This window comes from Vibrio tapetis subsp. quintayensis (assembly GCF_030409945.1).
GTDB classification, from domain to species: Bacteria; Pseudomonadota; Gammaproteobacteria; order Enterobacterales; family Vibrionaceae; genus Vibrio; species Vibrio quintayensis.
Genome location: NZ_JAUFQV010000006.1, coordinates 1 through 57,671 on the forward strand (window position 1 = coordinate 1; position 57,671 = coordinate 57,671).

Genomic DNA, 57,671 nt, shown 5'->3' on the forward strand with positions numbered 1-57,671 from the left:
GTATCGAGCGCGGTATCCTACGCGTTGGTGACGAAGTAGAAATCGTTGGTATCAAAGAGACGACTCTTACTACTTGTACTGGTGTTGAAATGTTCCGTAAACTGCTTGACGAAGGTCGTGCTGGTGAGAACGTTGGTGCACTTCTACGTGGTACTAAGCGTGATGACGTTGAACGTGGCCAAGTACTTGCTGCTAAAGGTTCTATCAACCCACACACTAAGTTTGAGTCTGAAGTATACGTACTTTCTAAAGACGAGGGCGGCCGTCATACTCCGTTCTTCAAAGGCTACCGTCCACAGTTCTACTTCCGTACTACGGACGTAACTGGTGACATCACGCTTCCTGAAGGCGTAGAAATGGTAATGCCTGGTGATAACGTACAAATGACTGTTACTCTAATCGCTCCAATCGCGATGGACGACGGTCTACGCTTCGCAATCCGTGAAGGTGGCCGTACAGTTGGTGCTGGTGTTGTTGCTAAAATCTTTGAATAAGATTTGACGAATGACTAGCAAAAAGGGCATCATTTGATGCCCTTTTTATGCGCTAAGCAATATGATCGCTTACTTTTGCTACAATTGAAGTCTAAAGTAAACGATTATGTGACTAAGATCTCATCTGGGTCACGGCAATGCGTTGGGAATCGATGCGATGGAATGTGCCCTGCAACAGCGGGGTGGTTGTCGTCTATATTAAAGACTTGTCACAGGTTGGTTTTATGAAAGCAAACGCTGAAACTCCTGATAGCTCAGGTGCAGCAGATACGCTTAAGTGGATTGCCGCTTTTGCTCTGCTAGCCGCCGCTGTTGTGGGTAATTACCTGTATGGTGAATTATCTGTTGTTATTCGTGCAGCAGTTGTTGTTGTTCTAATTGCTGCCGCTTTAGGCGTTGCTGCAATTACGACAAAAGGTAAAGCTGCGATCACTTTTGCTCGTGAAGCAAAAGTAGAAGTGCGCAAAGTTGTTTGGCCTACACGCCAAGAAACAATGCAAACAACACTGATCGTTTTAGCAGTAAGTATTGTAATGGCTCTAGTACTATGGGGTATTGACGGCATCATGGTTCGTCTAGTATCGCTAGTAACTGGAGTGTGAGGGTTATAGATCATGAGTGAAGCACCTAAGAAACGCTGGTATGTGGTTCAAGCCTTTTCAGGCTTTGAAGGTCGTGTATCACAGTCTCTTCGCGAGCACATCAAAATGCATGCTATGGAAGAGCTGTTTGGTGATGTACTGGTTCCTACTGAAGAAGTAGTAGAAATGCGCGCTGGCCAACGCCGTAAAAGCGAACGCAAGTTCTTTCCAGGTTACGTCCTAGTTCAAATGATCATGAACGATGAATCATGGCACCTAGTGCGCAGTGTTCCACGTGTTCTGGGCTTCATTGGTGGTACCTCTGACCGTCCAGCACCTATCACTGATAAAGAAGCTGACGCTATCTTGAATCGTCTTGAGAAAGCGAGCGAATCGCCACGTCCTAAAACGATGTTTGAAGCGGGTGAAGTGGTACGTGTTAATGAAGGTCCATTTGCTGACTTCAACGGTACTGTTGAAGAAGTAGATTACGTTAAGAGCCGCATTAAAGTGTCTGTATCGATCTTCGGTCGTGCAACACCGGTTGAGCTTGAATTTGGTCAAGTTGAAAAACTTGATTAAAAACTCGCCTTTTAGGCTTGTTAAAGGCGCGAATTATGATTATAATTTCGCGCCTTTTTGTTTCTATGGAAGCAAAAAGTTTTTTTTCAAAAGCGGGGAGCTTGCCAGTAGGTTAGCGTTTGAACCCAAGATTTAGGAAATATCATGGCTAAGAAAGTTGAAGCTTATATCAAGTTGCAAGTTGCAGCAGGTATGGCGAATCCAAGTCCACCGGTTGGTCCTGCACTAGGTCAGCACGGTGTGAACATCATGGAATTCTGTAAAGCGTTTAACGCAAAAACAGAATCTGTTGAGAAAGGTCTACCGATCCCTGTTGTTATCTCTGTATACAGCGACCGTTCTTTCACGTTTGTAACTAAGACTCCACCTGCTGCTGTTCTTCTTAAGAAAGCTGCTGGCGTTAAGTCTGGTTCAGGTCGTCCGAACACTGAGAAAGTTGGTACTGTTACTGACGCTCAAGTTCAAGAGATCGCAGAAACTAAAGCTGCAGACATGACTGGCGCAGACATCGAAGCGATGAAGCGTTCTATCGCAGGTACTGCTCGTTCAATGGGCCTAGTGGTAGAGGGATAAGATCATGGCAAAACTTACTAAGCGTATGCGCGTAATCCGCGACAAAGTTGAAGTAACTAAAGAATACGAAATCAACGAAGCAGTAGCTCTTCTTAAAGAACTTGCTACAGCTAAATTCGTTGAATCAGTTGATGTAGCTATTAACCTAGGCATCGATGCTCGTAAATCAGACCAGAACGTACGTGGTGCAACTGTACTTCCGCACGGTACTGGCCGCGAAATCCGCGTAGCAGTGTTCACTCAAGGTGCAAACGCTGAAGCAGCTAAAGCAGCTGGCGCAGATATCGTAGGTATGGAAGATCTTGCTGAGCAAGTTAAGAAAGGCGAAATGAACTTCGACGTAGTTGTAGCATCTCCTGATGCAATGCGCGTTGTTGGTCAGCTTGGTACTATCTTAGGTCCTCGCGGTCTTATGCCAAACCCTAAAGTTGGTACTGTAACTCCTAACGTTGCTGAAGCAGTTAAAAATGCTAAAGCTGGTCAGGTTCGTTACCGTAACGACAAAAATGGCATCATCCACACAACAATCGGTAAAGCTACTTTTGAAGCTGAGCAACTAAAAGAGAACTTAGAAACTCTTCTTATTGCTCTTAAGAAAGCTAAGCCGTCTTCAGCGAAAGGTGTTTTCCTGAAGAAAATCAGTATCTCTACTACAATGGGTGCTGGTGTTTCTGTGGATCAAGCAAGCCTGAATACTCAAGCTAGCTAATTTGCAATGGCGACAAATTAGTGTATAATTTGCCGCCTAATAAATTGTGGTTGGGGTGATAGTTGAAGCAATTCAATCATCATCTCTCTCCAAGACCGTAGGCGTTACTATTTTTCGTAAGAAAGGTAGCAACTTAATAAAACCTACGTAGGCAGTGTGATATTAACCTTACCTTTAAAAGTAAAGTTTTCATCGTCACTGTAAACGCTCATGATGTTTTATTGTGAGTGCTGTAATCACAACCAGAGGTTAATCCAAATGGCTCTAAATCTTCAAGACAAAAAAGCAATTGTTGCTGAAGTCAACGAAGCAGCCAGTGGTGCACTTTCTGCAGTTGTAGCTGATTCTCGTGGCGTTACTGTTGGCGCGATGACTTCTCTACGTAAACAAGCTCGCGAAGCGGGTGTTTACATGAGAGTTGTTCGTAACACACTAGCACGCCGTGCAGTAGAAGGTACCCAGTACGAGTGTCTACAAGACACTTTCACAGGTCCTAGTCTACTTGCGTTCTCTAATGAGCACCCAGGTGCTGCAGCGCGTCTTTTCAAAGACTTCGCTAAAGAGAACAAAGATTTCGAGATCAAAGCTGCTGCATTTGAAGGCGCAGTTACTGATGCTGAATTACTAGCGACACTACCAACTTACGACGAAGCGATTGCACGCCTAATGATGTGCATGAAAGAAGCTTCAGCTGGCAAGCTGGTACGTACTATCGCTGCTGTTCGCGACCAAAAAGAAGAAGTGGCTGCATAAGCCTTGCTTTAATCTGGTTGCAAAATATACTAATTGTTGACTTAAAAGAGAATTGTTATGTCTATTACTAACGAGCAAATCCTAGACGCAGTTGCAGAAATGTCTGTAATGCAAGTTGTTGAGCTTATCGAAGCTATGGAAGAAAAATTCGGTGTATCTGCTGCTGCTGCAGTAGTTGCAGGCGGCGCAGCTGGCGGCGACGCTGCTGAAGAGCAAACTGAATTCGACGTAGTTCTTACTGCGATCGGCGGTAACAAAGTTTCTGTTATCAAAGCAGTACGTGGCGCTACAGGTCTTGGCCTGAAAGAAGCTAAGGGTCTTGTAGACTCAGCTCCAGCACCTCTAAAAGAAGGCGTTGACAAAGCTGAAGCTGAAGCTCTTAAAGCACAGCTAGAAGAAGCTGGCGCGACTGTTGAAATCAAGTAATTATTACTTAATTTCATAGCCGTAAGGCTAGTGGCTGGTGGTTTATTAACCACCGGCCTTTTTGCGCTGTAGGGTCTAGGTGAATTTTCCCGCTGTTTAAGCACCTTTATCCAAGCAAAAAAGCGAATCAACTCAACTTGTTGTTTCGTACTACAGTAAACAGTTGTTTAGTCACTGTCCCTTACCCCCCTTAAGTAACTAGGAGCGGGCGGACAGTTTGGGTCACTTATCAGCGAGCTGAGGAACCCCATGGTTTACTCTTATACCGAGAAAAAGCGCATCCGTAAGGATTTTGGTACTCGTCCGCAAGTTTTGGACATTCCATACCTACTGTCGATCCAGCTTGATTCGTTCGACAAGTTCATCGAACAGGATCCTGAAGGTCAATACGGTCTAGAAGCGGCTTTTCGTTCTGTATTTCCAATTCAGAGCTACAACGGCAATTCGGAGCTGCAATACGTTAGCTATCGTCTTGGTGAACCGGTTTTTGACGTTAAAGAATGTCAAATCCGCGGTGTTACATATTCAAAACCACTACGCGTAAAATTACGTCTAGTTGTATTTGATAAAGACGCACCGGCAGGTACCGTTAAAGATATTAAAGAACAAGAAGTCTACATGGGCGAAATCCCATTGATGACTGACAATGGTACCTTCGTAATCAATGGTACTGAGAGGGTTATCGTATCCCAGCTGCACCGAAGCCCAGGCGTGTTCTTCGACAGCGATAAGGGTAAGACCCACTCTTCAGGCAAAGTATTATATAACGCACGCGTTATTCCTTACCGTGGCTCATGGTTAGACTTTGAGTTCGATCCTAAGGATAACTTGTACGTACGTATTGACCGTCGTCGTAAGCTACCAGCATCGATCATTCTTCGTGCACTGCATAAAACGACAGAAGAAATCCTAGATATCTTCTTCGACAAAGTGAACTTCGAAGTGAAAGACCAAACTCTTCTTATGGAGTTGGTACCTGATCGCTTGCGTGGTGAAACTGCGTCTTTCGACATCGAGTCAAACGGTAAAACTTACGTTGAGACTGGCCGTCGTGTTACGGCTCGCCACATCCGTCAACTTGAAAAAGATGGCGTTGAGCACATCGAAGTACCAGTAGAGTACATCGTTGGGAAAGTTGCATCTAAAGATTACATCAACGAAGCAACTGGCGAAATCATCGTAGGGGCGAACCAAGAGATCAGCCTTGAAGCACTAGCTAACCTGTCACAAGCAGGTGTTAAGCAGCTACAAGTTCTGTTCACTAACGACCTGGATCACGGTCCATTCATGTCTGATACTTTACGTGTCGACAGCACCGTTGATCGCATCTCTGCATTGGTAGAAATCTACCGCATGATGCGCCCAGGCGAGCCACCAACAAAAGAAGCAGCAGAAGCGCTTTTCCATAGCCTATTCTTCTCAGAAGAACGCTACGACCTATCAACTGTAGGCCGTATGAAGTTCAACAGCTCAATTGAGCGTGAAGATGCTCTAGAGCAAGGCACTCTTGATGAGTCAGACATCATCGAAGTGATGAAGAAGCTGATCGGTATCCGTAACGGTATCGGTGAAGTCGATGATATCGACCACCTTGGTAACCGTCGTATCCGTTCTGTTGGTGAAATGGCTGAAAACCAATTCCGTGTTGGTCTTGTACGTGTTGAACGTGCAGTTAAAGAGCGCCTAAGCCTTGGTGACCTTGATGCAATCATGCCTCAAGATCTTATCAATGCTAAGCCGATCTCTGCCGCGGTTAAAGAATTCTTTGGCTCTTCACAGCTTTCACAGTTTATGGACCAGAACAACCCGTTGTCAGAAGTAACGCATAAGCGTCGTATCTCTGCATTGGGTCCAGGCGGTCTTACTCGTGAACGCGCAGGCTTTGAAGTACGTGATGTTCACGTAACTCACTACGGTCGACTATGTCCGATCGAAACGCCTGAAGGTCCAAACATCGGTCTGATTAACTCATTATCAGCGTTTGCACGTTGTAACGACTACGGTTTCCTAGAAACTCCGTATCGTCGTGTTGTTGATGGTGTAGTTACAGAAGACGTGGATTACCTTTCGGCAATCCAAGAAGGTCAGTTCATCATTGCACAGGCTAACTCGACTCTAACGGAAGAATCTACTTTCGAAGAAGAGCTAGTTACAGCCCGTCAAAAAGGTGAATCTGGTCTACACCCACGTGATCAAGTGGATTACATGGACGTTGCAACCAACCAGGTTGTATCGGTAGCGGCATCGCTTATTCCATTCCTTGAACACGATGATGCGAACCGTGCATTGATGGGTGCGAACATGCAACGTCAGGCAGTTCCAACTCTACGCGCCGACAAACCTCTAGTAGGTACTGGTATCGAGCGTAACGTAGCGGTGGACTCTGGTGTTACAGCTGTAGCGAAACGTGGCGGTATGGTGCAGTCAGTAGACGCATCCCGCATCGTAGTTAAAGTAAATGAAGATGAGCTGGTTCCTGGTGAAGCAGGCATCGACATTTACAACCTAACTAAGTACACACGCTCGAACCAAAACACATGTATCAACCAACGCCCTACAGTGCTACCTGGTGAACCAGTTGCACGTGGTGATGTTCTTGCTGATGGTCCTTCAACCGACCTTGGTGAGCTAGCGCTTGGCCAAAACATGCGTATCGCGTTCATGCCGTGGAATGGTTACAACTTCGAGGATTCAATCCTTGTATCTGAGCGTGTAGTTCAGGAAGACCGTTTCACTACTATCCACATCCAAGAGCTTTCTTGTGTGGCGCGTGATACTAAGTTGGGTTCTGAAGAGATCACAGCTGATATTCCAAACGTAGGTGAGTCTGCTCTGTCTAAACTAGACGAGTCAGGTATCGTTTACATTGGTGCTGAAGTTAAGGGTGGCGACATCCTAGTTGGTAAAGTAACGCCTAAGGGCGAAACACAACTGACTCCTGAAGAGAAGCTACTGCGTGCTATCTTCGGCGAAAAAGCATCAGATGTTAAAGATACATCACTACGTGTACCAAACTCTGTTTCAGGTACGATCATTGATGTTCAAGTTTTCACTCGCGATGGCGTAGAGAAAGACAAGCGTGCGCTTGAAATTGAACAAATGCAGCTTAAAGAAGCGAAGAAAGACCTTACTGAAGAATTCCAGATTCTTGAAGGTGGTCTACTAGCGCGTGTTAAAGCAGTATTGATCAACGGTGGTTACTCTGAAGCTAAGCTAGATACGATTGATCGTAAGAGATGGCTAGAGCAAACGCTAGACGACGAAAACCTACAGAATCAACTAGAGCAACTAGCTGAGCAGTGGGATGAGCTGAAAGCAGACTTCGATAAGAAGTTTGAAAGTAAGCGTCGTAAAATCACCCAAGGTGATGACCTAGCACCTGGCGTTCTTAAGATCGTGAAAGTTTACCTAGCGGTTAAACGTCGTATCCAGCCTGGTGATAAAATGGCCGGTCGTCACGGTAACAAAGGTGTAATCTCTAAGATTAACCCTGTTGAAGACATGCCATACGATGAAAAAGGTCAGCCTGTAGACATCGTATTGAACCCACTGGGTGTACCGTCACGTATGAACATCGGTCAGATCCTTGAAGTTCATATGGGTCTGGCTGCGAAAGGTGTTGGTGACAAGATCAACCAAATGTTGAAAGAGCAACAAGAACTGCATAAGTTCCGCAATTTCTTACAAGAGGTTTACGATCTTGGCGATACTCGTCAGAAAGTCGACATTGCAGAGTTGTCTGATGATGAAGTTCGCACACTAGTGAAGAACTTGCGTGGTGGTCTACCGATCGCAACGCCAATCTTCGATGGTGCACCTGAGTCATCAATCAAAGAACTATTGAAACTTGTAGATCTGCCAGAATCTGGTCAGCTGCGCTTATTTGATGGTCGTACTGGTGATGAGTTTGAGCGTCCTGTAACTGTTGGTTACATGTACATGCTGAAACTGAACCACCTTGTTGATGACAAGATGCATGCGCGTTCAACTGGTTCTTACAGCCTAGTAACTCAGCAACCACTTGGTGGTAAAGCTCAGTTCGGTGGCCAACGTTTCGGTGAGATGGAAGTATGGGCACTAGAAGCATACGGTGCCGCTTACACTCTACAAGAGATGTTGACTGTGAAATCAGATGACGTGAATGGCCGTACTAAGATGTACAAAAACATCGTAGATGGTGATCACAGCATGGAACCTGGTATGCCAGAATCGTTCAACGTATTGTTGAAAGAGATTCGCTCGCTAGGTATCAACATCGAGCTAGAAGACGAAGAGTAATCCCTCCTCTTTTTTAAAGAAGATTGGATTATTTGGTAGAAAGGTGCTCGCTGAGAAATCGGTGAGCTCCTTTTAACTCCTTACAGGAGCTGATTGTGAAAGACTTATTAAACTTTCTAAAAGCACAGCATAAGACCGAAGAATTTGATGCAATCAAAATCGGTCTATCTTCACCAGACATGATCCGTTCATGGTCTTTTGGTGAAGTTAAGAAACCTGAGACTATTAACTATCGTACGTTCAAACCTGAGCGTGATGGTTTGTTTTGTGCGCGTATTTTTGGTCCAGTAAAAGATTACGAATGTCTTTGTGGCAAATACAAGCGCCTGAAGCACCGTGGTGTTATCTGTGAGAAGTGTGGCGTTGAAGTTACACAAACTAAAGTTCGTCGTGACCGTATGGGCCACATCGAGCTAGCTTCACCAGTTGCTCACATCTGGTTCCTTAAATCACTACCGTCTCGTATCGGTCTACTAATGGATATCCCACTGCGTGATATCGAACGTGTTCTTTACTTCGAAATGTACGTAGTAACTGAACCTGGTATGACTGATCTAGAAAAATCTCAAATGCTTACTGAAGAAGAGTATTTGGATCGTCTAGAAGAGTGGGGTGACGAGTTCACTGCTAAGATGGGTGCGGAAGCGATCAAAGATCTGCTTTCTACTATGGATCTATCTGCTGAAGCTGAACAAATGCGCGAAGAGTTGGAAACAACTAACTCTGAAACTAAGCGTAAAAAAGTGACTAAGCGTCTGAAAATCGTTGAAGCATTTATTCTATCTGGTAACAACCCAGAGTGGATGATCCTTAACGTTCTTCCGGTTCTACCGCCAGATCTTCGTCCTCTAGTACCACTAGATGGCGGTCGCTTTGCGACTTCTGATCTGAACGACCTTTACCGTCGCGTAATTAACCGTAACAACCGCTTGAAGCGTCTTCTAGAGCTAGCGGCTCCAGACATCATCGTACGTAACGAAAAGCGTATGTTGCAAGAGTCTGTTGATGCCCTTCTAGATAACGGTCGTCGCGGTCGTGCGATTACGGGTTCTAACAAGCGTCCTTTGAAATCTCTTGCTGATATGATCAAGGGTAAGCAAGGTCGTTTCCGTCAGAACCTTCTAGGTAAACGTGTAGACTACTCTGGCCGTTCTGTAATCACAGTAGGTCCATACCTTCGTCTGCACCAGTGTGGTCTTCCTAAGAAGATGGCACTAGAGCTATTTAAACCATTCATCTACAGCAAGCTAGAAACTCGTGGCATGGCAACGACGATCAAAGCAGCTAAGAAAATGGTAGAGCGTGAAGAGCCTATCGTTTGGGATATCCTAGACGAAGTAATTCGCGAACACCCAGTACTATTGAACCGTGCACCAACACTTCACCGTCTTGGTATTCAGGCATTCGAACCAGTACTAATCGAAGGTAAAGCGATTCAGCTTCACCCACTCGTGTGTGCGGCATACAACGCCGACTTCGATGGTGACCAGATGGCGGTACACGTACCTCTAACTCTGGAAGCTCAACTTGAAGCTCGTACCCTAATGATGTCGACGAATAACATTCTGTCGCCAGCATCAGGTGATCCAATCATCGTTCCTTCACAGGATGTTGTATTGGGTCTGTACTACATGACTCGTGAGATGATCAACGCGAAAGGCGAAGGTATGTACCTTGCTGGCCCTGCTGAAGCAGAAAAAGCATACCGTACTAAGTCTGTTGAACTACACACACGCGTTAAAGTTCGCATCAGCGAAACAGTAGTTGATGAAGATGGTAACTCAACTTCTTCAACTGGCATGGTAGATACGACGGTTGGTCGTGCAATGCTATGGCAAATCGTGCCTAAAGGCCTGCCATTTAGCATCGTTAACCAAAAGTTGGGCAAGAAGCAAATTTCTACCCTACTTAACGAGTGTTACCGTAAGCTTGGTCTTAAAGACACAGTAATCTTCGCTGACCAAATCATGTACACAGGTTTTGCTTACGCAGCACTTTCTGGTGTTTCTGTTGGTATCGACGATATGGTTGTGCCAGCTGCGAAATACACTGAAATTTCAGCGGCAGAAGAAGAAGTACGCGAAATCCAGGATCAATTCCAATCAGGTCTTGTTACTGCGGGTGAGCGTTACAACAAAGTTATCGATATCTGGGCGTCTACGAACGACCGTGTTGCGAAAGCGATGATGGATAACTTGTCTACTGAAACTGTTATCAACCGTGATGGCGAAGAAGAGCAGCAAGAATCGTTCAACAGCATCTACATGATGGCCGACTCAGGAGCTCGTGGTTCTGCCGCGCAGATCCGTCAGCTAGCAGGTATGCGTGGTCTGATGGCGCGTCCAGATGGTTCAATCATCGAAACGCCGATCACAGCAAACTTTAAAGAAGGCTTGAACGTACTTCAGTACTTTATCTCAACGCACGGTGCTCGTAAGGGTCTTGCGGATACAGCACTGAAAACAGCGAACTCCGGTTACCTAACGCGTCGTCTAGTAGACGTAGCGCAAGATGTTGTTGTTCATGAGCACGATTGTGGTACTCATGAAGGTATCTCTATGATGCCTCACATCGAAGGTGGTGACGTTAAAGTTGCACTGTCTGAGCTAGCGCTTGGTCGTGTAGTAGCGGAAGACGTACTTAAGCCTGGTACTGAAGATGTACTGATTCCACGTAATACTCTGATTGATGAGAAGTGGTGTCAAATCATGGAAGATAACTCTGTAGATAGCATGAAAGTGCGCTCAGTAGTTACCTGTGATGCAGACTTCGGTTGTTGTGCACAGTGTTACGGTCGTGACCTAGCACGTGGTCACCTAGTGAACCAAGGTGAAGCAGTTGGCGTTATCGCTGCTCAGTCTATCGGTGAGCCGGGTACACAGCTTACGATGCGTACGTTCCACATCGGTGGTGCAGCATCTACAGCCGCAGCAGAAAACAGCATTCAAGCGAAGACAACGGGTACCGTTAAACTTCACAATGCTAAGTTCGTAACCAACAAAGAAGATAAGCTAGTTATCACTTCTCGTGCATCTGAACTGACCATCATTGATGAGTTCGGTCGTACGAAAGAGAAGCACAAACTTCCTTACGGTTCTATCTTAAGCAAGAAAGGCAACGATTCAGTAGCTGCAGGCGACATCGTAGCTAACTGGGAAGCGCACACCATGCCAATCATCACTGAAGTGGCAGGTCGTATCCAATTCGTTGACATGATTGACGGTGTGACTGTTGCTCGCCAAACAGATGACCTTACAGGTCTATCTTCAAGTGAAGTAACTGACCCAGCTCAACGTCCTTCTGCTGGTAAAGATATGCGTCCAGCTGTGAAGCTAGTTGATGCTGCTGGCAACGATGTAATGATCCCTGGTACTGAAATGCCAGCTCACTACTTCCTACCAGGTAAAGCAATCGTACAGCTTGAAGATGGCGCTGAAGTAGGTGTGGGTGATACGCTTTCACGTATTCCTCAAAAATCTAGTGGTAACAAAGATATCACTGGTGGTCTACCTCGAGTAGCCGACCTATTTGAAGCTCGTAAGCCTAAAGAGCCTGCAATTCTTGCAGAGCACACGGGTACGATTTCATTTGGTAAAGAGACTAAAGGCAAGCGTCGTCTAGTAATCACTCGCGAAGGCGATGAGCACTACGAAGAGATGATTCCTAAGCATCGCCAATTGAACGTATTTGAAGGTGAGAAGGTTGAACGTGGTGATGTTATTGCCGACGGTCCTGAAACTCCGCATGATATTCTACGTTTACGTGGTATCCGTGCAGTAACAGAATACATCGCGAACGAAGTTCAAGAAGTATACCGTCTGCAAGGCGTTAAGATTAACGATAAGCACATTGAAACTATCGTTCGTCAAATGCTACGTAAGTGTACAATTGGTACTGCTGGTGATTCTAACTTCTTACCTGGTGAGCAAGTTGAATACCATAACGTTAAGATTGCTAACCGTGCTCTAGAAGCTGAAGGTAAGCAACCGGCTACGTACCAACGCGATCTTCTAGGTATTACGAAAGCGTCTCTTGCTACTGAGTCATTTATCTCAGCGGCATCGTTCCAAGAAACAACTCGCGTACTAACAGAAGCTGCAGTTTCTGGTAAGCGTGATGAGTTACGTGGTCTGAAAGAGAACGTAATTGTTGGTCGTCTGATCCCTGCTGGTACTGGTTTTGCCTACCACCAAGAGCGTCAGAAGCAACGCGAAGAACAGAAAGCGCCTACGGGTCCTTCTGCTGAGCAAGCAACCGACAACCTAGCAGCATTGCTAAATGCGGGTTTCTCGTCTGACGAGTAATCAAAACGCATAATAAAAAAGGCACCGAAAGGTGCCTTTTTTGTATCTAGAGCATATGCTTGTGATTGATATGACCTAAATAAAAAGGGCTGAAGCAATAGCATCAACCCTCAACATTTTCTAGCCTTTATGCTCCTGGCGGTACTGCCAAACTATCGGCAATAAGCTTGATTAACTGATCTTCTACTTCAAATCGAGTTTCAACAATCTCACCAATCAGTGATAACTCACTCTCCAATTGATCTAAACGATCGTCTTCAGCTACATTAGCGTACTTATCAGTGAAGTTGAGCAATGGATCTGTCGTTAGGACAATATTGCCATATGCGGCATTGATGTCATCTGTTGGCGAATATCCGGTTGAGTTCCAACGATCCATGACCATATCGTAAATTTTGAAGTGACCTTCAGAGATGTAATCAACTAGATGTTGGCAGAATAGCTGCAGTTCTTTAGGGGACGGTAAGCTGGACACTGAAGGGTTCTTGGCGGCTTGCGGTGCGGCAAGCTTACAGTACTCCACGATCAAAGATTGTCGTGTATCTAGCCAATGATCAATGACTTCACTAGAGCCACCCCATTGTTCTTGTACTTGTTTGAATTTATTGAGCATGACCATGTCCTCATGATCCGATCGCCAATCGGGGATCGATAACCTCTGCAAGCAAAGGGGTCCATATAATATGCAAAAACATTGCGGTATATAGAATATATAGCTGTAAAATGAATCGGCTACAAACTCTAACGTGAAATTTAGATTGCCAGCAAAATGAACGAACTGCAAGTATAGGGAGGATCCGATGGTAAAAAATGACGGGCAAGCATACTGGTGCATAGTCGAAGGAAGTGATTTATGGATACAAAATGGAGAACTGCCGTTTGAGCATGTAAACCAACTAGAATTTGCAACTGACAGTGCCGTTCAGATTGGTGTTTATGATGATTCTCCTGTTTATTGGCTGAATGCCTCTGAAGTTGAACCAGCTTTAACTATGCTTTCATTACGTGACCTTTTGCACTTTCCTGAGCCTCTTTTTTTACTCATAAGCCGCGCTATCCAATTTGGTCATATGGCACAAAGTATTCGTTTTTGTCCTCAATGTGGCGGGCGAACTCATCTCAATTTAAACCAATTGGCCATGCAGTGTAAGGATTGCCGAACTTTACATTATCCTCGAATATTCCCATGTATTATTGTTGCCGTTAGAAAAGAAAACCAGATTCTATTGGCGCAGCACCCTCGTCACAAAGGCAACATGTACACCGTTATTGCGGGTTTTGTAGAGGTGGGGGAAACACTTGAGCAATGTGTTGCACGCGAAGTCAAAGAAGAGACCGGTATTGATGTATGCAATATCCGCTATCAAGGTAGCCAGCCCTGGGCATTTCCTACGAGCTTGATGGTAGGTTTCTTTGCTGACTATGCTGGTGGCGAAGTTAAACCTGATTATAACGAGCTGAGTGACGCACAGTGGTTCAATGTTGATAACCTGCCGGAAATAGCTCCGAGGGGCACGATAGCTCGTGAACTCATTGAGAATTTGGGTAGAAGAATAAAAATGGGCAGATAAAAAAAACCTCCGGGGTTGCCGGAGGGGTAAGTAAGATGTCGTTATGAGATTTGAGCGTAATGAGCTCAATTATTATAATTTTCGCTAGCGAACAAATTTTTAACATGAGCTCTATTAGTAAGCAAATTCCCTATTGATTTTATCTTTAATAACATGATCTAGCCTGCAAAGTCTGGATATCCATAGCGAAAAGAAATGCTAGAATAGCGTAATCAAACTTATACCTATAAAGAGAAAGAAGTCGGAATGTCTGAATTAAAAAATGACCGTTATTTACGAGCTCTACTAAAAGAACCAGTTGATTACACACCTGTCTGGATGATGCGTCAGGCTGGCCGTTACCTTCCTGAATATAAAGCAACGCGTGCACAGGCTGGTGATTTCATGTCTTTGTGTAAAAATGCAGAGCTGGCTTCAGAAGTAACACTTCAACCTCTACGTCGCTTTCCATTAGATGCTGCGATTTTATTCTCAGATATTCTGACTATCCCAGACGCAATGGGCTTAGGTTTGTACTTCGAAACGGGAGAAGGTCCGAAATTCGAACGTCCAATTACCTGTAAAGCGGATGTCGATAAGATTGGTCTTCCAGATCCTGAAGGCGAACTACAATATGTAATGAATGCCGTTCGTCAGATCCGTAAAGATTTACAAGGTGAAGTACCACTAATTGGCTTCTCTGGCAGCCCATGGACGCTCGCGACTTACATGGTTGAGGGTGGAAGTTCGAAGGCTTTTACCAAAATCAAAAAAATGATGTATGCAGAACCAGCAACGTTGCACCTACTACTCGATAAACTCGCAGACAGCGTGATCGAGTATTTAAATGCTCAAATCAAAGCGGGTGCTCAGTCTGTGATGGTATTTGATACATGGGGTGGTGTATTAACACCTCGTGATTATAACGAGTTCTCATTGCGCTACATGCACAAAATCGTTGATGGTTTGATTCGCGAAAATGACGGTCGTCGCGTTCCTGTGACGCTGTTTACTAAAAATGGTGGCATGTGGCTAGAGTCTATCGCGGCGACAGGTTGTGATGCTGTAGGCCTTGATTGGACGATTAATATTGCAGATGCGAAAGCTCGTATCGGCGACAAAGTGGCATTACAAGGCAACATGGATCCATCTATGCTTTATGCGGCGCCTGAGCGCATTCGCCAAGAAGTTGGGACGATACTTGAAAGCTTCGGTGAGGGTGGTACGGGTCATGTATTCAACTTAGGTCATGGCATCCACCTAGATGTGCCACCTGAAAATGCAGGAGTATTTGTTGAAGCGGTGCATGATTTATCTAAGCCGTATCACAAGTAATTTAATGATTAAGCCGGCTATCTAAGCCGGCTTTTTTTATGCCTATTATTAGGTGTGCTTTCAATTAGATCATAGTAACCCAAATACTATGCTACCTTTCTATTTTTTATTTTATATTAATAATAACAACTAATTATACTGATTCTTTCCTTTGGCTGTACAGCTAGTCTTAAGGAAGGGTTACTGGTGGGTCAAAGCTAGCTGGGCCACTTTGGCTCGTAGCGCTGGCACGACTTGCGCTTCAAACCATAGATTTTTCTTTAGCCAAATAGCATTCCTTGGCGATGGGTGAGGAAGAGGGATCATGCTGTTCCAGCGCTGCCAGTTTTTTACCGTTTCAGTGAGTGTTTTTGGTTTGCTCGTTAAATATCGATTTTGTGCGTACTGGCCAATAACTAAAGTTAGCTCTATATTTGGCAACTCCTTAAATATCTGTGAGTGCCATAGTGGCGCGCATTCTTTCCTTGGTGCTAAATCCCCAGATTTCCCTTTTCCGGGATAACACAAGCCCATAGGTACGATGGCGACTTTCTCACTATTGTAGAAGTCATCAGGTGTTATTTGTAACCACTGCCTTAGTCGATCGCCACTTGGATCATTCCATGGTATCCCCGTTTGATGCACCCGCAACCCAGGCGCTTGCCCAATGATCAGTAGGCGAGCGCTTTTACCTGCTTGTACGATAGGGTTAGCACCATGAGATAAGTGCTGGTGGCATAGATCACACCGGCGAATCTGAGTCAGTAACTCTGCCAAAGACACGGCTTAATAACCTTTATCAAAGTCAACCAAGTTGGTTAGCCTAAAACCATCTCTCCAGCGGTTGTAGTTTTCAGAGAATTGTTCAAAAACTTGGCTTGGAAAACTCAGTGCAGCAATGTGCGGTGTTAGGGTAATCTTAGGGTTCTCCCAAAGGGGGGACTCTTTTGGTAAGGGTTCTTCGCGGAAAACATCTAGGTAAGCGTGGGCAATACAGCCCGAAGCAATGGCATCAGAGAGCGCTGGGTCATCGACGGCTTCTCCACGGCCAACATTAAATAACAATGCTTGTTGAGCTTGAGACAATACTTGTTTGTTGAGTATGTTTTCGGTTAGCGGTGTGTTGGGTAGCGTATTTACAATAATGTCAGCATCAGAAATGACGGAATGAAGCTCACTAATATGGAATGTGTGCTTAAACGGGGAGGTTTTTGGTGGAATGCCCGAGCTGTTTACGCCGCCGGTCTTCATGCCAAACGCATTACATACTCGTCCTAAATGGCTGCCAATGTCGCCACAGCCAAGAATCAGAATCGACTTTTCATTAAGAGATTGGTACTGATGAGGCTGCCAATGACCGTCTGCTTGCTGTTGTTGATAGCGTGCGAAATGACGAAAGTAGTTAAGACTCTGACCGATTACGTATTCAGAAATCTGTTGACCAAAAATGCCTTTTACATTGGTTAGGCTATAATCAGTGCGTAGCTCTGGTGACACTAAGCTATCAATGCCTGCGAAAGTGGACTGTAACCAATCAAGTTGAGTAAATATGTCCAACTGAGATGCAATCAAAGGGGGATCGGCAAGCACTATCTCTGCTTTACTCGGATCTTCCGTGATCTCGATTTCTTCTAATGGCGATTGCTTGATCAGCTCAAGATATTCACTGCGATCTTTAGAGAGAATATAGAGTTTATTGGTGAAATTATTCATAGGCTTGCTTTTTTCCTGAGTGGTTATCAAGTACACTTCCGCTGTCTTTTTCTACAACCTTTGAGTATCTATGTTACAGAATCCAATTCAAGTTCGGCTTGAAAAGCTTGAGCCATGGCAGCAGATTACATTTATGGCTTCGCTATGTGAGCGTATGTACCCAAATTACGCTGTGTTTTGTGATAATACGGAATTTGCAGAAGCACGTATCTATAAAGATATTCTAGACAGTGTTTGGGAAATTTTGACGGTCAAAACCGCAAAAGTGAATTTTGAGCGTCAATTAGAGAAATTGGAAGAACTTATTCCCTCTTCAGAAGATTTTGACTTCTACGGTGTTCACCCAGCAATTGATGCTTGTTTTGGTTTGTCGACCTTACTGCATGGCTTGTTAGATAGAGATTACCTTTTTGAATCACTGATCAAAGTGAGCCAAAAGTCTGTAGAGACTGTCGCGATGTTAGAAGAAGCGAAATCTGGCATTGAAATCACTAACGACAATCAAAAAGAAAATGAAGCCGTTTGTGAAGAGTGGGACGCGCAATGGGCTATTTTCAGGCCTTTAAGAGAATGCGAAGCACGAGATATTGATCTAATTAAAGATTTGCGTATGGAATTACGTGATGAAGGTGTGAGCAATATCGGCCTTGCATTAGATTAGCGTCTAACGAATATCACATATTCTAATCATGGGAGCTAGCGCTCCTTTTTTTGTTCTGATGCCATCCCTTTATGAGTTCAAGCGTTTAAGTATTATCTAAAGATAGATCGGCGGAAAGAGCGTGAAAATAAAAAAAGGCATTGCTGCCTTTTTTTGTTTATTCCAAAGAGATTAAATAAGAGGCTTATTCGTCATCGTCTTTGTTTTCAATCACACCGTGCACACGCTTCCACTGCTCCCAGCGCTGGTAAGCCAGTTCTTGCATGTCATTGGTTTTATCGGCCTCATCGATGATCTCTTCACCCAGCAGATATTCAAAAATATCTTCTAGAGTCAGCAGGCCTTGGATTGTACCGTACTCATCGACAATCAAAGACAGCTGTAAGCGAAGCGCCATCATTTGATCAAATGCCTTAGGAAGAGGCATGTTGTTCAACAATACGTGAATTGGGCGCATGACAGTACCGAGCTGCTTTGCACCACATCCAGATTGTTGAAGTTTAAATAATTCCAACCGGTGGACAAAACCAATGATATTGTCACTTTGCTCACTGTAGATAAGCGGGCGAGAAAATGGCGTTTCTTTGTGCTCCGCTAAGAATTCGTCAATGGTGGTTTCTGCATCGACTCGGAACACCACGGTACGAGGAGTCATTATTTCTGTAACCGGGACATCTTGAATGTTCAGTAGGTTACTGAGTATTTTGGATTCGCCCTCTGCAAACTCACCCGATTCTCGTGCAAGCATCGCCATTGCGGATAGCTCATCACGCATTTTTGGTGGCTGATGGCCGCGAGCCAATCGTTTTGTGATTTGCTCCGAAAACCAAACGAAAGGTTTAAGTGCCAAAACCATCCAGCGCAAGATCCCTGCGGTTGCCGGAGCCAGTTGACGCCAGTACGTTGCACCAATGGTTTTTGGTACGATTTCGGACAGAACTAAAATACCCAGTGTGAGTACGGCTGAGAAAACGCCAAGCCATTGGCTTCCAAATACCACAGCGGCTTGTGCGCCTGCTGTTGCGGCACCGATAGTATGGGCGATGGTGTTTAAGGTCAGAATCGAGGCTAATGGACGGTCGATGTCTTCTTTGAGAGCCAGAAGGCTGTTGGCCGCTGGGTGTTCTTGTTGGCGTAATTGAGCAATGTAACTAGGGGAGATACTTAAAAGCACAGCTTCAAGTACCGAACAAACAAACGAAACTCCGATAGCAATGGAGACGTAAAATGTTAGCAGTAACATATTTTCCTACTGAAATAGTGATGGATCGCCATCAGCAAAGGTGCCGACTACACGTTGTAGTGGCCAGATGGCTCCCTTAGATCTTGGTCTGCATTGAGCTAAAAACAAGCAGTAGTCGATAAAAACTAGTAACAATATGTGAAGCAGAACCCACAAAATGGTTAAAAACGCAACATAAGGGCTGATATGGTGCGACAAACCTTTGCCAGAACAGGTATTTATGATTTACAGTGAGTCAGTTTTCGAATTATCTACAAGAAGGGAAACCTAATGAACAAGACCCAACTAATCGATTCTATCGCTGAAAAAGCCGATCTTTCTAAAGCACAAGCAAAAGCAGCTCTAGAAGCATTGCTTGGCGGTGTGACTGATGCACTTAAAGAGGGTGATCAAGTTCAACTTATCGGTTTTGGTACATTTAAAGTAAACCACCGTGCGGCTCGTACTGGTCGTAATCCAAAAACTGGTGATGAGATCCAAATTGCAGCTGCGAATGTTCCAGCATTTGTTGCAGGTAAAGCACTGAAAGATTCACTGAAATAATCTATACTACGCCGAGTTCATTACTCGGCGTAGTTTTTTATGAAACGTCTACTGCTTATCTCTGCGTTACTTGCAGCCACTGTTGGTTGCTCTTCTAGCGATCCCATTGCTAATGCCTCACAATATTCAAATTTATCTGGTGGTCAATCTGCTGGTGACTCAACTAGTTTCTATTGGTTAACAACAAAAATAGGCAAGCCATATACCGCGGGCGATTTTGTCACTTCTGGTGACTACGGTTCTTACTCGACCGATTATCGTTGGGGCGATGGCGTCTTGAGAGAGTTGATTCGTCAGGGCTCTCGTTTGCAGTCTCCTGTTGGCAGTCAAAACAATCAGCTGATCCCATATCGGGTACACATTCGTTTTAGTGCTTCTGGAGAGGCGGTGTATCAGCAATACCGTTTGGATGGCAAGGTTCGGCCTTTGAGTGCGAAAAATATTGCACGTTACCAACAAGAAGCGCTATTGCTATATGATACGGTTAGCCAACAACATGATGACAACCTTGAGTTGATTCAAGGTTACTGGAACGGGCAAACTTTCGAAACCTGCAACGATAGTGAATTTCAGCAACTGGAATTTAACCAAACTCTGCCAAGTTTTGTGGTTAATCGTTTGTCATCCGTCGATAACTACGTGTCGATTTTGGGGCGAAAGGATGTTAAAAAAGTGTCGGTGTCGGAATTGTTGATGCTATCGGATGATAATTACGACTGCGTGAAACGTCCTGAGTGGATTGAAGCGGAGTAGTTACTTCGTATTCGTTATTTATACCCTATTTAAAAAAGGCGCTCAATTTTGCATTGAGCGCCTTTTTACCATTGGGTTTCTTTGGCTAAACTATTCTGACTTATAAGCCAGAGTTAGAAGCTACGCCCAAACAGTTATTGTTCTTGTTCACGAGCAATGGCACGGTAACCAATGTCGTTGCGGTGGAACATGCCATTCCAGCTTACTTGTTTTGTAAGCGCGTAAGCGCGTTCTTGAGCTTCTGAAACACTGTTACCTAGCGCAGTTGCACACAGTACGCGGCCACCGTTTGTCACGACGTCGCCCGCATCATTGTTTGCTGTGCCTGCGTGGAAGATCTTCTGCTCATCTACGTTAGTTGTAGGCAAAGAAATCACATCGCCTTTTGCGTAGTCCGCTGGGTAACCACCGGCTGCAAGTACAACGCCGATAGAGGCGCGTGGGTCCCACTTAGATTCAACAGTGTCTAGCTTCTTATCGATAGCGGCAAGGCATAGTTCAACAAGATCTGATTCCATACGCATCATGATAGGTTGCGTTTCTGGGTCGCCAAAGCGGCAGTTATATTCGATAACTTTTGGCGTGCCATCTGCATCAATCATTAGGCCAGCGTAAAGGAAACCAGTGTATGGGTTGCCTTCCGCTTCCATACCGCGCACAGTCGGGTAAATAACCTCTTCCATGATGCGGTTGTGGATTTCAGGCGTAACGACAGGGGCTGGAGAGTAAGCACCCATGCCGCCAGTGTTAGGGCCTGTATCTTTGTCGCCAACGCGTTTATGATCTTGGCTGGTGGCCATTGGCAAAACGTTCTTACCATCAACCATAACGATGAAGCTTGCTTCTTCGCCATCTAAGAATTCTTCAATAACAACACGGCTTCCGGCTTCACCAAAGGCATTGCCCGCTAGCATGTCTTTGATGGCGTCTTCTGCTTCTGTCAGAGTCATCGCAACGATAACACCTTTACCAGCGGCAAGGCCGTCGGCTTTCACTACGATAGGAGCGCCTTGCTCACGTACGTATGCCAATGCAGGCTCAATTTCAGTGAAGTTAGAGTAGTAACCTGTTGGGATGTCGTGGCGAGCCAAAAAATCCTTGGTGAATGCTTTAGAGCCTTCTAGTTGCGCAGCGGCTTCTGTCGGGCCAAAGATTGGCAAGCCAGCTTCACGAAAAGCGTCAACGACACCAATAACAAGTGGTGCTTCAGGGCCAACAATCGTTAATTCAATTGTTTTGTCTTGTGCAAATGCAACCAAACCTGCGATGTCTTCAACGCCTATCTGAACGTTTTCTAGTTTTGGCTCAAGTGCAGTACCTGCGTTACCTGGAGCAATAAAAACCGTTTCAACATTTGGGCTTTGTGCCGCTTTCCAACCTAAAGCATGTTCTCTGCCGCCAGCACCGATGATCAATACGTTCATGTTTAAATCCTAAGTTTTAAATTCTTAAAAGCCCCTCAAAGTGAGAGGCTCGATATTCGTCTAATCGTTTAGGTTTAACCTAGTGATTAGTGACGGAAGTGACGCATGCCAGTAAAGATCATCGCCATACCGTGTTCATCTGCTGCAGCGATAACTTCGTCATCACGCATAGAGCCACCTGGTTGAATAACACACTTAATGCCTGCTTCTGCTGCTGCGTCGATACCGTCACGGAATGGGAAGAAAGCGTCAGAGGCCATCGCACAACCTTCAACAACCAAACCTTCGTCTGCGGCTTTAATACCTGCGATTTTCGCTGAGTAAACACGGCTCATTTGGCCAGCGCCGACACCAATGGTCATATCGCCTTTTGAGTATACGATAGCGTTAGATTTAACGTACTTAGCTACTTTCCAGCAGAATAGGGCGTCTTTTAGCTCTTCCGCTGTTGGCTGGCGTTTAGAAACTACTTTTAGGTCATCTTCAGAAACCATGCCTTGGTCGCGGTCTTGAACCAACAAGCCACCATTAACGCGTTTCACGTCAAATCCAGTTGTCTTAGTTGTCCACTCACCACATTCAAGTAAGCGAAGGTTTTTCTTCGCCGCTACGATTTCTACCGCTTCAGCAGAAACAGAAGGGGCAATGATAACTTCAACGAATTGACGCTCAGTGATAGCCGTTGCGGTTGCAGCGTCTAATTCACGGTTGAATGCGATGATACCGCCAAATGCAGACGTTGGGTCTGTTTTGAATGCACGGTCGTAAGCTTCAAGGATGCTTTCACCCAGTGCAACACCACATGGGTTTGCGTGCTTCACGATGACACATGCTGGTTCGTTGAACTCTTTCACACACTCAAGAGCGGCGTCAGTGTCAGCAATGTTATTGTAAGAAAGTGCTTTACCTTGAATTTGGCGAGCGGTAGAAACCGATGCTTCTTCTGGGTTAGCCTCTACGTAGAAAGCAGCGGCTTGGTGGCTGTTTTCACCGTAGCGCATGTCTTGCTTTTTCTCGAACTGTTGGTTGAATGTGCGAGGGAATTTGCTTTCCTCATCACCATCTTTGTTTTCACCGTAAGATGGAACCATAGTGCCGAAGTAGTTTGCGATCATGCCGTCGTAAGAAGCGGTGTGCTCAAATGCAGCAATGGCTAGGTCGAAACGAGTTTCTAGAGTAAGAGACTTGTCGTTTGCGTCCATTTCAGTGATAACACGGCTGTAGTCATGAGCATTAACCACAATCGTTACGTCTTTGTGGTTTTTGGCCGCAGAGCGAACCATAGTAGGGCCGCCGATGTCGATGTTTTCAACAGCGTCAGCGAGTGTACAACCTTCTTTCGCAACGGTTTCTGCGAACGGGTAAAGGTTTACAACGACCATATCAATAGGGTTGATGCCGTGAGTTGCCATGATGTCATCATCTTGACCACGACGACCGAGTACACCACCGTGAACTTTAGGGTGAAGAGTCTTAACACGACCGTCCATCATTTCTGGGAAACCAGTGTAATCTGATACTTCAGTAACAGCGATGCCTTGTTCAGCAAGTAGGCGTGCAGTGCCACCTGTGGAAAGGATGTCTACATTGCGTTCAGCTAGAGCTTTTGCAAACTCAACGATGCCAGTTTTGTCTGATACGCTGATCAGAGCGCGGCGGATTGGACGTGCGTTATTCATGCTACCATCTTCCTCAAATTCACGGAGTTAATATGTGTTAAACAAACTAAAGATATTTGCCAAAAATGACGCTATTGTGGCTAAAAAGACACGATAGCAGGCTGTTTTGGTAAAGACCTTTGGCTGCGAGCTCATTAGAGCATCTCCCAAATTTGATGGCGCGTATTCTAACCAATTAATTATAAAAAAGCTCGCGCAATCGATTGGTATCACAATTTTTTTAATCTATTTGGGTCATTTTGTCCCTAATTACGTATGACAGGGCTAAAAAATCATGTTTCAGATTGGCGAGCTAGCGAAGCGTTGCGGTGTGAGTACCGACACATTACGTTTTTATGAAAAGAATGAGCTAATTCAACCTGCGGGTCGGAGTGAATCAGGGTATCGCTTATACGACGAAGAAAATCAACGGCAAGTCATGTTCATTTTGAAATCCAAATCTCTGGGGCTGAGTTTAGATGAAATTCGTGAGCTGTTGACGATTCGACTAGAGGCTACTGCGCATAGTTGTGCAGAGGTGAAAGCCATTACGTCGTCAAAGTTACTGGTTATTGATGAAAAGATTCATGAGTTGACTAAAATTCGAGTGGCTTTAAAAAAGATAAACGACAACTGCTGCGGTCATGTTGAGGATAATGCCAGCCACTGCTCTATACTCGCGGCATTACAATAAACACAGCGTAAACATGAGCGCTTACGCTGTGTTTTAGTTTAGAAGTTAGACTTTGAATTGGTTAATCGTCTGTTGTAACTGTTCGCCATTGGACAGCAGTTCCTGACTCGCTTGTGCCACTTCGTTGGCTTGTGAGGCGGACTGATCACTGTTTTGTGCAATATTGGTTAAGTTGTGACTGATTTCTTCTGCGGCATTGCTCTGCTGCTGGCTCGACTGAGCGATGTGCTGATTCAATTCTAGAATGATGCTGACTTGATGATCAATCGCTCCTAGCGCCAGTTTGGCTTCTTCTGCTTGCTGTTGAGTGGAGACTGACTGGCTCTGTGTTTTTTCCATCGCTTTAGTCACGCTGTCGGCTCTTTGCTGCAAGTTATTGATGATCTGTTCGATTTCATCGGTACTTGACTGGGTGCGCGTAGCCAGTGTTCTTACTTCATCGGCAACAACGGCGAAGCCACGGCCTTGCTCTCCTGCACGAGCTGCTTCAATGGCGGCATTGAGCGCTAGTAAGTTTGTTTGCTCTGCTACGCCTCTAATCACTTCCAGCACTGTCGATACGGCAGCCGAATCGGCGGCCAATTGAATAGTGCTTTGTTCTGTTTGCTTGAGTAACTCTGATAGGTCGTTCATTTGAATGGCGGCTTCATCCATGATCAGTGCGCCATCTTGACCTCGGCTGGTAGCCAGTTGCGCCGCTTCAGCGGCTGAAGTTGCAGAGGTCGCGACCTCTTGATTACTTGCATGAAGCTGTCTCATGGCGGACGCGACGGAATCGACCGATTGATGTTGTTGCTTCGCTTGCATAGAGCTTTGTGCCGCAAGTTGGTTGAGCTGCGTTGCCGTCGAAGTAATACTCTGACTCACGGGCAGCATTTGACCCACAATCGCCCGTATTTTTGATGTGAAAAGGTTAAATGCTTTTGCGATGTGGCTCAGTTCATCATTTCCTTTATGGGTCAGTTGCTGGGTTAAGTCTCCCTCTCCTTGAGCAATATCATTGAGCGCAGTATCTAGCTGTTCACACGGGGTAATGATGCTTTTACTTAGGGTTCTTGAAACCAACAACATAAATAGCAAGCTAATGACAATTAATATGGAAGAAGACTGAACTCGCTGCCAAAAAATCACTTCGATATCATCAATGTAAACTCCACTGCCAACGATCCAACCCCAAGGTTTGAACAATTTTACGTAGGACAGCTTTTCTACATCAACCTCTGAGCCTGGTTTTGGCCACATGTAGTACACGAAGCCTTGCTGAGATTGATTGGTTACTTGGACGAATTCAACAAATAGTTTCTTTCCTGTTGGGTCTTTGACGTTCGATAAATCCTTGCCATTTAATTGAGGTTTCATTGGGTGCATGACCATTTTAGGGTGTGTATCGTTCACCCAAAAATAATCACCTTGTTCGTAGCGTAACTTGGACAGAGCTTGTGCAGCTTGCTCTTGAGCCTGTTCTCTATTTAGAGACCCATCTAATTGTTGTTGGTGGAAATAGGTAATAAGGCTGTTGGCGGTTTCGACTAGATGGCGAGTTTTTACTTGCTTCGCTTCCAGCAAATCTTGTTTATAGTCCACAGCGAACAGACCTAAAGGGATAAGCATTAATATGGTAATGCAAAGAGTGAGCAGATAAAGCCGCTTTTTGATGGAAATGAAGCGCAAGTTGAGACCAGTCATAATAAAACATTCCTTTGTATTGCAGAGGGCCGCTCTGTGGGAGTTTATCTAGGTGCTTTTTTTTCTTACTTATGCCACTACAGTTACTGATTAAGGTGAAAGCAGAGCTGTAAGAATTGTCGCGCCTTGTTGTTATGCATTCAGTATAGTGTTGTGATTGTGAGCTATTTAAAATACATACAAAAAGTGTGACTGTTAAGGACGATATTGTGGGAAAACGCGACTTAATTGGGGGGGCGAGTGGTTCTAATTTTTACCGATAAGCAAGGGTTTAGGTCATAAAAGTCAATTACGCGATAAGAAGCACGATGGATTGATTAAACCATCATGAATTAGTGAACTCGAAATCGTTACTCTGAAAGGTGATGTGTTTTACCGAGAGATAATTCAATGAACAGCGCCATAAATGAAACCAGTGCCTCTGAAATCAAAACATCGTTGACTCAAGTGACTCGTCAGCAGGCGGCTATCTACCTATACAAACAGCACTTACAGCCAGGATGTGAGTATCTACTACTGCTGAATCAAAAAACGCTGAATAGTGAAAAAAAAGAAATGAGGAAGCAAACCGCATTTCGACTCAGTTGGGTCGTATTGATATCTTCCGTTGTCGTATTAATTAGTTCAGCCTTTGAGCTGATGAACATTTTTACTGTCGTTGGTCTCTTTGCTGCTTACTTTGTAGCAAATTTATGCCATAACTTATTTTCTCCAGAAATTGCTTTGCCATCCGAACGTAATGAGTTGTTTGAATTTAATCGTCAGCTGAGAGAAGTGATTGTGCGAGAAGAGGAATTGGCTGGTGGCTTATTGTTTGAGCTGTTAAGGAAAAAAGGCCTTGAAGACAAAGCGGTTACTAATGGGTGCAAGCTAGAAGATGGCCCAATAGACCTATTCCAACTCGATGGAAATGGTTTATATCAATACTTGGATGCGATGAATTTAGTGATGAATCATCAAATAAAATAGACGTTAACGGATGCTATTTTGACATAAAAAAAGCCCCAACCAAAATATTGGTTAGGGCTTTAAAATCATAGATTTAAACTAATTTCTAATTAGTTCATGCCGTATTTTTTTAGTTTCTTACGCAAAGTACCACGGTTAATACCCATCATGGTTGCCGCGCGTGTTTGGTTACCGCGAGTGTATTGCATGATGGTGTCTAGTAGTGGTTGTTCAACTTCTGCCAATACTAGTTCGTATAATTCGCTGACGTCTTGACCATTTAGCTGAGCAAGATAATTTTTCAAAGATGCCTTTACAGAATCACGTAGTGGTTTCTGTGTAATTTGGTCTTGAGATGTAACGGTAGTTACTGTCAATGCTTCTGAAGTCAGGTTTTGTTCGAACATATTAGGTCTAGCTCTTCTCGTAATTATGATGCAACGTTATCAAAATAACCTTGTAATGCCTCAATCTGCAGCGGAGCTGCTTCAATGGCATTAAAGGTACGGCGAAACTCACTCGCTTGTTCATGCTCTTTTAAGTACCAACCCACATGCTTACGAGCAATGCGAGGGCCTAAATACTCTCCATAAAACTCATGAAGAGCGTCAACATGACCAAGCAGAATACCTTTTACTTCCGAATACGGAAGTTCGGGCATCGTGGTGCCGTTTTCCAAGTAGTGTAGGATTTCGTTAAAAATCCAAGGACGTCCTTGGGCAGGGCGTCCAATCATCAAAGCGTCTGCGCCGGTATAATCCAGTACAAACTTTGCCTTTTCTGGGCTATCGATATCACCGTTAGCGATAACCGGTATTGAAATGGCTTGTTTTACCGCTCTGATGCTGTCGTATTCTGCCTCGCCTTTGTACATACATGTTTTGGTGCGCCCATGGAGCGCCAACGCTTGTATGCCGCAGTCTTCGGCCATTTTAGCGACTTCAACACAGTTTTTATTTTCCGTGTTCCAGCCGGTTCTGGTTTTTAGGGTGACAGGAACCTCTACTGCATCTACCACCGCTGTCAAAATCTTTTTGATGATGTCAGGGTGTTGAAGTAATGCAGAGCCAGCAAGCTTCTTGTTCACCTTTTTAGCAGGGCAACCCATGTTGATATCGATGATTTGCGCACCGTTCTCAACACTTACTTGTGCTGCTTCTGCCATTAACTGAGGATCTGCGCCCGCAATTTGTACTGAGCGAATGCCCGATTCACCCTCATGTACCATGCGTTGTTGGGACTTAGCTGTATTCCATACCTTAGGGTTGGAGGATATCATTTCACTGACGGCCATCCCCGCACCATAGCGAAGACACAACTCTCGAAACGGTCTGTCAGTGACGCCAGCCATCGGCGCGACGATAAGATTATTCTTAAGTTGATAGTTTCCAATCTTCAAAACAGCTACACAGTTCTATACCAGTAAGGGCGCGCATTTTACGCATTTTTTCGCAAAGAGAAAAGCTTAATTTTTGAGCATTTACAATTTGTTTTTGAAATTGCCCGATTTTCAGGCAATTAGCGCACCCAGTACCAATTAAGCTTGCAATTACGCAGATTTTTGGCCCGAAATTCTGCACCATTCATTCAATTCGACGATAGAATCGACTAAAAGTTCATCACGGTAGTAATTTGCTACGTCTTCAGCTTGGCTATCAAGTACGCCTGACATAGCGAGAAGGCCGTTTGGTTTAATCAATCCTTTGATGACGCTAGACAGCTCGCGTAGTGGCCCTGCTAGGATATTTGCCACAACAACGTCGGCAATTAATCCATCAGGTTGGTCTTGAGGTAAGTAGAGTTCGATTTGACCAGCCACGCCATTGCGCTCTGCATTGTCTTTTGACGCCAAGATGGCTTGAGGGTCGATATCAATACCGATGACCTTTGCTGCGCCAAGTTTTAACGCGGCAATCGCCAGGATGCCTGAGCCACAACCAAAGTCGACAACAGTTTTGCCAGTAAGGTCCAAGCCTTCTAGCCATTCTAGGCACAATGACGTCGTTGGGTGCGTTCCAGTACCAAAGGCAAGACCAGGGTCGAGCATGACGTTAACAGCGTCTGGTTCCGGGATATCACGCCAACTTGGGCAAATCCATAAACGCTCACCAAATTTCATTGGGTGAAAGTTTTCCATCCATTCGCGTTCCCAGTCTTTGTCTTCCAGTTGCTCGACTTTAAAGGCAAAGCCATCTTCAAGCAGGTTGCTTGCTTTGATCTGCTTGATCACTAGGTCTGCATCGATTTCGGCATCGTAAAGCGCGACGACATCGGTTTCACCCCAAAGGCGAGTTTCACCGGGTGCGGGTTCAAATACAGGCGTGTCTTTTGCATCGAGAAAAGTGACCGATAAAGCGCCAGTTACTTCCATCAGCATGTCGCCAATGTGTTCCGCATTTTTATCGCTAGCGTTGAGTTTAATTTGAATCCAAGGCATGGGGTGTGTCTTCTTGCATGAGTGGAAATTGGGGGGGATTCTAGCAGAATTTAGAAAATTTGGACAAAAAAAACACTCCTCTAGGGGAGTGTTTTTTATCAAATCAAAGTGGCTTATTGCAGACCAAGCTTCTTCTCAAGGTAGTGGATGTTTGCTCCACCGTGTTGGAAGTTTTCGTCGGCCATGATTGCCTCTTGAAGAGGAGTATTGGTTTTGATGCCTTCTACGATCATCTCACCCAATGCATTCTTCATACGAGCAATGGCTACATCTCGGTTCTCACCAAATGTGATTAACTTGCCGATCATTGAGTCGTAATGTGGTGGTACTGTGTAACCCGTGTAGATGTGAGATTCCCAACGAACACCCATGCCGCCTGGCGCATGAAAGCGTTCAATCTTGCCTGGGCAAGGTAGGAAGCGCTCAGGATCTTCGGCATTAATACGACATTCAATCGCATGGCCACTGATCTTGATGTCATCTTGAGTGAACGACAAAGGCTGGCCTGCAGCAACACGAAGTTGCTCTTTGATCAGGTCAACGCCCGTTACCATTTCAGTCACTGGGTGCTCTACTTGAATACGAGTGTTCATTTCAATGAAGTAGAACTCGCCGTTTTCGTATAGGAATTCGAATGTACCTGCACCGCGGTAACCAATTTCAAGACATGCACGAGTACAACGTTCACCGATGTACTTACGCATTTCTTCCGTGATCCCCGGAGCTGGAGCTTCTTCAACTACTTTTTGGTGACGACGTTGCATAGAGCAATCACGTTCACCTAGGTGAATTGCGCCACCTTGGCCATCAGCGATGATTTGTACTTCAACGTGACGTGGGTTTTCAAGGAATTTTTCCATGTAAACCATGTCGTTGTTAAAGCAAGATTTTGCTTCAGCTCGCGTCATAAGAATGGCTTCTTCAAGGTCCGCTTCAGAGCGAACAACACGCATACCACGACCACCGCCGCCGCCAGAGGCTTTGATGATGACTGGGTAACCAATACGTTTAGCATGGTTTTTATTTTTTGCAGTGTCGTCGTCTAGCGGGCCGTCAGAACCTGGTACACAAGGAACACCGGCTTTTTTCATCGACGTAATAGCTGATACTTTATCACCCATTATGCGGATGGTTTCAGCTTTTGGGCCAACAAAGATAAAACCAGAACGCTCTACTTGTTCAGCAAAGTCGGCATTCTCAGATAAGAAGCCGTAACCTGGGTGAATCGCTACCGCGCCTGTCACTTCTGCAGCAGAAATGATGCGAGGAATATTTAGGTAGCTATCAATACCACGAGCAGGACCAATACAGATGGATTCATCAGCAAGTAAAACGTGCTTTAAATCGCGATCGGCCGTTGAGTGAACTGCTACGGTTTTGATGCCTAATTCTTTACATGCGCGAAGAATACGAAGTGCAATTTCACCTCGGTTCGCGATGACTAATTTATCTAGCATAGGAGTAGCCTCGATTATTCGATAACAACAAGTGGCTGATCGAATTCAACAGCTTGGCCGTCTTCAACTAGGATCGCGGTAACAACACCAGACTTATCCGCTTCGATTTGGTTCATCATTTTCATCGCTTCAACGATACATAATGTATCGCCAGCATTTATGCTTTGACCGACTTCAATGAATGATTTCGCTTCAGGCGTTGGAGAGCGGTAGAAAGTACCAACCATTGGAGACAGTACTTGATGACCTGCAGGTACGCTTGGCGCAGCTTCTACTGGAGCAGCTGCGGGTGCAACTGCTGGAGCTGCAACGGGTGCAGGCGCAGCTGCGTATTGTACTGGAGCTGCAACTGGTGCTGGGCTGTGGCGGCTAATGCGCACTGACTCTTCACCTTCAGAGATTTCAAGCTCAGCAATGCCAGATTCTTCAACCAACTCAATCAGCTTCTTAATTTTACGAATATCCATGTTGTCTTTCTCTTTATCTGTTTAATGACTTGCCTTAAGGCAGTACATAGCGATCAGTAACTACTTTGACTGCAGATGGTTTACCGCAGCGGTCAAAGCAAATTGGTATCCTTGAGCACCTAAACCGCAAATCACACCGACTGCTTTATCTGAAAGATAAGAGTGGTGACGGAAAGGTTCTCGGCTGTGCACATTAGATAAGTGCACTTCAATAAATGGAATCGCAACCCCAAGCAATGCGTCACGTAAGGCGACACTTGTGTGAGTGAATGCGGCCGGATTGATAATGATAAAGTCCACAGAATCGTAGGCTGCGTGAATGGCTTCAATGAGCTCATATTCACGATTTGATTGTAGATGTGTGAGTTCTACATCGATATTTTCAGCTTGTTGATGCAAGTCGTGGACAATTTGATCAAGTGTTTGCGAACCGTAGTGCGCAGGCTCTCTCAAACCAAGCAAATTTAAATTAGGGCCATTAAGTACCAGAATTCTTGATTTCGCTGACATCTTGAGTCTATCTTCCGTTATATAGGGCGTAAAATTCGCCTTTCCATTTTTCTTAAGCCAAAATCATATATTTTCTTTTAAAATAGACTTAGGCAGAGATTAACTGTCGATTATAGACAATTCAGCGCAATTAGCAGCAAAATACTGGTCTAATCACCGTAATTCTCTAATACTCTGACTTATATTTGTGAGGAAGGTTCAAATCAGTCTCATCGAGTTTTTGCTCTAATCAAGGTTGATTTGGTGAGTAAAGAGCGAATTGGGTTTTGGTGTGACAAGATAAGTAAGTTTCTAACCGCGTTTAAAACGGATGAATAGATTGAATTTAGACCGTAAGGCCTAATTCACTAGAGTTTGGGGGTAAAAAAACAAAAAGCCAAACACAAGGCTTGGCTTTTAAGTTCATTATATTTTACTCATCCGTTTTAGCTCTTAAGCAAGGCTGTGATTCTCTTCGATGAGTTTCTCTACCACGCTTGGATCGGCAAGAGTAGAGGTGTCACCTAAGTTGCTCGTGTCACCGGTAGCAATCTTACGTAGGATGCGACGCATAATTTTGCCAGAACGTGTTTTTGGTAGTGAATCCGTCCAGTGCAGCACATCAGGTGTAGCGATAGGGCCAATTTCTTTTCGTACCCAATCTTTCACTTCTTTATGTAGCTCTGCAGTTGGGAATTCGCCGTCATTTAGGGTGATGTAAGCGTATATCGCCTGGCCCTTAATGTCATGCGGAACGCCAACAATCGCAGCTTCTGCAATTTTATCAAATGCGACCAAAGCCGATTCAATTTCAGCGGTACCCATACGGTGACCGGACACGTTTAATACGTCATCCACTCGGCCTGTGATCCAGTAGTAACCATCTTCGTCACGGCGGGCACCATCACTGGTGAAGTACATGCCTTTAAAGGTTGAGAAGTACGTTTGTTCAAAGCGGTCGTGATCACCGTGAACTGTACGCATTTGCCCTGGCCAAGAATCGAGAATAACCAAGTTACCGTCTGCAGCACCTTCGATGATGTTGCCCATATTGTCGACCAATGCAGGTTGTACACCAAAGAATGGGCGAGTCGCTGAGCCTGGTTTTAAGTCCGTCGCGCCTGGCAGTGGTGCTATTAAAATACCACCGGTTTCAGTTTGCCACCATGTATCTACAATCGGTGATTTTTCGTCGCCGATAGTTTTGTAGTACCACTCCCATGCTTCTGGGTTAATTGGCTCACCCACTGAACCCATAATACGTAGGCTGTCTCTGGATGTGCCTTCAACCGCTTCTTTGCCTTTTGCCATCAGTGCTCGAATAGCGGTTGGTGCAGTGTAAAGGATGTTAACTTGGTGCTTATCGACCACTTCGCTCATGCGATTGGTTTTAGGGTAATTTGGCACCCCTTCAAATAAGATGGTTTTTGCCCCGTTCGCAAGTGGGCCGTAAACAAGATACGTATGCCCTGTGATCCAACCTACATCGGCGGTACACCAGAAGGTTTCGCCTTGTTGGTAGTCGAATACATATTTAAACGTCATTGTGGCGTAAACCAAATAACCACCAGTGGTGTGCAATACGCCTTTTGGTTTACCTGTCGATCCGGATGTGTAAAGAATAAAGAGAGGATCTTCGGCTTTCATTTCTTCCGGTGGGCAGTGATCAGACACTTTTGCCGTGGCTTCATGCCACCAAACGTCACGGTGATCATGCCACTCAACATCGCCACCAGTACGCTTAAGAACTAGCACTTTACTGATATTTTTAACTTCTGGATTGGTTAGAGCTTCGTCGACATTCTTTTTAAGCGGTACAGCGCGGCCACCACGAACCCCTTCATCGGCTGTAACAACAACTTTTGCGTTGGAATCGATGATGCGACCAGATAGTGCTTCAGGTGAGAACCCACCAAAAACCACAGTATGAACGGCGCCAATTCGTGTACAAGCTAACATGGCAACGGCAGCTTCAGGCACCATTGGCATGTAGAGACAGACAACATCGCCTTTATGGACGCCTTGCTCTTTCAATACATTAGAAAAGCGACAAACTTCTTGGTGAAGCTCGTTGAACGTCAGTGTTTTATCATCGGCTGGGTCATCGCCTTCCCAAATGATGGCAACTTCGTCGCCGCGCTCAGCTAGATGGCGGTCAATACAGTTTGCAGAAACGTTGAGTGTGCCGTCTTCAAACCAGCGAATGTCTACGTGACCTGTATCAAACGATGTTTGTTTAACTTGGGTGTAAGGTTTTATCCAGTCGACGATTTTGCCATGCTCACCCCAAAACTTTTCAGGATCAGAGACCGACTGTTGGTACATTGCTAGGTAGGTATCTTCATCCGCATGAGTCGTGGCTTTAATATTCTGTTTTACTGGATAAACGTTTCCTTCACTCATCGTGCTCTCCTTGAATTGGGCTGTTCCATTTTTCTTACTAATGGTTTGTCCTAACTTTCTGCTACTCCCGTGTTTTCTACAATTAGACTTTAGGATGAGAATGATGGATTTGCGTGGTAGCTGTTTGAATTTAATTATCAATTTTTCGAGGTGCTGCAAAAATAGAGGGTAAATAAGCAAATTCAAGGCGATGAACTGTTCGATCAAAATAGCGAGCTTAGCGAACAGAGGCGGAAGTAAGTGCCGGTAAGTCACCATAAGTGAGCCTAACGTAGACCAATGCCGCTGATATGGCGTCTTGCAGTGCATCGTGCTTATCTTGTAGGGGAAGATCTAAGTGTTTGCAGATGGCGTCGAGACTTAGGTCAAAATAGGCATTGGGTAAGTGACGTTCCAATTTTTGTTGGTAGATTTGGCTGACTTCCACTAAAGGATTAGGCAGGGGAAAACCAAGTTGCCTTTTGCAGGCGAGATCCAAGATCGTTTTGTCGTAGCGAATGTGATAACCGACAATTGAGCGATTTCCAATGAAAGCAATCAGTTCGATTAGTGCCTGTTTTTCGGTTAACCCATCTTTTAAATCTCGATGACGGATTTTATGGATGCGAATTGAGTTGGAATCCAAAGATTGAGGTGCCTGCAAACGGACATGAAAAGGTTTGCTAGTGATGATTTTGTTGCCCACAATCTTGGTTGCAGCAATGGTCACTAGCTCAGCTCGTTTAGGGTCTAGGCTGGTAGTTTCGCAATCGAGTGAGACAAATTCGCTTTTGCTTGGGGTGTTAAAAAGCCACTGATAGCGGTGACCTTTCAGTTTATAGTGCCACCATAGCCGGCGTAATTTATTCATAACTCTCCTTGGGTACGATTTATTTAGCGATCATTTTCGCCTTTCGCCTTTCGCCTTTCGCCTTTCGCTCTTAGTCTCTGATTTGATAGTGATAACCTAGCCATTGTTTAAACTTTTTCACCACGTGTAGGCTATGGCGTAAAATATCGCGTTCTGAGCGGTCTAGTTTATTCAATGAGATGTGATTGCTTGAATGGTCATCATGAAGTTGTTGGCTTAAACGTAGCTTAAAGAACAACTTTAAGGCTTCATTGAGGTTATCCGCGGTTTGTTGTTCTAATACCTTTTTACCTTGCAGTGCTCTGATTCGGTCAAAGGTGTTTTTTTCTTTAAGTGCGTATTCTAGGCTTAAGGCTCGAATTCCGTGCACGATTGGGAAAATGCCCCCTTGTTTAATATCGAGGCCTTTTTTGGAGGCCTTGACGTTGCCAAATAAAGACAGGGGTGAGGAGAAACGCAATGCTGGGCGGGTAAATTCCGTCAAAATCAGCTCTTGGTCGGCCATTAAGTTACTCAGGTGTTCGCTGATAGGGGCGAGCAGTTGTTTATTTCCTGCTATCGCACTGGCATCCGCCATGATGGCAATTTTCATGACCTGTTCTGGCTGTGCCTTATTGACCCAGGATGAAACGGTCTTCTTCCACTCGCTTTGGCTTTTTACCCATTCAGGGTTGTTGACCATGACTTTGCCTGGGCACAGGGGGTAGCCAAGCTGCAACAAGGTATGAGTTAACTTGTCCATAATTTTGGAACACTGGTGCCATTCAAGGCCATCATTCACGATCAATGCGTTGTCTTGGTCGGTTTTCAGTATTTGCTCACCACGCCCTTCTGAACCTAACACAACAAAACACAGTTGGTCATGCAATGGGCTTGGCACTATGATTTCAAAGGCTTTCTCTATTATCTGCTCATTAACTGCTGATATGAGTTCCATGATAAATCGGGTACGAATGCCGTTATTAAATAGGCTTTCTACTAGATTTCTCTGACGGTTGGCTGAAATGGCCAACTCCTCAATTGACTCTGAACGAGCAATGGCAAGGGACAGAACATGCGAATGAGTAGAAAAACTCGACAGTATTTGCGTCATATCGAGCATGCCAAGCGGTTTAGCTTCATCACATACCATGACGCGTTTCATTTTTTGTCGCGTCATGGTGATCATGGCGTTAAACAAGAAATCATCTTGTTTAACGTAGTAAACCGGATAAGTCGCAATGTGACCGACTGGGGTATCTAACGGATGATCTTCTAACATTACGGCGTGCAGCATATTGGTTCGCGTAATGATGCCAAAAGGATAAGGGTTATTGTTAGAGGTCAAGCGTGGGTCATTGGCTTTAAGTTGAACTAAGGCGCTGTCGATGCCTTTTTCTTTCATCAGTTTTGTTGCCTGATTTAAGGGTTGGTCAGGAGCTAAAATGACCGCTGGGTGATAAATACTGTCATCTACTTTCGTGAGTATAAATTCAGCCAGGTTTTGCTGCTGTTGCGCGGTTTCTAATAGCTGCTGACGCTTGGCGAGATTGCTATCGAAGTAAGCGGCAAACTGACCATTCTGATGATAAAGATCGAGAAACACGCTTTTGGGTAGTAAGTAACTTAGGGTGTCTTCTAAAGCGAGATACTTGTGTTTGGTGTGATTGTCGAATAATGAGCGCACATCAAACAGGTCGTCATGGGCGTAGTGCGCAAAGACTTCCGAATCGTCGGCTGCTCGTTCTTCTACCGTACCTTTAATCAAAACATGCAGAAATTGGCTTTCTTGAGCGGGGTGAAGAATGATGTCTCGCTCTCTATAGTAGGCGACATCTAATGAACTTTTTAGTGTGTCTTGTTGTGGTGCCGACAGTTTGTCAAAAGGAGGCACGTTCATATTAAATTTTTCTGGCATGGCTGCAGACTTGTGTGAGTGACCCTAACTCTAGTTTGACATTGATTAGCTGAAGCTCCAGACGACTTTGGTCTAATGAACGTCATTGAATAACGTCATTCAAGGGGGAAAAAAAAGAAATCGTTTTCTTCTCTTTTTCAATTGCACAACTGAAGTCATAATAGCGCCAAATTTTATTGTTACCGTAGCGGCCATTTTCTATGTTAGTTAAACCTTCACCATATGGGTGGATTTCTCAGTATTTCACCGGTTTCTTTTTCGCCTACGGAGTGTATTTACCGTTTTGGGCGCTTTGGTTTGAAGATCGTGGTGTTTCTGCAACGGATGTTGGCTTATTAATGGGGTTGGGCTTTGCCACTCGTTGCTTTGCCAACTTAGTGATCACTCCGCGTCTTCATCGTGTAGAGCAAATTATTCCGGCGTTACGCTGGTTGAGTGCCGCCAGTGTGCTTGCGATAGGGGTTCACTTCTTTACCGGAGCCAACTTTTGGTTGCTGGCGGTGGCGACCATTTTGTTTAACCTGTGCTGTGGACCGATCGTCCCTCTGTCCGATGCGATGGCGAACTACTACAGCAAATTGAAAATGCTCGATTATGGCCGAACTCGTTTATGGGGCTCGATTGCTTTTGTTGCAGGTTCTACCGTTGTGGGTTATCTGGTTGCAAAATTTGGCACCGACATGATTTTATATACGGCATTGTTTGGTGTTGTGATGTCGATGGTGTTTGTCATGCGTAATCCAAATTTAATGCCGGTATCAGAGCAGCCAAAAGATGTGGTTAGGCCAAAATTGATGAGCTTGCTGGCTGAAATGCCAATCGTAAGGTTCTTGGTATTGGTGTCGCTTATTCAGGGCAGTCACGCCGCTTACTACGGTTTTAGCTCTATCTATTGGAAAGAGTCTGGTATTGGCGAAGACATTATCGGTTATTTATGGAGTTTAGGCGTCATCGCCGAGATCGGTGTGTTTGCACTGAGCGCGAAATTATTTGCGGGCTGGAGTTTACGTTCTTTGTTTGTGGTGGCTTCTTTAGGGGTGATTGCGCGTTGGGGTTTAACGGCTTCAACGGTTGATATCTGGGCTTTAGTGGTGGTGCAGTTACTGCACGGGGTGACGTTCGCCATGGCACACATAGCAGCAATCCAATTTATTCAAAGCCAAAGCGAGCGAAAAATGGTGGCGTTGCAATCCTTATATAATGCCATCCCGCTTGGGGCATTTATTGCGGCCATGACGGCATTCAGTGGATGGGGTTACTCGACATGGGGTGCCGATGTTTTCTGGGTAATGGCAGCGATGGGTGTCTTAGCGTTGTTTGTGCGTGTTGATGGAAAGAAATCTGTAGTTAAGCCACAAATTCAGACTGAATAAATTGAGCTTAAAAAATAGTCACAGGTACACTAAAGGTCAGAGTTAATCTCTGGCCTTTTTTTATCGCACTGATCGGCTTCATTTTTTCTGTTTAAATGACATCGATTGGGATCCGTAATTGACGCAAGGATGGCATCAATGCAAGGTTGGATTGTAGTACCCGTATCATTAGCCTACTTAGGCGTGCTGTTTCTGATTGCTTGGTATGGTGACAGGCAAACTAAATGGTTATCTCGTTGGCGTCCTTGGATTTACAGTTTGTCTATTGCTGTTTACTGCACTTCTTGGACGTTTTATGGCACGGTTGGACAGGCCAGTGCAAATCCTTGGTCGTTCATTCCCATCTATGCGGCTCCGATTCTGGTATTTACCCTTGGCTGGCGTTTATTAGCACGGCTTATTTTAATTGCTAAGCGCGAGCACATTACCTCTATTGCCGACTTTATTGCGGCTCGTTATGGTAAATCTCAAGGATTAGCCGTCACTATTACCCTGATTGCAGTGGCGGGAATACTGCCTTATATAGCATTGCAACTGCGCGGCATCACTATGGGGTTAGAACTGGTTGCGCCCAGCTTAATGACAGATTTTGGCTACCAAGATAGCAGCATATCTTGGTTTGTGGTGGTCGCGCTTGCGGTATTCACCATGTTATTTGGTACTCGCCATATCGATAACACAGAGCATCACCGCGGTATGATGATGGCGGTGGCGTTTGAGTCCATCGTTAAGCTATTTGCTTTCCTAGCTGTTGGGTGTTTTATCACCTACATTGCGCTGAACTCTGAAGATATCGGCTTAATTGAAGTTGCAAAGCAGACCTACCAATCGCCAAATATTCCGACGCTTCTGATCCATACCATCTTAACCATGGCTGCCATTATTTGTTTGCCTCGTCAGTTCCATACCATGGTGGTGGAGAACGAAAAACCACAGGATTTGCATACCGCTCGCTGGCTTTTTCCGGCTTATTTATTGCTGATGGCCGTGTTTGTTTTACCTATTGCATGGGCAGGACAAGGGCTACTTTCCGGCGCAAGTGCTGACTCATTTGTGATCAGCTTACCGCTTTCAATGGGAGCCGACAGTGTCGCATTGTTGGCGTTTTTGGGTGGGACCTCTGCCGCTTCAGGCATGGTTATTGTGTCGACGATAGCGCTCGCAATCATGGTTTCCAATGACTTGGTCTTGCCACTGTTGCTACGACGAATGCGGCTGAATGAACGTACTCATCATCATTTTTCTGGTTTGTTGCTTAATATTCGCCGCACTTTGATCCTTATTTTGTTAGCTGGTGCGTGGGGCTTTTATCAAATCCTTGGCAGCATCAGTTCACTTTCTGTGATTGGTTTACTCTCTTTTGCCGCTATCGCGCAGTTTGCTCCAGCATTGATTGGTGGCATGTATTGGCGGATCGGTAATCGAAAAGGGGTGTACGTTGGTCTGTTAGTGGGGTTCACGATTTGGTTGATTACGTTAATGAGCCAGACCTCGATGCTTGCCGGAAGCAGTGGCACTAATGTATTGCTTTGGTTAATTGAACCTCCTAAATGGTTGTCGGAACTTAACTTAGCTAACTCTGACTGGGGAATGGTACTCAGTCTCGTAGCAAATTCCTTGTGTTATATCGCGGTTTCATTGGTGACAAGAGCGAGCCTAAGTGAGCGCTTACAGTCAGCTGCATTTGTCGGTGCTCCGCTGCCAGAAAGTGAAAATGTGAGCCTATATCAAAGCCGAGTTACGGTGGCGGAACTGGAAATGTTGGCCTCTCGGTTTGTTGGCCGCACTCGGGTTCGCAGTGCATTTACTCAGTTTTGGCATCATCATGGTGGTCAGCTGATGCCTAACCAGCAGGCATCTTCCGCATTGATCCGTCATACCGAGCGTGTGTTAGCTGGGGTGTTTGGTGCATCTTCAGCGAGGTTAGTACTTACTTCAGCCTTGCAAGGTAGAAACATGCAGTTGGAAGACGTGGCAACCATTGTTGATGAAGCGTCTGAACTGTATGACTTTAGCAGAGGACTACTGCAAGGCTCCATCGAGCATATTAGCCAAGGGATCACCGTGGTCGACAAGCAATTGAGGCTGGTGGCTTGGAATCAGCGTTATTTGGAGTTATTTGAATTCCCTGCTGGTTTAATTCAGGTTGGGCGACCCATTGCCGATGTCATCCGCCATAACGCGGTTCAAGGTTTGTGTGGCCCTGGTGACCCAGAAGAATTAGTCCAACGACGGGTTGAGCATTTAGAGCGAGGCTCACAACACACCTCTTCAAGAGTCCGACCTGACGGGCGTTATATTGAAGTGCAAGGTAATCCGATGCCCGGTGGGGGCTTTGTCATGAGTTTCACTGATATTACGGTGTTCCATGAAACAGAAAAAGCGTTAAAAGAAGCCAATGAAAACCTAGAGTCTCGCGTTCGATCTCGTACCCAAGAGTTGGAAAGCTTGAATAAACGATTGGTAGTAGCCACGCAAAGTGCAGAATCTGAATCTCATTCAAAAAGTCGTTTTCTCGCCGCAGTGAGCCATGATCTGATGCAGCCATTGAATGCCGCTAGGTTGTTTGCTTCTTCCTTAACGGAAACCGCAAAAGATGGTGAAACTCAGCGTTTGTCTCATCATATCGAAAGTGCGCTAGAAGCGGCAGAAGATTTGATTGGTGACTTATTGGATATTTCTCGTTTGGAATCGGGCAAGCTTGAGTCTAACGTCCATGCATTTTCACTCAATGACGTTTTGGACAATTTGAATGCCGAGTTCAGCGCGTTAGCCAAAGAGCAGGGCATACAATTTACCATGGTGCCGTCTAATCTTCTGGTGCAATCCGACCCAAGGTTACTGCGCCGAGTGTTACAAAACTTTTTGACTAATGCATTTCGCTATAACCCCAAGGGTAAGGTTTTATTGGGTGCCCGGAGGGTGGGTAAGCAGATCAGAATTGAGGTTTGGGATAATGGTGTTGGCATAGCAAAAGAAAAACAAGCCATGATCTTTGAAGAGTTTACTCGGGTGGATGCTGGTCGCGCCGATCAAGGTCTAGGTTTGGGCCTAGCGATTGCAAAGGGTATTGCAAGAGTGTTGGATCACTCTATCTCATTGCGCTCTTGGCTTGGTGAAGGGACGGTGTTCTCGGTTGCGTTAAATCGTGCTGATATTGCTGAAGTGAAATTAGAAGCACCGATCGTGCCCGTAGTCAGTGATGTTGCCGGAATTAGAGTGCTTTGTGTGGATAATGAACCAGAAATTTTAACGGGTATGAGAACGTTATTAGAGCGTTGGGGCTGTGAGGTGAAAGTTGCGGAAGATCTTATTGGTAGCTTAAAAGCACTGGAAGAGGATTGGGTTCCTGAAGTGATCTTCTCCGATTATCGATTAGACCATGACCGCACGGGCCTAGAAGTGCTTCAACAGTGTCGTTTAAGGTTAGGCGACAGCTTTTTCGGGGTCATCATCAGTGCCGATAGAACCGATGATTTATTGGAAACAATTAAGACTAATGGCTTCAGTTTTATTGCGAAGCCTGTTAAACCATTAAAACTAAGAGCCATACTGAATCGAGTTAAGTAAACGATAAGCGGGTTGTTGAATGATTGGACTCATCGCCAACTGTGTCGGTGTTTATTTTAAATAATGCACTCATAGAACAGGTTGGTTTGCTTTTGGGTTATGGTAACCCTCCCTGAATGATTAAACTGACATGGTCAAGATTGCATGTAATTAACTTGTTGTTTGTTAACGGTTTCATTTGATTTTTTATAGCTATTAGTTTGTTTGGGTTACTATGATCGAATTGAATGGGCATGTTTGGCATAGCATGTCTGGCTTATATGGTTGAACTGCATTTATCGTTAAGAAACGAAAAGGCCGATGCTCATTGCATCGGCCTTTTAGTGAGGGTTAATCCCTACAACTAATCCACACTATTAATGGTCGTGAGCTTCACCTGCACCTTTAGGGTAACGAATAGACTCAACCATTTCTTGTACGTCTTCTGGTACTTCAGCAGTAAATTTGTTCACAACAATCGATACTACAAAGTTCAAACACATACCTAGCGTACCGATGCCTTCAGGGCTGATACCGAACCACCAGTTTTCAGGTGAGCTTGCTGCTGGGTTGATGAACTTAAAGTAGATGATGTAACTTGCTGTGAATGCAATACCGCTTAACATACCTGCGATAGCACCTTCCTTGTTCATCTTCTTGTAGAAGATACCGAGGATGATAGCCGGGAAGAAGGAAGCAGCGGCTAAGCCGAATGCGAACGCCACCACCTGCGCTACAAATCCTGGAGGGTTAATACCTAAGTAACCTGCACCAACAATCGCAACCATCGCGGCCAAACGTGCGGCCAGTAGCTCTTGTTTATCTGTCATGTTCGGTCTGAAGCCTTTCTTCAGTAAGTCATGAGAGATAGATGTTGAGATTACCAGTAGTAGACCTGCTGCCGTTGATAGTGCGGCTGCTAAGCCACCCGCAGCCAGTAGAGCAACTACCCAGTTAGGAAGTTTCGCAAGCTCAGGGGATGCCAGTACGATGATGTCACGGTTGATTTTCATCTCGTTACGCTCATCACCAGAGTAGAACATCTTACCATCGCCGTTTTTGTCTTCCCAACCAACTAGACCTGTGCTTTCCCAGTTTTTATACCAGCTAGGGGCATTTTCAGCCGCCACACCTTTCATTTCTGGGCCATTGATTGTCTCAATCATGTTAACTCGAGCAAACGCAGCCACACCCGGTGCTGTTGTGTATAGCAAAGAGATGAACAGTAGTGCCCAACCTGCTGAGATACGAGCATCACGTACACGTGGCACTGTGAAGAAACGAATGATTACATGTGGCAGACCGGCTGTACCAACCATAAGAGCGGCACAGATGAAGAATACATCCACCATGCTCTTATTACCTTCGGTATAGGCGGTGAATCCGAGTTCTTCGGTTAAACCATCGAGTTTATCCAATAAATAGACATCGGTGCCCGTTAGGGTTGACCCCATACCAACTTGTGGAAGTGGGTTACCTGTCATCATGATTGAAGTAAAGATTGCTGGTACAAGGAAAGCGAAAATGAGAACACAGAATTGAGCAACCTGCGTATAAGTGATGCCTTTCATGCCACCAAGCACTGCGTAGAAGAACACAATACCCATACCAATGATGATGCCGAGGTTAATGTCGACTTCTAGGAAACGTGAGAATACAACACCAACACCACGCATTTGACCAGCAACGTATGTGAACGATACGAAGATCGCACAGAATACCGCTACCATACGTGCTGTTCGGGAGTAGTAACGCTCACCGATGAAATCTGGCACGGTGAACTGGCCAAATTTACGTAAATAAGGTGCAAGACAAAGAGCAAGCAGTACGTAACCACCCGTCCAACCCATTAGGTAAACCGCACCGTCGTAACCAACGAACGAGATAATACCAGCCATGGAGATGAAAGAAGCAGCCGACATCCAGTCAGCAGCGGTTGCCATGCCATTCGCGACAGGGTGTACACCACCGCCCGCAACATAGAATTCACTGGTTGACCCAGCACGAGCCCAGATTGCGATGCCGATATATACTGCAAATGTAATACCGACGAGAATAAACGTCCAAGTTTGAATATCCATTTCTTTAGCCTCTTAGTCTTCCTGTACGTTATATTTTTTGTCGAGCGCATTCATGCGAGCAACGTAAATAAAGATCAGGGCAACGAAGGTGTATATCGAGCCTTGCTGTGCAAACCAAAACCCTAGTTTGAATCCACCAAACTGAATCGTATTCAGTGCGTCGACAAATAAGATGCCTGCGCCATACGACACAATGAACCAGACGGCTAATAATGAGCCCATGATCCCTAGGTTTTCTTTCCAGTACGCCTGTGCATGTTCCGTTGATTCGAACGCCATTGCATTCTCCTTTCGCTATCGGTCGTGTTAATCAGATGTTACATGGTTAACACTAACAGGCTTGTGTCCAGAGATCTTTTCAACTTTAGTCGGGGCGTTAAAATTAAAAAACGCCCATAAAATGGGCGTTTAGAGGGGTTGTGATAGTGAAGTGTGATGTTAATTTAATGTTAACTTAGCCAAAGGTCTAAGGCTACATATAGAAATCTTTGATCCCAAGTAGCAAATTATTGACCGCAACTGCTGCAAGTATTAGCCCCATCACTCGGCTGATGATCGCGGCACCCACATTACCAATGACTTTTTGAATATGAGTAGCCCCTAATAGCAGTAATAATGTGATCAGCAAAACCGCAAGCATCACCGCGGCTGTGATCGACTGTTCAACTAAGGCATAGCGATTATTATCAGTGAGCATCACGATCGCCATCATGGCACCCGGTGAGGCGATGGACGGAATGGCCAATGGATACACAGCAAGATCGGCTAAATCGGAACGAGTGATCTCTTCTGCCATTTTCTGTTCTTGTTCGGGCTTGCTTTCACCAAAAATCATGGTCAATGCAAATAGCAGTAGTACCAAACCGCCCGCCGCTTGGAAAGCCGGCAAAGGAATTTGCATGGCTTCGAGTACCAACTGGCCAGCGACTAGAAAGAACAACAAGACACCAGCAGAAATAGCGATGGCTTTTAATGCGACTAAGCGACGTTGTTTTTGCGTGAGGTGATGAGTTTGAGAAAGATAGACAGGGACTGATCCGATCGGGTCGATAACAGCCCATAGAACGATAAATTGGGTAATGATAATACTGAGCACAGAGGCCTCCCAGAGTTTGATGAAACAGAGGGATAATTAACCGACAGAAAAAACGTCAGCTAAGTAATTAATGAGTGTACCACTTAACTGAGTTCGGTATGTAAGAGCAATGTAAACGCTTACTGCTCAGGTTCGAGTTGTTGCAGCAATATGACTGCCTGAGTACGGTTTTTAACCCCCAGTTTACGAAATATTGCGGTCATATGGGCTTTGATGGTCGCTTCAGATACGTGAAGTTCGTAAGCAATTTGCTTGTTAAGTAATCCATCAGAAAGCATGCCGAGCACACGGTATTGCTGCGGAGTGAGCGCGGCAATCTTTTGGGCCAAATCGTTGCAAGCTTGATTGTTGGTGATCAGATCTTTTGGGAAGAAAGGTTCTCCGCCGAGCACTTGATTCAGAGCGGCGACGAGCTCGCGCATATCGCTTGATTTAGGGATGAAACCAAATGCACCATGGCTTTTTACTTGCGTGACGATGCTGGCATCCTCACTGGCTGATACAACCACTATGGGTAAATCTGGATACTCGGCTCGTAGGTGAATGAGGCCTGAGAGTCCATTCGCTCCGGGCATTTTGAGATCGAGAAGTAAAAGGTCGGGCTCTTGATCTTTTTTGAGTAGCGATAGCAAGGCATCTAGAGAATCAGCTTCAAGCAAATTTGCGCCACTGATCGCCATGTGTACTGATTGAAATAGAGCATTGCGAAAAAGCGGATGATCGTCGGCAATGATGATGGTGTAGGTCGAATCCATGACGTTATACACTCTTTAAATATTAGTTAAATTTAGTATAAACATTCGCCAGCATAAGCAACAACTACAATGCGCTTATTGCCTGATTTTTCTTTCTAAAATGTGAATGTGTGGGGTGTATTCGATGAAACGCTACGTTCACAACTGTGCAATTTTTTTGTGTTGGATATTTCCTGTCTAAGAGGAGGAAAGAGACCGGACTCCGGTCTCTTTTATATTGAACTAGAGTTTGTTGATGTGGGTAAGGAATGGCTCAGCTTTCATAAAGCCAGTGAGCCTTTTTTGTGCCATGTAGTTTCCATGGGCATCCCAGAAATCGATAGTTGGCAAACCAAGTACTTTTAGTTTTTTTAGTAACTGCATGTCTTGGCTTTGGTTTTTAGTGACGTCGGCTTGCAGTAACACGAAATCATTCAGCTTCTCAGCGACTTTTTCTTCGTGAAAAGTATACTTCTCAAATTCTTTGCAGGCCACGCACCAGTCAGCATAGAAATCGAGCATAACCGGTTTTCCAGCTTGCTTTGCTCGTAACAGCTCTGACTCAAGTTCCGCCACATTATTCACTCGGATAAATTGTGGTGCAGAGACTTCATGAGCTGCTTGTTGTGGTGCCATCCAGTGGTTGAGCACGGGTAATGCTGATGCGACAAGACCAAGTACAGCAATGATACCGACAATACTTTGCTTCCATCCGCCAAACGGTAGGGTATTTTTTGCATGGTATAGCCAGCCGAATGCCGACAAACCAAGTGCAGACCATAACACCTGTGACCACAATTCAGGCACGATGCGTTCTAATAAAAAGATTGGAGCGGCCAATAAAATAAAACCAAAGGCAATTTTGACCTTGTCCATCCAGCCTCCGGCTTTTGGCAGTAACTTGTTACCAAATACAGCGACCGCTATTAGTGGAATTCCCATGCCGATTGCGAGTGCGTAAAGAGCTACACCTCCAGTGAGCATGTCGCCACTTTGTGCAACGTAAAGCAAAGCACCGGATAAAGGAGCCGTTGTGCATGGAGAGCAAACTAATCCAGAAATTGCCCCCATAGCGAATACACCAACATTATTGCCACCTTGTTGTTGGTTACTTAGCTGGTTGAGCTTGGTTTGCAGGGTGCTTGGTAGCTGTAAGGTATACACACCAAACATAGACAGTGCCAGTACCACGAATAAAACACTTAACCCGACTAATACATAAGGGTGTTGCATGGCGGCTTGAAACTGCAAACCGGCAGAGGCCACGACTAAGCCCAGTAAGGTGTAAGTGAGCGCCATACCTTGCACATAAATAAATGATAATGTCAGCGCTCTGCGATGATTGAGCTTGCCACTGCCGAGTACAATACTGGTTAAAATAGGGTACATAGGGAGAACACATGGCGTGAAAGCTAAACCAATACCTAGACCAAAGAACAACAGCGGCGTCCACCAATTATTGGCCAGTTTATCGGTAAAGGTGTCGGCCTGAGAAGGGCGACTTTGTTTGTTGTCATCATTTAGCTGCGTTGATGATTGCTTACCCTGTTGCACAGGTTTGGCTATTTGCTGTTTTTCAGCTCTTAATGATTCACCGTTACCGATTAAAGAAAGTGGAACCTTAATGATTTCTGGTGGGTAACAAAATCCGGCTTTTGCACAGCCTTGATATCGGACGGTCAGTTCACCGTTTTCGGCTACATCGCTAAGTGAAACCGTTGCCAAAAGTGGGGTCGTGTAGATCTGAACCTTGCCAAAGAACTCATCTTGGTAAGGTTTGCCATCCCGCATTTCAATGCCGTCAATGGTTGCACCAGACGCACTAATACTGATTTTATCTTGATAAAGGTAATAGCCTTCTTTGACTTGCCAATCTAGTTCAACCTTGTCTGAGTGCTGGATGAAGTTAAAAGGAAAGGCTTCAGAAACCGTTACAAACTGATTACTGTCTGGTGTGAAGCTTGGTTGGTCATTGTTACCAAATAAAGCCCAAGAAGGGGAAGACCACGTGATCATGGCTATGATCAGTACCGAAAATATTGAGCGCATATCAATTGCTTCGCAGATTAAGTTGAGGCTAGTGTAACTCAATCAGACCTATTATTTGCTCAATAAGTTTCAAATGACATATCAGAAAAATGAAAAAAGGGAGCCGAAGCTCCCCTATATTTATATCAGCATCTAAAGTGATGCTCGTAAAGACTGATTACGGCTAAAGGATCATTCCGCCAAAAATAAAGCCTAACGTAACTGAAGACGAAATGGTCACCACGCCAGGAATAAAGAACGGGTGGTTAAACACGTACTTGCCTATGCGAGTTGAACCTGTGTCATCCATTTCTACTGCTGCTAGCAATGTTGGATAAGTCGGTAGAACGAACAGGGCACTTACTGCGGCAAAAGATGCTACCGCCGTTAACGGTGCAACACCGATCGCCAGTGCTGCTGGCATAAGAGCTACCGTTGTCGCACCTTGCGAGTAGAGCAACATTGATGCGAAGAATAACACTAAGGCTAGCATCCATGGGTAGTCAGCCAGTAGCGCGCCAGCGACATCTTTAATGCTGTCGACGTGAGCGTTAACAAAAGTTGAACCAAGCCATGCCACACCAAGTACACAAACACAGGCTGTCATACCAGAGCGGAATGTTGCCGCCGCTGGGATTTTTGCCGCATCGATTTTAGTGAACAATACGATGGCCGCGGCTGCCGCTAACATAACCGACATAATGGCTTCATTTCGGCCAAGAGCTGGGTTTTCAATAAGACCAACAGAGCCTGAAATCGCTGCTGCGTAGCAAACGACAAATAAGATTGCTGCTAGGAAAATGAACGTTGCACGTTTTGCGGTAGGCAAAATTTCGCGTTTTTCCTCAGTGTTTAATTTGATAAGGCCCTGTGCCAAACGTTCTTGATAAATGGGATCGTCTTTCAGTTCTCCACCCATGAAGTTCGCAACAAATGCACCGATCATACAAGCAATGAATGTGGTTGGAATACAGACTGCAAGCAGAGTGATGTAGTCGACGCCAAACGGCGCAAGCATGGCTGCAAAAGCAACCACTGCCGCTGATATAGGCGAAGCAGTAATGGCGATTTGCGAAGCAACAACCGCAATAGAAAGAGGGCGAGAAGGGCGAACACCTTGGCCTTTAGCTACTTCTGCAATGACAGGAAGCGTAGAAAAAGCTGTGTGTCCTGTGCCCGCTAGTAACGTCATAAAGAAAGTCACAATCGGAGCGTAGAAAGTAATGCGTTCAGGGTGTTTTCTTAAAAAGTTTTCTGCGATTTGAACTAACCAATCCATACCACCTGCAACTTGCATAGCAGCAATTGCTGTAATCACAGACATGATGATCAGAATAACATCGACAGGTATGTACGCTTGGCTAGTCGGTACTCCCATGATGAGTGATAGTGCGATAACACCTGCGCCACCAGCAAACCCAATGCCAATGCCACCAATTCTGGCCCCTATAAAAATAAAGAACAGAACAACAAACAGTTCAACAAATACCATAATTACCTCATCTTCTACATTTTGATTTTAATTATTGTTGAAATGACAGCATTAAAGCTCCCATTTCTGGAATTTGGATAGATTCTAGGCGGTATAAATGAAAGATAAAGGTTTTACGCCAAATTAGAATCTAAAAAGGGCCCAATATTATTGGGCCCTGATAAAAGATTATGCTTCGTAGCGTTTTGCTTTATATTTTGGATGCATTAGGTTTTCAACAGAGAAAATATCGTCTAACTCTTCTTCGGTTAGCAGGCCGCGATCCAGTACAACTTCACGGACACTTTTACCGGTTTCAGCACAAATTTTACCGACGATGTCACCTTCGTGATGGCCAATGTAAGGGTTAAGATAAGTCACGATGCCGATAGAGTTAAAGACGTGCGCTTCACACACTTCTTTGTTTACTGTAATGCCGTCGATGCACTTGTCACGTAAGTTAATGCACGCATTAGTCAGAATTGTCATTGATTCAAACATGCTTTGTGCAATAACTGGCTCCATTACGTTCAGTTGTAATTGGCCACCTTCTGCGGCAAACGAGATGGTGTTATCGTTACCCAGTACTTTAAAGCATACTTGGTTGACTACTTCAGGAACCACAGGGTTCACTTTTGCTGGCATGATGGAAGAACCAGCTTGAAGTTCCGGTAAGTTCAGCTCATTGAGGCCAGCGCGAGGGCCAGATGAAAGTAGGCGTAAATCGTTACAGATTTTCGACATCTTAACCGCAAGGCGTTTAAGGGCCCCGTGAACCATCACGTAAGCACCACAGTCTGAAGTTGCTTCGATTAAATCTTCCGCTGGAACACACTCTAAGCCTGTTACTTGAGTTAAATGTTTAACGGCAAGTTGTTGGTAGCCTTCCGCAGCGTTTAGACCAGTACCAATCGCGGTAGCGCCGAGGTTGACTTCTAGTAGTAGTTTAGCGGTGTATTCAAGGTTACGAACTTCTTCGTTGAACGTAACTTTCCAGGCTCGGAATTCTTGACCAACCGTCATAGGTACTGCGTCTTGAAGCTGAGTTCGGCCCATTTTCAATACTGTTGCGAATTCTTGTTCTTTAAGCTCGAATGCACCTTTTAGGTATTCAATGGCTTCAATGAGTTTACTGAGGCTGATGTGAACAGCAATGCGAAAGCCAGTAGGGTACGCGCAGTTGGTAGACTGGCTCTTATTGACGTGATCGTTTGGATTAATGAAGTCGTACTCGCCTTTTTGTTTGCCCATCAACTCAAGGGCAACGTTTGCAATCACTTCATTGGCATTCATGTTAACAGAAGTGCCTGCTCCACCTTGGAATACATCTGACGGGAATTGATCCATGCACTTTCCTGTATCTAGGATCAAATCACAAGCTTCTACGATGTATTTTGCAACGTCTTTAGGTAGCACACCAAGTTCGTTGTTTGCGAGAGCCGCCGCTTTTTTCGTCATGACCATGCCGCGAACGAAATCGGGCACATCAGAGATGGTGCTGTTTGAGATATTGAAGTTTTCAATAGCGCGCAGGGTATGGATACCGTAGTACGCATCAGCGGGAACGTGACGTTGGCCTAGTAGATCTTCTTCGACGCGAGTCGCAGTATTTAGAGAAGTTTGATTAAGATCTTGAGTCTTAGTCATACTGGGATCCTTAGAATATTATTCTGATAATAAATAGTATTATTAGCCAATTCTGTTTTTAAGAATCCATTCGTTAGAGCTTTTGGCTGGTAAAATCTCTCCTGACTTCTGCTGCTCATCATAACGAACTGTAGGCATAAAAATAGTAGCTGGATCACCTTTTTGAGTTTATTTTCCTAATATTTGCATGGTAATCAAAACACGATCACATCGCGCTTTTTTACGGCGAAAATTTGTTGTTTTACAGGCAAAGCAATACACTGGCTACAATGACCTAAGGAGGACTTGTGTTCCCGATTCTATTGTTACTATTTATAGCGGTACCCATTATTGAAATCAGTTTGTTTATTCAAGTTGGTGGCGTATTAGGTATGTGGCCCACGATTGGCCTAGTGATTGTTACGGCATTCTTTGGTGCAACGTTGGTACGTAGCCAAGGCTTGCAAACACTCATGTCTGTTCAAAGTCGTTTACAGCAAGGTGAGTTACCTGCTCAGCAAATTGTAGAGGGTGTGATGTTAGCGGTTGCTGGAGTCCTATTGCTGACTCCTGGATTTATGACCGATGTATTTGGCATGACCGTTTTACTTCCTGCTCCACGTGCATGGCTTGCTAAACAGTTAATGAGTAAAGTGAAAGTGAACAATATGGCTGCGGGTGGTTTCCAATCTCACAGTCACTTTCAGCAAGGCAACCCTTTTGAACAAAGTGGGTCTAGTCCACATGATAATTACCAAGATGGTGATACGTTTGAAGGTGAGTACCAGAAGAAAGACGATGATGACAACGACCGTAATCGCCTGAATTAGTTAAAAGCAGGATTAAGGACGCTTCGCTAAAGGCTAAAGGCTAAAGGCGATAGTGATATGATTTCTTCGTTCCTTAATCCTACTCTTTCCCCTTTCCTGGTTGTTCTATTTTGATTTACACCGCGCCGTTGAATCCAAGTTGACGCCATGCTTCAAAAGCAATAATCGCAACAGCATTAGACAAGTTTAAGCTGCGGCTGTCAGGCATCATTGGGATGCGAATGCGCTGTTCCATTGGTAGGCTTTTGATGAAGTCTGCAGGTAAGCCTCGTGTTTCTGGGCCAAACAATAAAACATCACCCTCTTGATATTTGGCGTCCACATGATGGCCGGTTGTTTTGGTGGTGCAAGCAAACAAGCGGTAATCACCGTCTCGTTGTTCTAAATATTCAACAAACGCGGCAAAATCTTTGTGGCGCTTTACGTGGGTAAGGTCGTGATAATCTAAACCCGCTCTACGTAGTTTCTTCTCTTCCAAATCAAACCCTAGCGGTTCAATAAGATGCAAGTTTGCTCCGCAGTTGGCACTAAGGCGGATAATATTACCAGTATTGGGTGCGATTTCTGGTTCGAATAAAGCAATATCAAGCATGAGAATGTCGTATCTGGTTGGGAAAGTGCGGTCAGTATAGAAGTAAACCCCGAGCGCAAGCAAGATGAAAACTCGCGTTTTCGGGGCACATAATGGTACTCAGACTTAAGTGGTCGGCAGAGTGATCGACACTTGCAAGCCGCCTAACGAACTTTTACTGGCAACAATTTGTCCGTTATGTTGGCGAATTGCGCTTTCCGTAATCGCCAAGCCAAGTCCTGCGCCGCCAGAGTGACGATCTCGTGCGGTTGATACTCGATAAAACGGTCTGAATATGTCAGCCAATTCTTCTTCTGGAACACCATCACCATCATCTTCTACAATAATGCTGATCTTATCTGATGAGCGCTTGAAGCTGATTTGAATCGAATGCTGGCTGTAATGAATGGCATTGCGAACAATGTTTTCAAGTGCGCTCATTAACAGGCTTGGATTACCGCTAATCTGGCCAATTGGCACGGCTTGGTATTGCAGAGCTTTGCCGCATTGCTCTGCTTCAAATTGCGCATCGTCCAGTAGTGAACCCCATAGTTCTAGCACGCTGAGGGTTTCTCTTTCTTGGTGGCTGTTGACTTGCATTCTAGATAACTTTAGTAGCTCGCTGATCATTTGCTCTAAACGTTCAGCTTCGGTGTCTATTCGTTGTAATTCACTGCTGCTGCCTTGTTTGCGTGTGGCTAATGCATTCGCCATGCGTAAGCGTGTTAATGGTGAACGCAGTTCATGCGAAATGTCTGACAGTAGCCGTTGTTGGCCTGAAATCATTTGATTGACGGCCAGTACCATCTGGTTAAAGCTCGCGCCAGCTTGGCGAAATTCGCTCGGGCCTTTCTCTAGTTTCGGATCGACAATGAATTCGCCCTTAGTCACTCGTTGTGCTGCTTGCTCTAAACGGCGTGCCGGTTGGCTAAGAGCCCATGCAAGCCAAAGTAGCAGTGGGGTAGAAACCGCCATCACAACTAACAATAACTGGAATGGGCGGTCAAATAGCTTTATCAAAAAAGAGGGGGGCTGGTCCCACTTTATTGCACTAAATAGCAACAGGTCCTGTCTGGCAATAGTGATGGGAAACGGGCCTGCGAGCATGATTCTGCCATACAGCTTCTGTTTGGGCTGGCTGGTTAAGTCGATATCGGAGATAAAGTTTTGCACGTAACGCTTTTGCCTTCCTCTTTCTTGGGTAATGAGGTTACCTTCCAAATCGGTAAGATAGAGCTCTGGCCCAGATTTGTGCTTGTTGTGTTCTTTCATTTGTTGAAGCGTTCTGGTTAGGTTAGGGGCATCGCCATAACGTCGTTCAACGATTTTAGTTATCTTTTCAATTCGCTGCAGGTGATCTTTAGTTATTTGGTGAGATTGCCTTGGATCTAAATGTGGAACAGCAAGCACTGCGAACAATACCAGCAACATGGTAAACCAAAAGATAGCGAAGATTCGCCCATATAAGCTAGATATCGTTGGGAGTTTCATTAGCCAGCCTCAACTAACAAATAACCACGGCCTCTTAACGTTTTGATACGAGGTTTGTCATCACTGCGAAGCGGCAATTTTTTTCTCAAGTTGGAGACATGCATGTCAATAGCTCGATCGAAAGGTGCAAGGCGTTTGCCTAATACATCTAAACTGAGATTCTCTTTAGTAATGATCTCGCCAGGGTGAGCAACGAAGTGGCTCAGAAGAGCGAATTCCGTGGTGGTGAGGTCAAGTAGACTTTCTGCGTAGTACGCTTCTTGCTTACCTGGATAAAGTACAATTTCTTGGTAGCTTAAGCTGTCAGTTTGTTTATCTGATTCTGTTATCGACTGGGTGCGGCGCAGTATGGCGCGTATACGAGCAAGCAATTCTCTGTCTGAAAAAGGCTTCGGTAAATAATCATCCGCGCCCAATTCTAGCCCGATCACTCGGTCAATTTCTTCGCCTTTAGCGGTTAGCATAAGTACCGGGGTTTGCCACTCTTCACGTAGCTTCTTCAACATTTCCATGCCATTCATTCTTGGCATCATGTTATCGAGCAAGATAAGGTCGGTGTCATTGTTGACCGCTGCTAGACCAGCAATACCGTCATTGGCTTCGGTAATATCAAAGCCTTCATAACTCAGAATGTCTTTCAATAAGCTGGTGAGCTCTACGTCGTCATCAACTAATAGGATATTTGCCATAATTGCCTCATCTCGTTTCTTATAGTAATCATACTCATAAAAGAACGCTGTTCTAGAACTCTTTACGTATCTTTACGATTCCTAAACACCACTTTACATTGAAAGTCGTAATCTATACTCAACCGCTGTAAAGACAGCAGGTCGATATCAAACTTCTGAGGAAAAGATTATGAAACTAGCTAAAAAAATGGTCATCGCAGCTGCTGTACTTCCTATTGCTTTCGGTTCTGCAAGTGCATTTGCTTTTGGTGGCGGTAAAGGAGGCGATCACAAGGGCGGTAATGATTTCGCTAAAAAATGTGGCGGCATGGATAAGCGTGTTATGCGTCAACTTGATTTGACCGACGCTCAGAAAGAACAGTTTAAAGAGCTTCGTAAGCAAGGACGTGAAGAAGGTAAGGGTAAGAGCTCTGAAAAGTTCGCTAATATGCAAGCGCACCAACAAAAAGTACAAGATCTTGTTTTAGCCGATACGTTTGATGAGCAAGCAGCGCAAACATTGGCTAACGAAATGGTCACTAAGCAAGCAGAGCGTCGTGTGAAGATGCTTGAGCAGAAGCAAAAAGCAATGAGCATTTTAACGGCTGAACAAAAAACTAAGCTAAAAGAGCTACAGGCTGAGCGTATGCAAGAATGCCAAGAACGCTTTGAAGATCGTCAAAATCGTAAATCTGACTCGTAAGTCAGATAATAAACAAGCGGCTTATTAAGCCGCCTGTTTCTATTTATGATCTCACCTTGTAGCAGTCATTAGACTTTAAATTGCCCTACGAGTTGGTCTAATCGTTCACACTGTTCAGATAAAGACTGATAGGCGGTTTCTGCATTGGCGACCAGTCCTACCATTTGGTGGCTGCTTTCAGCAATAGACTGAATGTTACTATTCACGTCTTCACTCACACTGCGTTGTTCGTCTGCCGCGCTAGCAATATGCATATTAAGCTCATTCATTGTGGTGATTGAACCCATGATCGTTTGCAGTGACAGGCCGACTTCCTGAGCTTGAGTTTCCATTTCAGCGCTGTTGGTTTGACTAATAGACATCACTTTAACCGCTTGCTGAGAGCCGACTTGAAGCTTTTCAATCATGCTTTGTATTTCGCCAGCACTATGTTGTGTTTTACTGGCGAGTGCTCTTACCTCGTCGGCTACCACCGCAAAACCTCGGCCTTGTTCACCTGCTCGTGCTGCTTCAATGGCCGCATTGAGTGCCAATAAATTGGTTTGTTCCGCGACCCCTCGTATAACATCTAAGATAGAAGCGATATTAGTCACGTCATTTTCGAGTGAATTAACTACGTTCGATGCTTGTTGAAGCTCATTAGCTTGCTCTGAAATAGACTTAATGGTGTGTTGTATCAGTGTGTCGGTGGTTCCTGCTTCATTACTCGCTTGCTGGCTAGATGCGGATGCTGAATTTGCGTTGTCACTGACCAAGGCGCTGGTGGCACTGAGTTCGTTAACGGCAGTCGCAACGGCATCGCTTTCATGTTGTTGGCTCTGGGCTTTTTCCATTACTTGATGAGTAATTTGATTGAACTTGTCCATCTCATGACGCACGGTCGTGGATGCAGAGATTACGTCACTGATCGTGTGTTGGATCTTTTGTGTAAACAGATTGAATGTTCTCGCGAGTTGGCCAAGTTCATCTTTGCTTTCTATCGGTAATCTTGCGGTTAGATCGCCATTGCCGTTGGCGATGTCTTCCATTACGTCATTGATTCGTCTAATCGGCGTCATGATGCTTTTAATCAGTAGCATAGTTAATGCAATAGCAATGATGAATGCCACCATCCCACCGATTTCCATCGTAGCCTTAGCATCCTCAATAGCATCAATTTTTAGTATTTCTAGAGCTGCCGAGTTTTCATCCATTTGATCTTTAATGGCTTTAAGGTTTTTTACTAGTGATGTAAAGGTACGATGAAGTTCATCACTCAGTGTGTTGTGGAGGCGGTTTGCTTGGGTTGGATTTACCACGATGTTTTCGTTTAGTGCGGTCCACTCTTTAAATAGGTTGAGTGCAATATCGAGGTTTGCTTGGTATGAAGTATCAAGAAAACCTTTATTGATAGCCACTTGAGCGGTAGCAATTCGTTTGTAAGTTTTTTTAGTTTCATCTCTGTACAGCTCAATGTAGCTATCGATTTTGTTGGGTTCAGTGGTAGTTGCTAGGCCAAGAACTGCCACTTCTGCTTGATAGAGATCTCGATAGGCATCATCGAGAGCCAGTTGAACAGGTTTAATGTGTTCACTGTAATTCGTGTTGTAATCAGCTTGTTTATTAAAAGCGAGAATGGCGGCAGTGAACGTGATAGCAAAGAGAGAAATGATCAATGCAACGGGCAGTGTGATTTTATATTTTAAGCTCAAATTTTTGATTGGCATAGTGGGCTTTATCCTACTTGTATATTGGGTGGCGCTTTATTATTGATCAATATATCTTTATGAATAAGAAGGATTTTTTATTTTTTTGATGCAAACGGTTGTATTTGTGTTTATTACTGATTGTAATAAGATTTGATAAATTACAAATGAATAAATAAAGAGGGAAAACACCTCTTTTTTTGAAGTTTTTAACTACTTTGCGAGTCAGTTATCATTGAATGAGATATTTAAATTTACGCCAAGGATATTCGAGTTTTATTGTCATAACTGCTTTAAATCGGTATATAATTTCAACAATGCCTAATTAGTTAAAGTGTTATGAAACCTTCTTATTCTCACTACGTTACTATCGCTGCTTATGCAGCTACCGCTGTCGCTACCGTTTTATTGATCGTCAAGCTAATGGCTTGGTGGGTGACAGGCTCAGTGAGCCTTTTAGCATCATTGATTGATTCTATGCTGGACATTGCAGCGTCTGGCGTGAATTTATTGGCATTGCGTTATGCTTTGCAGCCCGCAGATAAAGAACACACCTTTGGCCACGGAAAAGCGGAATCGCTAGCGGCATTAGCACAGGCGATGTTTATTTCTGGCTCTGCTTGTTTTTTGATACTGAATGGTATTGATCGTTTTTTCCGCCCTCATGAATTGCACTCCCCTGAACTTGGTATCTATGTCAGCGCATTTGCTATTGTATTAACGGGCGCTTTGGTAGCCTTCCAAAAGCATGTAGTAAGACAAACTGGTAGCCAAGCCATTGCTGCTGATTCTCTTCATTATCAGTCAGATCTTTATATGAATATTGCCATTATGGTTGCGCTGGGCTTGAGTTGGTATGGGCTTGGTCAAGCGGATGC

Annotated in this window: 48 protein-coding genes (1 of these 48 running past the window's edge); 21 read left to right on the forward strand and 27 right to left on the reverse strand. The window is 44.8% G+C overall.

Features of this window, described 5'->3' with window-relative positions; all coding sequences use genetic code 11:
* From QWZ04_RS00950 to rpoC, 9 genes are all read left to right on the forward strand, one after another.
* The coding region (locus QWZ04_RS00950; protein WP_290324123.1) for an EF-Tu C-terminal domain-related protein at positions 1–494 on the forward strand (494 nt) is incomplete at its 5' end.
* A gap of 224 nt (positions 495–718) precedes the next feature.
* Complete coding sequence (secE, locus tag QWZ04_RS00955; RefSeq protein ID WP_102523995.1) at positions 719–1,096, forward strand: preprotein translocase subunit SecE; 378 nt, start codon at positions 719–721, stop codon at positions 1,094–1,096.
* A 12-nt stretch (positions 1,097–1,108) separates the two neighbouring features.
* On the forward strand, positions 1,109–1,657 hold the full coding sequence (gene nusG / locus QWZ04_RS00960) for a transcription termination/antitermination protein NusG (RefSeq protein ID WP_290324125.1): 549 nt from the start codon (positions 1,109–1,111) through the stop codon (positions 1,655–1,657).
* Positions 1,658–1,801: 144 nt separating this feature from the next.
* A complete protein-coding gene (gene rplK, locus QWZ04_RS00965) occupies positions 1,802–2,230 on the forward strand; it encodes a 50S ribosomal protein L11 (protein WP_102523305.1) in 429 nt (142 codons plus the stop codon).
* A gap of 4 nt (positions 2,231–2,234) precedes the next feature.
* Positions 2,235–2,939: a 50S ribosomal protein L1 gene (gene rplA, locus QWZ04_RS00970; RefSeq protein ID WP_290324131.1), complete on the forward strand. Its 705-nt coding sequence runs from the start codon at positions 2,235–2,237 to the stop codon at positions 2,937–2,939.
* Between the two features lie 258 nt (positions 2,940–3,197).
* A complete protein-coding gene (gene rplJ, locus QWZ04_RS00975) occupies positions 3,198–3,692 on the forward strand; it encodes a 50S ribosomal protein L10 (RefSeq protein ID WP_290324133.1) in 495 nt (164 codons plus the stop codon).
* Between the two features lie 57 nt (positions 3,693–3,749).
* Positions 3,750–4,118, forward strand: coding sequence for a 50S ribosomal protein L7/L12 (gene rplL / locus QWZ04_RS00980; protein ID WP_290324135.1), 369 nt, complete (start codon positions 3,750–3,752; stop codon positions 4,116–4,118).
* Between the two features lie 249 nt (positions 4,119–4,367).
* On the forward strand, positions 4,368–8,396 hold the full coding sequence (rpoB, locus tag QWZ04_RS00985) for a DNA-directed RNA polymerase subunit beta (RefSeq protein WP_290324137.1): 4,029 nt from the start codon (positions 4,368–4,370) through the stop codon (positions 8,394–8,396).
* A 95-nt stretch (positions 8,397–8,491) separates the two neighbouring features.
* Positions 8,492–12,700 (forward strand): DNA-directed RNA polymerase subunit beta', encoded by a 4,209-nt coding sequence (gene rpoC, locus QWZ04_RS00990; RefSeq protein WP_290324139.1) that lies wholly within the window; start codon positions 8,492–8,494, stop codon positions 12,698–12,700.
* A 127-nt stretch (positions 12,701–12,827) separates the two neighbouring features.
* On the opposite strand, the gene rsd is transcribed toward rpoC, so the two are convergent.
* The gene (rsd, locus tag QWZ04_RS00995) at positions 12,828–13,319 is read right to left on the reverse strand and encodes a sigma D regulator (RefSeq protein WP_290324407.1); all 492 of its coding nucleotides are present in this window, start codon (positions 13,317–13,319) and stop codon (positions 12,828–12,830) included.
* A gap of 181 nt (positions 13,320–13,500) precedes the next feature.
* Between rsd and nudC the strand changes: the two genes are divergently transcribed.
* Both nudC and hemE read left to right on the forward strand, forming a co-directional pair.
* On the forward strand, positions 13,501–14,271 hold the full coding sequence (gene nudC / locus QWZ04_RS01000) for an NAD(+) diphosphatase (RefSeq protein ID WP_290324141.1): 771 nt from the start codon (positions 13,501–13,503) through the stop codon (positions 14,269–14,271).
* Between the two features lie 246 nt (positions 14,272–14,517).
* Complete coding sequence (hemE, locus tag QWZ04_RS01005) at positions 14,518–15,585, forward strand: uroporphyrinogen decarboxylase (RefSeq protein ID WP_290324143.1); 1,068 nt, start codon at positions 14,518–14,520, stop codon at positions 15,583–15,585.
* Positions 15,586–15,765: 180 nt separating this feature from the next.
* On the opposite strand, the gene QWZ04_RS01010 is transcribed toward hemE, so the two are convergent.
* Complete coding sequence (locus QWZ04_RS01010) at positions 15,766–16,347, reverse strand: uracil-DNA glycosylase family protein (protein ID WP_290324145.1); 582 nt, start codon at positions 16,345–16,347, stop codon at positions 15,766–15,768.
* Between the two features lie 3 nt (positions 16,348–16,350).
* Positions 16,351–17,277 (reverse strand): D-2-hydroxyacid dehydrogenase, encoded by a 927-nt coding sequence (locus tag QWZ04_RS01015; RefSeq protein WP_290324147.1) that lies wholly within the window; start codon positions 17,275–17,277, stop codon positions 16,351–16,353.
* Positions 17,278–17,347: 70 nt separating this feature from the next.
* Here QWZ04_RS01015 and QWZ04_RS01020 point away from each other — a divergent pair, with 70 nt between their 5' ends.
* A complete protein-coding gene (locus QWZ04_RS01020) occupies positions 17,348–17,938 on the forward strand; it encodes a YjaG family protein (RefSeq protein ID WP_290324148.1) in 591 nt (196 codons plus the stop codon).
* Positions 17,939–18,122: 184 nt separating this feature from the next.
* Here QWZ04_RS01020 and QWZ04_RS01025 read toward each other — a convergent pair whose 3' ends face one another.
* Complete coding sequence (locus tag QWZ04_RS01025) at positions 18,123–19,181, reverse strand: CNNM domain-containing protein (RefSeq protein WP_290324150.1); 1,059 nt, start codon at positions 19,179–19,181, stop codon at positions 18,123–18,125.
* A 270-nt stretch (positions 19,182–19,451) separates the two neighbouring features.
* On the opposite strand from QWZ04_RS01025, the gene hupA reads away from it, so the two are divergent.
* Together hupA and QWZ04_RS01035 are read left to right on the forward strand one after the other, a co-directional pair.
* Positions 19,452–19,724: a nucleoid-associated protein HU-alpha gene (hupA, locus tag QWZ04_RS01030; protein WP_102523292.1), complete on the forward strand. Its 273-nt coding sequence runs from the start codon at positions 19,452–19,454 to the stop codon at positions 19,722–19,724.
* Between the two features lie 39 nt (positions 19,725–19,763).
* Complete coding sequence (locus QWZ04_RS01035) at positions 19,764–20,477, forward strand: DUF1481 domain-containing protein (protein ID WP_290324180.1); 714 nt, start codon at positions 19,764–19,766, stop codon at positions 20,475–20,477.
* Positions 20,478–20,611: 134 nt separating this feature from the next.
* Here QWZ04_RS01035 and purD read toward each other — a convergent pair whose 3' ends face one another.
* Positions 20,612–21,901 (reverse strand): phosphoribosylamine--glycine ligase, encoded by a 1,290-nt coding sequence (gene purD / locus QWZ04_RS01040; protein WP_290324182.1) that lies wholly within the window; start codon positions 21,899–21,901, stop codon positions 20,612–20,614.
* 86 nt (positions 21,902–21,987) lie between these two features.
* Positions 21,988–23,580 (reverse strand): bifunctional phosphoribosylaminoimidazolecarboxamide formyltransferase/IMP cyclohydrolase, encoded by a 1,593-nt coding sequence (purH, locus tag QWZ04_RS01045; protein ID WP_290324184.1) that lies wholly within the window; start codon positions 23,578–23,580, stop codon positions 21,988–21,990.
* A gap of 274 nt (positions 23,581–23,854) precedes the next feature.
* On the opposite strand from purH, the gene zntR reads away from it, so the two are divergent.
* Positions 23,855–24,253: a Zn(2+)-responsive transcriptional regulator gene (gene zntR, locus QWZ04_RS01050; protein ID WP_290324186.1), complete on the forward strand. Its 399-nt coding sequence runs from the start codon at positions 23,855–23,857 to the stop codon at positions 24,251–24,253.
* A gap of 45 nt (positions 24,254–24,298) precedes the next feature.
* On the opposite strand, the gene QWZ04_RS01055 is transcribed toward zntR, so the two are convergent.
* On the reverse strand, positions 24,299–25,939 hold the full coding sequence (locus tag QWZ04_RS01055; protein ID WP_290324188.1) for a methyl-accepting chemotaxis protein: 1,641 nt from the start codon (positions 25,937–25,939) through the stop codon (positions 24,299–24,301).
* A gap of 390 nt (positions 25,940–26,329) precedes the next feature.
* Between QWZ04_RS01055 and QWZ04_RS01060 the strand changes: the two genes are divergently transcribed.
* Complete coding sequence (locus tag QWZ04_RS01060; protein WP_290324190.1) at positions 26,330–26,908, forward strand: hypothetical protein; 579 nt, start codon at positions 26,330–26,332, stop codon at positions 26,906–26,908.
* 89 nt (positions 26,909–26,997) lie between these two features.
* Here QWZ04_RS01060 and fis read toward each other — a convergent pair whose 3' ends face one another.
* The 9 genes from fis to QWZ04_RS01105 all read right to left on the reverse strand — a co-directional run bounded on the left by fis (position 26,998) and on the right by QWZ04_RS01105 (position 36,887).
* Positions 26,998–27,294 (reverse strand): DNA-binding transcriptional regulator Fis, encoded by a 297-nt coding sequence (gene fis / locus QWZ04_RS01065; protein ID WP_102523285.1) that lies wholly within the window; start codon positions 27,292–27,294, stop codon positions 26,998–27,000.
* 23 nt (positions 27,295–27,317) lie between these two features.
* Positions 27,318–28,286, reverse strand: coding sequence for a tRNA dihydrouridine synthase DusB (gene dusB / locus QWZ04_RS01070; protein WP_290324193.1), 969 nt, complete (start codon positions 28,284–28,286; stop codon positions 27,318–27,320).
* A 150-nt stretch (positions 28,287–28,436) separates the two neighbouring features.
* The gene (gene prmA, locus QWZ04_RS01075; RefSeq protein WP_290324195.1) at positions 28,437–29,324 is read right to left on the reverse strand and encodes a 50S ribosomal protein L11 methyltransferase; all 888 of its coding nucleotides are present in this window, start codon (positions 29,322–29,324) and stop codon (positions 28,437–28,439) included.
* 113 nt (positions 29,325–29,437) lie between these two features.
* Positions 29,438–30,781 (reverse strand): acetyl-CoA carboxylase biotin carboxylase subunit, encoded by a 1,344-nt coding sequence (gene accC, locus QWZ04_RS01080; protein ID WP_290324197.1) that lies wholly within the window; start codon positions 30,779–30,781, stop codon positions 29,438–29,440.
* A gap of 14 nt (positions 30,782–30,795) precedes the next feature.
* Complete coding sequence (gene accB / locus QWZ04_RS01085) at positions 30,796–31,248, reverse strand: acetyl-CoA carboxylase biotin carboxyl carrier protein (protein ID WP_290324199.1); 453 nt, start codon at positions 31,246–31,248, stop codon at positions 30,796–30,798.
* Between the two features lie 60 nt (positions 31,249–31,308).
* Complete coding sequence (aroQ, locus tag QWZ04_RS01090) at positions 31,309–31,758, reverse strand: type II 3-dehydroquinate dehydratase (protein ID WP_290324200.1); 450 nt, start codon at positions 31,756–31,758, stop codon at positions 31,309–31,311.
* A gap of 432 nt (positions 31,759–32,190) precedes the next feature.
* The gene (acs, locus tag QWZ04_RS01095) at positions 32,191–34,140 is read right to left on the reverse strand and encodes an acetate--CoA ligase (RefSeq protein ID WP_290324202.1); all 1,950 of its coding nucleotides are present in this window, start codon (positions 34,138–34,140) and stop codon (positions 32,191–32,193) included.
* Positions 34,141–34,357: 217 nt separating this feature from the next.
* On the reverse strand, positions 34,358–34,990 hold the full coding sequence (locus tag QWZ04_RS01100; RefSeq protein WP_290324205.1) for a 3'-5' exonuclease: 633 nt from the start codon (positions 34,988–34,990) through the stop codon (positions 34,358–34,360).
* Between the two features lie 70 nt (positions 34,991–35,060).
* Positions 35,061–36,887, reverse strand: a complete 1,827-nt coding sequence (locus tag QWZ04_RS01105; protein ID WP_290324207.1) for a DUF294 nucleotidyltransferase-like domain-containing protein — start codon at positions 36,885–36,887, stop codon at positions 35,061–35,063.
* A 200-nt stretch (positions 36,888–37,087) separates the two neighbouring features.
* Here QWZ04_RS01105 and QWZ04_RS01110 point away from each other — a divergent pair, with 200 nt between their 5' ends.
* Together QWZ04_RS01110 and QWZ04_RS01115 are read left to right on the forward strand one after the other, a co-directional pair.
* Positions 37,088–38,260 (forward strand): 3-phenylpropionate MFS transporter, encoded by a 1,173-nt coding sequence (locus QWZ04_RS01110; RefSeq protein ID WP_290324208.1) that lies wholly within the window; start codon positions 37,088–37,090, stop codon positions 38,258–38,260.
* A 138-nt stretch (positions 38,261–38,398) separates the two neighbouring features.
* Positions 38,399–41,830 (forward strand): PAS domain-containing hybrid sensor histidine kinase/response regulator, encoded by a 3,432-nt coding sequence (locus QWZ04_RS01115; protein ID WP_290324210.1) that lies wholly within the window; start codon positions 38,399–38,401, stop codon positions 41,828–41,830.
* A gap of 356 nt (positions 41,831–42,186) precedes the next feature.
* On the opposite strand, the gene QWZ04_RS01120 is transcribed toward QWZ04_RS01115, so the two are convergent.
* The 7 genes from QWZ04_RS01120 to aspA form a co-directional block, all read right to left on the reverse strand.
* Positions 42,187–43,890 carry a sodium:solute symporter family protein gene (locus tag QWZ04_RS01120; protein WP_290324212.1) on the reverse strand — a complete coding sequence of 568 codons (1,704 nt, stop codon included), beginning with the start codon at positions 43,888–43,890 and terminating at the stop codon, positions 42,187–42,189.
* 12 nt (positions 43,891–43,902) lie between these two features.
* On the reverse strand, positions 43,903–44,169 hold the full coding sequence (locus tag QWZ04_RS01125) for a DUF4212 domain-containing protein (RefSeq protein ID WP_102523271.1): 267 nt from the start codon (positions 44,167–44,169) through the stop codon (positions 43,903–43,905).
* 193 nt (positions 44,170–44,362) lie between these two features.
* The gene (locus tag QWZ04_RS01130) at positions 44,363–44,986 is read right to left on the reverse strand and encodes a MarC family protein (RefSeq protein WP_290324214.1); all 624 of its coding nucleotides are present in this window, start codon (positions 44,984–44,986) and stop codon (positions 44,363–44,365) included.
* Positions 44,987–45,105: 119 nt separating this feature from the next.
* Positions 45,106–45,741, reverse strand: a complete 636-nt coding sequence (locus QWZ04_RS01135; RefSeq protein ID WP_290324216.1) for a response regulator — start codon at positions 45,739–45,741, stop codon at positions 45,106–45,108.
* Between the two features lie 222 nt (positions 45,742–45,963).
* Entirely contained in the window at positions 45,964–47,769 is a 1,806-nt protein-coding gene (locus QWZ04_RS01140; protein WP_290324218.1) for a protein-disulfide reductase DsbD, read from the reverse strand.
* A 163-nt stretch (positions 47,770–47,932) separates the two neighbouring features.
* Complete coding sequence (locus QWZ04_RS01145) at positions 47,933–49,240, reverse strand: anaerobic C4-dicarboxylate transporter (protein WP_290324219.1); 1,308 nt, start codon at positions 49,238–49,240, stop codon at positions 47,933–47,935.
* Positions 49,241–49,408: 168 nt separating this feature from the next.
* A complete protein-coding gene (gene aspA, locus QWZ04_RS01150) occupies positions 49,409–50,866 on the reverse strand; it encodes an aspartate ammonia-lyase (RefSeq protein WP_290324221.1) in 1,458 nt (485 codons plus the stop codon).
* Positions 50,867–51,153: 287 nt separating this feature from the next.
* Here aspA and QWZ04_RS01155 point away from each other — a divergent pair, with 287 nt between their 5' ends.
* A complete protein-coding gene (locus QWZ04_RS01155) occupies positions 51,154–51,675 on the forward strand; it encodes an FxsA family protein (protein WP_290324223.1) in 522 nt (173 codons plus the stop codon).
* A 115-nt stretch (positions 51,676–51,790) separates the two neighbouring features.
* Here QWZ04_RS01155 and QWZ04_RS01160 read toward each other — a convergent pair whose 3' ends face one another.
* The 3 genes from QWZ04_RS01160 to QWZ04_RS01170 form a co-directional block, all read right to left on the reverse strand.
* The gene (locus QWZ04_RS01160) at positions 51,791–52,267 is read right to left on the reverse strand and encodes a tRNA (cytidine(34)-2'-O)-methyltransferase (protein ID WP_290324225.1); all 477 of its coding nucleotides are present in this window, start codon (positions 52,265–52,267) and stop codon (positions 51,791–51,793) included.
* A gap of 105 nt (positions 52,268–52,372) precedes the next feature.
* On the reverse strand, positions 52,373–53,737 hold the full coding sequence (gene cpxA, locus QWZ04_RS01165; RefSeq protein ID WP_290324227.1) for an envelope stress sensor histidine kinase CpxA: 1,365 nt from the start codon (positions 53,735–53,737) through the stop codon (positions 52,373–52,375).
* The gene (locus QWZ04_RS01170; protein ID WP_290324229.1) at positions 53,737–54,426 is read right to left on the reverse strand and encodes a response regulator; all 690 of its coding nucleotides are present in this window, start codon (positions 54,424–54,426) and stop codon (positions 53,737–53,739) included. Before QWZ04_RS01170 ends, cpxA begins: the two co-directional genes overlap by 1 nt.
* Before the next feature lie 169 nt (positions 54,427–54,595).
* Between QWZ04_RS01170 and QWZ04_RS01175 the strand changes: the two genes are divergently transcribed.
* A complete protein-coding gene (locus QWZ04_RS01175) occupies positions 54,596–55,108 on the forward strand; it encodes a CpxP family protein (RefSeq protein ID WP_290324231.1) in 513 nt (170 codons plus the stop codon).
* Positions 55,109–55,176: 68 nt separating this feature from the next.
* Here QWZ04_RS01175 and QWZ04_RS01180 read toward each other — a convergent pair whose 3' ends face one another.
* A complete protein-coding gene (locus tag QWZ04_RS01180) occupies positions 55,177–56,814 on the reverse strand; it encodes a methyl-accepting chemotaxis protein (protein ID WP_290324233.1) in 1,638 nt (545 codons plus the stop codon).
* A gap of 318 nt (positions 56,815–57,132) precedes the next feature.
* Here QWZ04_RS01180 and fieF point away from each other — a divergent pair, with 318 nt between their 5' ends.
* Positions 57,133–57,671: the 5' portion of a CDF family cation-efflux transporter FieF gene (gene fieF, locus QWZ04_RS01185; RefSeq protein ID WP_290324235.1), read on the forward strand. Its footprint extends 370 nt past the window's final position; the window shows 539 of its 909 coding nt (coding positions 1–539); its start codon is at positions 57,133–57,135; its stop codon lies beyond the right edge, outside the window.

Coding starts and splice junctions, on each gene's coding strand:
- QWZ04_RS01180 (WP_290324233.1), bottom strand. CDS start 56,814: ATGCCAATCAAAAATTTGAGCTTAAAATATAAAATCACACTGCCCGTT.
- QWZ04_RS01135 (WP_290324216.1), bottom strand. CDS start 45,741: ATGGATTCGACCTACACCATCATCATTGCCGACGATCATCCGCTTTTT.
- QWZ04_RS01025 (WP_290324150.1), bottom strand. CDS start 19,181: ATGTTACTGCTAACATTTTACGTCTCCATTGCTATCGGAGTTTCGTTT.
- QWZ04_RS01125 (WP_102523271.1), bottom strand. CDS start 44,169: ATGGCGTTCGAATCAACGGAACATGCACAGGCGTACTGGAAAGAAAAC.
- aroQ (WP_290324200.1), bottom strand. CDS start 31,758: ATGTCAGCGAAATCAAGAATTCTGGTACTTAATGGCCCTAATTTAAAT.
- purH (WP_290324184.1), bottom strand. CDS start 23,580: ATGAATAACGCACGTCCAATCCGCCGCGCTCTGATCAGCGTATCAGAC.
- QWZ04_RS01170 (WP_290324229.1), bottom strand. CDS start 54,426: ATGGCAAATATCCTATTAGTTGATGACGACGTAGAGCTCACCAGCTTA.
- QWZ04_RS01120 (WP_290324212.1), bottom strand. CDS start 43,890: ATGGATATTCAAACTTGGACGTTTATTCTCGTCGGTATTACATTTGCA.
- QWZ04_RS01160 (WP_290324225.1), bottom strand. CDS start 52,267: ATGCTTGATATTGCTTTATTCGAACCAGAAATCGCACCCAATACTGGT.
- QWZ04_RS01055 (WP_290324188.1), bottom strand. CDS start 25,939: ATGACTGGTCTCAACTTGCGCTTCATTTCCATCAAAAAGCGGCTTTAT.
- acs (WP_290324202.1), bottom strand. CDS start 34,140: ATGAGTGAAGGAAACGTTTATCCAGTAAAACAGAATATTAAAGCCACG.
- hemE (WP_290324143.1), top strand. CDS start 14,518: ATGTCTGAATTAAAAAATGACCGTTATTTACGAGCTCTACTAAAAGAA.
- secE (WP_102523995.1), top strand. CDS start 719: ATGAAAGCAAACGCTGAAACTCCTGATAGCTCAGGTGCAGCAGATACG.
- rplJ (WP_290324133.1), top strand. CDS start 3,198: ATGGCTCTAAATCTTCAAGACAAAAAAGCAATTGTTGCTGAAGTCAAC.
- QWZ04_RS01115 (WP_290324210.1), top strand. CDS start 38,399: ATGCAAGGTTGGATTGTAGTACCCGTATCATTAGCCTACTTAGGCGTG.
- aspA (WP_290324221.1), bottom strand. CDS start 50,866: ATGACTAAGACTCAAGATCTTAATCAAACTTCTCTAAATACTGCGACT.
- QWZ04_RS01020 (WP_290324148.1), top strand. CDS start 17,348: ATGTTACAGAATCCAATTCAAGTTCGGCTTGAAAAGCTTGAGCCATGG.
- QWZ04_RS01145 (WP_290324219.1), bottom strand. CDS start 49,240: ATGGTATTTGTTGAACTGTTTGTTGTTCTGTTCTTTATTTTTATAGGG.
- rsd (WP_290324407.1), bottom strand. CDS start 13,319: ATGGTCATGCTCAATAAATTCAAACAAGTACAAGAACAATGGGGTGGC.
- QWZ04_RS01035 (WP_290324180.1), top strand. CDS start 19,764: ATGAAACGTCTACTGCTTATCTCTGCGTTACTTGCAGCCACTGTTGGT.
- accB (WP_290324199.1), bottom strand. CDS start 31,248: ATGGATATTCGTAAAATTAAGAAGCTGATTGAGTTGGTTGAAGAATCT.
- hupA (WP_102523292.1), top strand. CDS start 19,452: ATGAACAAGACCCAACTAATCGATTCTATCGCTGAAAAAGCCGATCTT.
- rplK (WP_102523305.1), top strand. CDS start 1,802: ATGGCTAAGAAAGTTGAAGCTTATATCAAGTTGCAAGTTGCAGCAGGT.
- QWZ04_RS01140 (WP_290324218.1), bottom strand. CDS start 47,769: ATGCGCTCAATATTTTCGGTACTGATCATAGCCATGATCACGTGGTCT.
- QWZ04_RS01015 (WP_290324147.1), bottom strand. CDS start 17,277: ATGAATAATTTCACCAATAAACTCTATATTCTCTCTAAAGATCGCAGT.
- cpxA (WP_290324227.1), bottom strand. CDS start 53,737: ATGAAACTCCCAACGATATCTAGCTTATATGGGCGAATCTTCGCTATC.
- prmA (WP_290324195.1), bottom strand. CDS start 29,324: ATGCCTTGGATTCAAATTAAACTCAACGCTAGCGATAAAAATGCGGAA.
- accC (WP_290324197.1), bottom strand. CDS start 30,781: ATGCTAGATAAATTAGTCATCGCGAACCGAGGTGAAATTGCACTTCGT.
- rplA (WP_290324131.1), top strand. CDS start 2,235: ATGGCAAAACTTACTAAGCGTATGCGCGTAATCCGCGACAAAGTTGAA.
- fis (WP_102523285.1), bottom strand. CDS start 27,294: ATGTTCGAACAAAACCTGACTTCAGAAGCATTGACAGTAACTACCGTT.
- nusG (WP_290324125.1), top strand. CDS start 1,109: ATGAGTGAAGCACCTAAGAAACGCTGGTATGTGGTTCAAGCCTTTTCA.
- purD (WP_290324182.1), bottom strand. CDS start 21,901: ATGAACGTATTGATCATCGGTGCTGGCGGCAGAGAACATGCTTTAGGT.
- QWZ04_RS01175 (WP_290324231.1), top strand. CDS start 54,596: ATGAAACTAGCTAAAAAAATGGTCATCGCAGCTGCTGTACTTCCTATT.
- QWZ04_RS01060 (WP_290324190.1), top strand. CDS start 26,330: ATGAACAGCGCCATAAATGAAACCAGTGCCTCTGAAATCAAAACATCG.
- QWZ04_RS01110 (WP_290324208.1), top strand. CDS start 37,088: ATGTTAGTTAAACCTTCACCATATGGGTGGATTTCTCAGTATTTCACC.
- QWZ04_RS01100 (WP_290324205.1), bottom strand. CDS start 34,990: ATGAATAAATTACGCCGGCTATGGTGGCACTATAAACTGAAAGGTCAC.
- nudC (WP_290324141.1), top strand. CDS start 13,501: ATGGTAAAAAATGACGGGCAAGCATACTGGTGCATAGTCGAAGGAAGT.
- zntR (WP_290324186.1), top strand. CDS start 23,855: ATGTTTCAGATTGGCGAGCTAGCGAAGCGTTGCGGTGTGAGTACCGAC.
- rplL (WP_290324135.1), top strand. CDS start 3,750: ATGTCTATTACTAACGAGCAAATCCTAGACGCAGTTGCAGAAATGTCT.
- QWZ04_RS01105 (WP_290324207.1), bottom strand. CDS start 36,887: ATGCCAGAAAAATTTAATATGAACGTGCCTCCTTTTGACAAACTGTCG.
- rpoB (WP_290324137.1), top strand. CDS start 4,368: ATGGTTTACTCTTATACCGAGAAAAAGCGCATCCGTAAGGATTTTGGT.